The organism is Paraburkholderia sp. BCC1876, from assembly GCF_902833695.1.
Taxonomy (GTDB): domain Bacteria; phylum Pseudomonadota; class Gammaproteobacteria; order Burkholderiales; family Burkholderiaceae; genus Paraburkholderia.
Genome location: NZ_CADFGI010000003.1, coordinates 230,687 through 285,909, shown reverse-complemented (window position 1 = coordinate 285,909; position 55,223 = coordinate 230,687). Strand labels below are relative to the sequence as shown.

Genomic DNA, 55,223 nt, shown 5'->3' with positions numbered 1-55,223 from the left:
CGCGTATGCGGCGGTCGACGTCAACACGGCTAACGAAGATGCGTTGCGCGGCATCAAGGGCATCGGTCCTGCCAAAGCGAAAGCCATTCTCGAAGAGCGTACAGCGCATGGTCCATTCAAGGACCCGGCGGATCTCGGCAAGCGCGTCAAAGGCATGGGCGGGCATACCGTCGAGCGCCTGCAGGCGGAGGGTCTCGCTGTCGGTCCGGCTGGCGCGGCTGCTAACGCGCAAGCTGCGGCGTCTGCATCGACCAGGGGTGCGGCCGCTCCGGCCAATGCACCCAAAGGCAATACCACCGTGGCGGTAAAGAAATAGCCTGACGCGGGCCGCGTCCGTGGCGTGCGTCGTCACGCGCGCGACTCGCTCCCGCCGTACCCCTTCATGTCCCCGGAGTTGTCCAGCACACTCCTTCAGCTGTCATCCAGATGACTGGCTCCCGCGGTACTCCACCGCGGGCTTTTTGCGTGGTTCGCGTCATGCGCGCTGAATGATGCGCGGGCTTGCATCCATGCGGCCAGAAGGGCCGCACGGCAAGCAGCGGGCACGGTGGTTTAGAATCGATAGATTGAAGACTCCCCGCAGCGACGGCACCAGAAACGATATGGCTTACAAAACGATTGAAGACACGATCGGCAATACGCCGCTCGTGCAACTCGTCCGGCTTCCCGACGACGAAATTCGCAGCCGCAATAACGTGATCCTTGCGAAGCTCGAGGGCAACAATCCCGCGGGGTCGGTGAAGGATCGTCCGGCGCTGTCGATGATCAAGAAAGCGGAAGCGCGCGGCCGCATCAAGCCGGGCGACACGCTGATCGAATCGACCAGCGGCAACACCGGCATTGCACTCGCCATGGCCGCCGCGATCCGCGGCTACAAGATGGTGCTGATCATGCCGGAAGATCTGTCGATCGAGCGCCGTCAGAGCATGGCCGCCTACGGCGCGCAGATCATTCTGACGCCGGTCACCGGCGGCATGGAATACGCCCGCGATCTCGCCGAACAGATGCAGCGCGAAGGCAAGGGCATCATCCTCGACCAGTTCGCGAATCCGGACAATCCGGCGGCGCACGTCGAAGGCACGGGTCCGGAAATCTGGCGCGATACCGAAGGGCGCATTACGCACTTCGTATCGTCCATGGGGACGACCGGCACGATCATGGGCGTGTCCACGTATCTGAAGCAACAGAATCAGGCAATCGAGATTGTCGGCGCGCAACCCGAAGAAGGCTCGCGTATTCCGGGCATTCGCAAATGGCCGGAAGCGTATCTCCCGAAGATTTTCGATCGCAGCCGCGTGGATCGCGTTGAGAACGTGAGCCAGGCCGCGGCCGAAGCAATGGTGCGTCGTATGGCGGCGGTGGAGGGCATCTTTGCCGGCATCTCGTCGGGCGGCGCGTGCGAAGTGGCGCTGCGCGTGGCGCGTCAGGTCGAGAACGCGACGATCGTGTTCATTGTCTGCGATCGCGGCGACCGGTATTTGTCGACGGGTGTGTTTCCCGCCTGAGTACGCGGCTTCGCTTGAACGAATGCAAAAGCGCCGGTCCTTTCAAAAAGGACCGGCGCTTTTTTTATGCTCGTGCGATACGTCGCGAACCGCTAGCCGGCTCGCGCGCCGATAGCGGATTTACTGCGAAGCCGCCACGGGCGGCGTTGCATTCTTGACAGCGCTTGCCGCGTCGCTCGCTTCCATCTGCGCCTTGACGCGCTGGCCCAACTGATAAACCGCGAGCGCATAAAAGAAGCTGCGGTTATAGCGCGTCAGCACGTAGAAGTTCTTCAGGCCGAGCATGTACTCGGTGCCGCGTCCCGGCGACGGCAGGTCCACCACCGTGACCGGCGTACCGGCTTCCGCGGCGATGTCGACGTCCGGTTCGTTGAGCAGCAGGCCGGCGCGCAGCAACTGGTCGAGCGGCCAATGCGGTTCCGGCTTGCCGTCGGCGGCGGCTTGCGCGACGCCCAGGCTGCCGGCGTCCGTGCCGATTTTCCACACCACCGGCCGGCCGTTTTCCCAGCCGTTCTGACGCAGATAGTTCGCCACGCTGCCGATCGCATCCGCCTGGTTGGTGCGCAGGTCGATCTGCTTGTTGCCGTCGTAGCTCACCGCGTACTGAACGATGCTGCTCGGCAGAAACTGCGGAATACCGATCGCGCCGGTGTACGAGCCGAGCACCGTGGTCGGGTCGATCTGCGAATCACGGGTCCACACCAGGTAGTCTTCGAGATTCTTGCGGAAGGTCGCCTGGCGATCCGCGCGATTGGCGGTGCTCGGGTAGTCGAAGCTGAGCGTGGTCAGCGCGTCGAGCACGCGGAAGTTGCCCATGAAGCGACCGTAAATCGTCTCCACGCCGATAATGCCGACGACCACTTCCGGCGGCACGCCGAACTCCTCGTACGCGCGTTGCAGCGTGGCCTGGTTGGCGCGCCAGAAGCGCACGCCGGCGTTGATGCGGATCTGGTCGAGAAAGCGCGACTGATAGACGCGCCAGTTCTTGATGGACGGCGAGGGCGACGGCGTCACCAGCTTGACCGCGGTCGCCGAATAGCTCACGTGCGAAAACAGCGCGTGCAGCGCGTCGGGATCGAAGTCGTAGCGCGCGACCATGTCGTTGATGAACGTGTCCACCGCGGCGTTGTTCGCGTAGCGCTGCGGAACGATCTCTTCTTCGAAGGTTTGCCCTTGCGGCACGGCGGGCTGCGGTTGGCTTTGCGCGATCTGCACCGGCGCTTTCTTGTCGGCGCTTTGCGCTTGCGCCGGATGGGTTGCCATGAACATGCACGATACGACGGATAGTGCGGCGACTACCGTTTTGGTGCGTAGCCGGTTTCGTGCAGACAGAGCAAGCTTGACGGTCATAGTGAGCTGAAGGCGCGGTGCGCAAGAGACGGGGAAAAACGGTACGGGGCAGTATACCCGACGCCTTCTGCAAAACTGTGGTGGATACGTCGTACCCGCGTCGTGTGGTAACTTGATAAATGTTGGCGCGCCGAGGGCGCGCGCCCTGGATGGAGACACGCCGCGCGTGCATCACGGTGCCGCGCCGCAGAAGAGAATCATGGCAACAGGTTTTTATTCCCACGCCGACTGTTTGCTGCACGATATGGGGCAATGGCATCCCGAATGCCCCGCGCGTCTGCAGGCGATCGAAGATCAAATGATCGCGAGCCGCATCGACTCGCTGATCGAGCGCGAGTCGCCGCCGCTCGCCGACGAAGCCGCGCTGCTGCGCGTGCATACGCAAGCTCACGTCGACTACATTCGCAGCCGTTCGCCCGCCGAAGGTCTCGCCGAGATCGACCCCGATACGTCAATGAACCCGCACACGTGGCAGGCCGCGTTGCGCGCGGCGGGCGCGGCGGTGGCCGCGACGGACGCGGTGATCGAAGGCCGTTACGACAACGCGTTCTGCAGCGTGCGCCCGCCGGGTCACCATGCGGAGCCGGCGCGCGCGATGGGCTTCTGCTTCTTCAACAACGTCGCGATCGCCGCGCGTCATGCGCTCGAAGTGCATGGCCTGGAGCGCGTCGCGATTATCGATTTCGACGTGCATCACGGCAACGGCACCGAAGCGGCTTTCTCGGGCGACTCGCGCGTGTTGATGTGCAGCATCTTCCAGCATCCGTTCTATCCGTTCACCGGCGCGGACAACCAGGCGTCCAACATGTGCAACGTGCCGATGGCGGCGCGCTCGAAAGGCATGGAAGTGCGCGAGGTGGTGGACATGATGTGGCTGCCGCGTCTGCATGAATTCAAGCCGGAGATGATTTTCATCTCCGCGGGTTTCGACGCGCATCGCGAGGACGATCTCGGCAACATGGGTCTCGTCGAAGACGACTACGCGTGGATCACCGACCAGATGCGCGAGATCGCGAAGCGTTATGCGCGTGGGCGCATCGTCAGTTGTCTTGAGGGCGGTTATAACCTGTCGGCGCTCGGGCGTAGCGTGGTGGCGCATTTGCGTGCACTGGCCGGGATTTGAGACGCTGAACCGCTCAAACGCTATGCGGCAGGTTGCCGCTAACGCGCCGTGCCATCAACGCGCGGCTTACGTGAATTCAACCAGGACCGAGCCATGAATGCCGACGTGCGCAACGCTTCATTAGTCGAGATCGAACACGGCGCGTATGGCGTGCCGGGCGTCGTGCGGGTGACGATGAACCGGCCCGACGCATTCAACGCGCTGTCCGAAGCCTTGCTCGACGCGTTGCAGACTGCGCTGGCCGAGATCGCGCAGTCGTCGGCGGCGCGCGTGGTCGTGATCGCGGGTGCAGGTCGCGCATTCTGCGCGGGCCACGATCTGAAGGAGATGCGCGCGGCGCCGTCGTTGGCGTACTACCAGACGCTGTTCGCCCGCTGCACGAAACTGATGATGACGATCCAGCGCATGCCGCAACCGGTGATCGCGCGGGTGCAGGGCATTGCCACGGCGGCAGGTTGTCAGCTGGTTGCGATGTGCGATCTCGCGGTTGCAGCCGAGACGGCGCGCTTCGCGGTGTCGGGCGTGAATCTGGGGTTGTTCTGCGCGACGCCGTCGGTGCCGCTGTCACGCAACCTGTCGCGCAAGGCCGCGCTGGAGATGCTGCTGACCGGCGATTTCATCGATGCCGCCGAAGCGAAGCAGCAGGGTCTGGTGAATCGCGTAGCGCCGGCGGATGCGTTAGACGCGGAAATCGCGCGGCTCGCCACCAGCATTTGCGCGAAACCGGTTGAAGCGGTGAGCGCGGGCAAGGGGCTTTTTTATCGTCAGCTTGAGATGGGCATTGAAGCGGCGTATCAGCTCGCCGGCCAGACGATGGCCTGCAACATGATGGATGACTCGGCGCTCGAAGGCGTGCAGGCGTTCATCGAAAAGCGGCCGCCGGACTGGAAGGGCTAGGTGTGTCCAGCCGCTCTCGCTCAGCCTCTCACCACCACCCGTTTCTCGATCCACGCGATCAACGCCCCAATCACCCGATCTCGATCCATGTCGTTCATCGTCTCGTGATAGCTGCCTTCGTGCAGCGTGAGCGTCTTATCCGGCGAACCCGCGAACTGACCGAAGGCGCGGCTGCCGTCGGGCTCCGTGAGCTTATCGGCGGTGCCGTGATACACCAGCAGCGGCACGCGCAACCCCGCGCGGCCATTTTCGATCCGCGCCATCGCCAGCAACAACTCGGCGCCCGTGCGCGCCGGAATCGCGCCGTGATGCACGAGCGGATCGTTGCGATTGGCCTTCACCACCGGTTCGAGGCGCGACAGCAACGCGGCGTCGATTTTCATTGCGGGAAAACTCGGCCATAAACGGCTGATCACCTGGCTCAGCTTGAGCATCCAGCGCGGCACGTCACGGCCGGGCGCAAGCGCCGGACTCGACAGAATCAGCCCGTTCAAGCGCCGGCCGGTCGCGCCGAGCCGCTCGATTGCGTACAGCGCGGCCACCGCGCCACCCATGCTGTGTCCCATCAGAAAGAGCGGTGCGCAACTTTGCGCCGCCGCGTCGAGCAGCGCCTGCGCGTCGAGCAGATAGTCGTCGAAGCGGTTCACGTAAGCGCGTTTGCCCGGCGCTTCGCCGTGACCGCGCAGATCGATCGCGACCAGTTCGATGCCGGCCGCATTCAACCGCGCAGCCAGCGCGGCATAACGCCCGGCGTGCTCGGCGAGACCGTGCAGCAGCGCCACCGTCGCGCGCAATGGCGCGGTCGTCGGCCAGCGGTAGAGCGGCAACGTCAAACCGTCGGCGGTCGTGACTGACCCGCGCTGCGCTGCGCCGCTCGTCCGCGTGCCCTCGATGGGCCGCACCTTGCTGTTTTGGGATGTCTCCATGGCCGCTGTCTTATCCTGATTTTGTTCCGCCCGATCATAGTCGCTGCCACGCGACGCACGCGAGCATCCCGTACCGGGCAGGCCTCTAATGCTCTCAGGTTATAAAAAGCGCGCAATTGATTATTAAAGGGAATGACGCCGCTGCGGTAGAATTGCGGCCTCAAATCCCAATAAAAGCAACGGCGGCCGCTTGTCCGGAGCACACCACGCTCGCAGACAAACTCCGCCGTTTCGTTTTTCCATGATCGAAATACGCAATATCTCCCAGCGTTTCGCCGGACCCCGGGGCTGGGTCGAGGCGCTGCACAACGTCAATCTGTCGATTCCGGCGGGTGAAGTGTTCGGCATCATCGGCCGAAGCGGCGCGGGCAAGAGCACGCTCGTCCGCACCCTCAATCTGCTGACGCGCCCGTCCGAGGGCAATATCGTCGTCAACGGCCGCGAACTGACTACGCTGCCCGCCGCGCAACTGCGCGAGGCGCGCCGTGAAATCGGCATGATCTTCCAGCACTTCAACCTGCTGTCGTCGCGCACCGTGTACGAGAACGTCGCGCTGCCGCTCGAACTCGCCGGCATGAAACGCGCCGAAATCGAAGCGAACGTGCTGCCGCTGCTCGAGCTGGTCGGCCTGTCGGCGCAGAAAGACCGTTATCCGGCGCAGATCAGCGGCGGCCAGAAGCAGCGCGTCGGTATCGCGCGTGCGTTGGCGAGCAAGCCGAAAGTGCTGCTCTCCGACGAGGCTACCTCCGCGCTCGATCCCGAAACCACCCGCGCGATTCTCGACCTGCTCAAACGCATCAATCGCGAACTGAACCTGACGATCGTGCTGATCACCCACCAGATGGACGTGATCAAGCAGGTCTGCGACCGCGTCGCGGTGCTGGACGCCGGCCGTGTGGTCGAAGAGGGCAAAGTCATCGACGTGTTCCTGCAACCGCACCACGAAGTCACGCGCGCCTTGATCGGCGACGTGATCGCGCAAGAACTGCCGCCCGCCATGAAAGCGCGCGTCGCCGAACGCCTGAAAACCGGCCGCGGCCATTTGCTGCGTCTGGCGTTCACCGGCTCGGGCGTCGACCAGCCAATTCTGTCGGAGACGATTCGCCGCTTCGAACTCGACTTCAACATCCTGCACGGCCAGATCGACGAGATCCAGGGGCAGACGTTCGGCTCGCTCGCGGTGCTCGCGGGCGGTGAACCGGTGAAGGTGGCGCAGGCGCTGACGTATCTGCGCGAACAGGGTGTGGTGGTGGAGGAGCTCTCGTATGTTGAGTGAAATGTTCGATATGTTCGTCCAGTCGTTCTGGGAAACGCTCGTGATGGTGGGCATTTCCGGACTGGTCGGCGCAGCGGTGGGCTTGCCGCTCGGCGTGTTGCTGTACCTGACCGATCGTCAGGGCGTGTTGCAGAACATCGCGGTGAATCGCGTGATGGGCGTGATCGTCAATGCGGTGCGTTCGACGCCGTTCATCATCCTGTTGGTCGCGGTGATTCCGTTCACGCGTCTGATCGTCGGTTCGTCGATCGGCACGATGGCCGCCGTGGTGCCGCTGACGATCGCCGCCGCGCCGTTCATCGCGCGTCTGGTGGAAACCGCGCTGCGCGAAGTCGACCGCGGGCTGATCGAAGCCGCGCAGGCCATGGGCGCGACCACCAGCCAGATCGTCTTCAAGGTGCTGTTGCCGGAATCGTTGCCGGGCGTGGTGGCCGGGTTGACGATCACGTTCGTCTCGCTGGTCGGCTATTCGGCGATGGCCGGCGCGATCGGCGGCGGCGGTCTCGGCGATCTGGGCATTCGTTACGGGTATCAGCGGTTTTTGCCGGAAGTGATGTTGACGGTCGTCGTGATCCTGATCGTCTTCGTGCAACTGGTGCAGTCGTTCGGGGATTGGCTCGTGCGTCGTTTGAGCCATAAATAACAACAGCATCATCAGGTTTGGAAAGGTCCATCATGCAACGTCGTTTGGTTCTCAAGCTCGCCGCCCTGCTCGGCGCCGCGTCGCTGTTCGCCGCCAGTGCGGCTCGCGCCGAAGACTCGATCAAGGTCGGCGTCACCGGCGGTCCGCACGCGCAGATCATGGAAGTCGTGAAGACGGTCGCGGCAAAGAACGGTCTGAACATCAAGATCATCGAATTTGCCGACTACGTGCAGCCGAACGCCGCGCTCGCCGCCGGCGATCTGGACGCGAACAGTTACCAGCACGACCCGTACTTGCAGGCGCAGGTGAAGGACCGCGGCTACAAGCTGATCCGTATCGCCGATACGGTCACGTACCCGATGGGCATCTATTCGAAGAAAGTGAAGACGCTCGCCGAGTTGCAGCCGGGCGCGAAGATCGCCGTGCCGAACGATCCGACCAACGGCGGCCGGGCGCTGTTGTTGCTGCAAAAGCAGGGTCTGGTGAAACTGCGCGCCGATGCCGGCCTGAAGGCGACGCCGCTCGACATCGTCGACAATCCGCGCAAATTGAAGATCGTCGAACTCGACGCCGCGCAGATTCCGCGTTCGCTCAACGACGTGGACGCCGCCGCGATCAACACCAACTTCGCGATGGAAGCCGGCCTGAATCCCAAGAAGGACGCGATCGCCGCCGAAGACCCGAAGGGTCCGTACGTGAACATCATCGCGATCCGCGCGGAAGACAAGGACAAGCCTTGGGTCGCCAAGCTCGTCGCGGCGTACCATTCGCCGGAAGTGAAGCAGTTCGTGGCCACGAAATTCGGTGGGTCGGTGATCACCGCGTGGTGATCCGGCATCCCCCATTCGCAGTAAGTCAAACGTAGTAAGACACGACGGCAATGCAAAATTAGAGTCGTAGATCGGGACCCGGGGTTGTCACCCGGGTTTTTTCGAGATTAAAATAGAACGATCGTTCGTTATTGCCGTCACGCCGCTGAGGAGCGATATCCTCCTGCTAGAGCGCCCGCGACGCGGCTGCCGTAAGGGCAGTCGCTATAATGTTCGCTGGGTTGACGTATTCGTAACTTTGGAGCGTGTGCATGAAAATCCTGGTGCCAGTGAAGAGAGTGGTCGATTACAACGTGAAAGTTCGAGTCAAATCGGACGGCACGGGTGTCGACATCGCGAACGTGAAGATGTCGATGAATCCGTTCGACGAAATCGCGGTGGAAGAAGCCGTGCGTCTGCGCGAAGCGGGCGTGGCGACGGAAGTGATCGCCGTGTCGTGCGGCGTGACGCAATCGCAGGAAACGCTGCGTACGGCGCTGGCGATCGGCGCGGACCGCGCGATCCTGATCGAGTCGAACGAAGAACTGCAGCCGCTGGCGGTCGCCAAGCTGCTGAAGGCGCTGGTCGACAAGGAACAGCCGCAGCTGGTCATCCTCGGCAAGCAGGCTATCGACGACGATTCGAACCAGACCGGCCAGATGCTGGCTGCGCTGGCGAATCTGCCGCAAGCAACGTTCGCGTCGAAGGTGGTCGTGGCTGACGGTAAGGCAACGGTGTCGCGCGAAGTGGATGGCGGCGCGGAAACGCTATCGCTGACGCTGCCGGCCGTGATCACGACCGACCTGCGCCTGAACGAGCCGCGCTACGTGACGCTGCCGAACATCATGAAGGCGAAGAAAAAGCCGCTGGAAACGATCAAGCCGGAAGACCTCGGCGTTGATGTGTCGCCGCGCCTGAAGACGCTGAAAGTCGTCGAGCCGCCCAAGCGTTCTGCCGGTGTGAAGGTGCCGGACGTGAAGACGCTGGTCGAGAAGCTGAAGACTGAAGCCAAGGTGCTTTAAGAGAAACGCGGAGACAGACGAAATGACGAATCTGGTTATTGCAGAACACGACGGCGCGTCGATTAAAGCCGCGACGCTGAACACGATTGCCGCCGCGCAGAAGATCGGCGGTGATATTCACGTGCTGGTGGCGGGTCACAACGCGCAAGCAGCAGCGGATGCGGCAGCGAAGATCGCTGGCGTCAGCAAAGTGCTGCTCGCCGACGCACCGCAACTCGAAGCGGGTCTCGCGGAAAACGTCGAAGCGACGGTGCTGACCATCGCGAAGAACTACACGCACATCCTGGCGCCCGCCACCGCGTACGGCAAGAACGTTGCGCCGCGTATCGCCGCAAAGCTCGACGTCGCGCAGATCAGCGACATCACGGCAGTTGACTCGGCCGACACGTTCGAGCGCCCGATCTACGCCGGCAACGCGATCGCCACGGTGCAATCGGCTGACCCGATCAAGGTCGTCACGGTGCGCTCGACCGGTTTCGATCCGGTCGCAGCCGAAGGCGGCAGCGCAGCGGTCGAGAAGATCGACGCAGCGGCAGACAGCGGCATCTCGCAGTTCGTGAGCCGTGAAGTGACGAAGCTGGACCGTCCGGAACTGACGTCGGCGAAGATCATTGTCTCGGGTGGCCGCGGTCTGGGCAACGGCGAGAACTACACCAAGGTGCTCGAACCGCTGGCCGACAAGCTGAACGCAGCGCTCGGCGCATCGCGCGCAGCGGTCGACGCGGGCTTCGTGCCGAACGACTATCAGGTCGGCCAGACCGGCAAGATCGTCGCGCCGCAACTGTACGTGGCGGTCGGCATCTCGGGTGCGATCCAGCATCTGGCCGGCATGAAAGACTCGAAGGTCATCGTCGCGATCAACAAAGACCCGGAAGCGCCGATTTTCAGCGTCGCCGATTACGGTCTGGTGGGCGATCTGTTCACGGTCGTGCCGGAGCTCGTGAGCGAACTCGGCTAAACGCCGCAGCGCCGTCTGCAAGGCGTCTGGCAGCAACAGCGAAGGGCGCGGGACCGATCAAGTCCAGCGCCCTTTTTATATCGAAGACAGGAGGAGAACTGAAATGAGCTATACGGCGCCCATCAAGGACATGCTGTTCGTGATGAAAGAACTGGCCGGTCTCGACGAAATCGCGACGCTGCCGGGCTTCGAAGACGCTAACTTCGAGACGGCCCAGGCCGTGCTCGACGAGTCGGCGAAACTGTGCGGCGAAGTGCTGGCGCCGCTGAACGTCGAAGGCGATCGCAATCCGAGCAGCTGGAAAGACGGCGTGGTCACCGCGACGCCCGGCTTCAAGGAGGCGTTTCGCCAGTTCGGAGAAGGCGGCTGGCAAGGTTTGCAGCATCCGGTTGAATACGAAGGCCAGGGGCTGCCGAAGCTGATCGCCACGCCTTGCATCGAGATGCTCAATGCGTCGAATCTGTCGTTCGCGCTCTGCCCGCTGCTGACCGACGGCGCGATCGAAGCGCTGCTCACCGCCGGCACCGAAGCGCAAAAACAAACCTACGTGCCCAAGCTGATTTCCGGCGAATGGACCGGCACGATGAACCTGACCGAGCCGCAAGCCGGTTCCGACCTGGCGCTCGTGCGCACGCGCGCCGAGCCGCAGGGCGACGGTTCTTTCAAGGTGTTCGGCACGAAGATTTTCATCACGTGGGGCGAGCACGATATGGCGAAGAACATCGCCCATCTCGTGCTGGCGCGCACGCCAAATGCGCCGGAAGGCGTGAAGGGTATCTCGCTCTTTATCGTGCCGAAGTTTCTCGTCAATGAAGACGGTTCGCTCGGCGAGCGCAACGACGTGCATTGTGTGTCGATCGAACACAAGCTCGGCATCAAGGCGAGCCCGACCGCGGTGCTGCAATTCGGCGATCACGGCGGCGCGATCGGGCATCTGATCGGCGAAGAAAATCGCGGCCTCGAGTACATGTTCATCATGATGAACGCGGCGCGTTTCGCGGTTGGCATGCAGGGCGTGGGCGTGTCGGATCGCGCGTATCAGAAGGCGGTCGCGTATGCGAAAGATCGCGTGCAGAGCCGTCCGGTGGATGGCTCCGCGAAGCAGTCGGTCGCGATCATCCAGCATCCGGACGTGCGCCGCATGCTCGCGACGATGCGCGGCCTCACCGAAGCCTCGCGCGCGCTGGCTTATGTGGCGGCAGGGCATTGCGACATCGCGCATCGTCATCCTGACGAAGCGACGCGTGCCGAGCATCAGGCGATTTACGAATTCCTCGTGCCGATCGTGAAGGGCTGGAGCACGGAGCTTTCCATCGACGTGACGAGCCTCGGCGTGCAGGTGCATGGCGGCATGGGCTTTATCGAAGAAACCGGCGCGGCGCAGTACTACCGCGACGCGCGCATTCTGCCGATCTACGAAGGCACGACCGCGATTCAGGCGAACGACCTGATCGGCCGCAAAACCCTGCGCGACGGCGGCAAGGTTGCGAAGTCGCTGCTCGCCGACGTGGCGCGCACGGTCGAAGCGCTCGGCGCGCAACAGGGCCCGGCGTTCGACTCGATGAAGAAGTATCTGGCGCAAGGCCACGACGCGTTGAGCTCGGCGGTGGACTACGTGCTGGCCAATACCAAGGCCGATCCGAACGCGGTGTTTGCCGGCAGCGTGCCGTATCTGAAACTGGCGGGCGTGGTGCTGGGCGGCTGGCAGATGGCGCGTGCGTTGCTGGCGGCCACTCAGAAGCGCGACGAAGATCCGGCGTTTTACGGTGCGAAGATCGCGACCGCGCAGTTCTACGCGGAGCATGTGTTGCCGCTGGCGTCGGCGTTCGAGGCGTCGATTGTCAGCGCGAAGGGCGGCGAGAGCGTGCTGGCTTTGTCGGACGATCAGTTCTGACGTGGTTTGACAACGCATAACGCGTCGGCATGAAAAAAGCGCCCCGAGGGGCGCTTTTTTTCGCGCAGGCAAAGTCCAACGACCCGCCAGCGCAACCGCTCTCGCGAAGCGTGGTTAAACCTTAGGCATAAGCCGGACGATGCGCACCGGCGGTCTCGCCCAGATAGCGATGCACCGACAGATCGTCCGCCTTGATGACCGGTTGCTTACCCGACATCACGTCGGCCAGCAACTGGCCCGAGCCGCACGACATGGTCCAGCCCAGCGTGCCGTGACCCGTGTTCAGGAACAGATTCGGCACCGGCGTACGGCCGACGATCGGCGTGCCGTCCGGCGTCATGGGGCGCAGGCCGGTCCAGAAGCTTGCCTTCGACGTGTCGCCGCCGCCCGGGAACAGATCGTTCACGCACAGTTCCAGCGTTTCGCGACGCGCCTGACGCAGCGATTTGTCGAAGCCGACGATCTCGGCCATGCCGCCCACGCGAATCCGGTCGTCGAAACGCGTGATCGCGATCTTGTAGGTTTCGTCGAGCACGGTGGAGATCGGCGCAGCCGCTGCGTTGACGATCGGCGCGGTGATCGAATAACCCTTGAGCGGGTAGACCGGAATCTTCACGAGGCCGGACAGGAATTTGGTCGAGTACGAACCCAGCGCGACGACGAACGAATCCGCGCGCACCAGTTCACTGCCGCATTGCACGCCGGCAATGCGGTCGCCCGCCATGGCGAGTGCGTCGATCGGCGTGTTGTAGCGGAATTTGACGCCCAGTTGCTCGGCCAGCGCGGCGAGGCGCGTGGTGAACATCTGGCAGTCGCCGGTTTCGTCGCCCGGCAGGCGCAGGCCGCCGGTCAGTTTGTGCGACACGGCGGCGAGCGCCGGCTCGGCTTGCGCGAGTTCGGCCGCCGACAGCAGTTCATACGGCACGTTGGCTTCCTGCAGCACGGCGATGTCTTTCGCGGCGCCGTCGAACTGCTGCTGCGTACGGAACACCTGCAGCGTGCCGCCGGTGCGGCCTTCGTACTGAATGCCTGTTTCGGCGCGCAGCGCCTGCAGGCAGTCGCGGCTGTATTCGGCGAGGCGCACCATGCGGCCCTTGTTCACCGCATAACGCGACGACGTGCAGTTCTGCAGCATCTGCCACATCCATTGCAACTGGAATTGCGTGCCGTCGAGGCGGATCGCCAGCGGCGCGTGCTTCTGGAACATCCACTTGACGGCCTTCAGCGGCACGCCCGGCGCGGCCCACGGCGACGCGTAGCCCGGCGAGATCTGGCCGGCGTTGGCAAAGCTGGTTTCGAGCGCCGGGCCGGCTTCGCGATCGATCACGGTCACTTCGTGACCCGCGCGCGCCAGGTAATACGCGCTCGTCACCCCGACGACGCCACTGCCCAAAACGACGACTCGCATAACTGCTCCGACTGTTCAATAGAGGTTGGATGGGTGCCGCGTGCGTCGATTCGTTGGCATTCATTCGATTCACGAGGTGCAACGCGAGTCGCCCAGTGTTAACCGCTATACTATTAACAGTCAGGTAGGTTTTGTTATTGTATTTTCAAGATTTTCAGCAAATACACCATGCGTACACAGCGCCAACCGGTCCGGTCCCTCGACAAACTCGATCACAAGATCCTGCGCCTGCTGCAACAGGACGGCCGGATGGCCATGAAAGACCTCGCCGAGCAGGTTGGACTGTCGGTCACGCCTTGCATCGAGCGGGTCAAGCGGATGGAGCGCGACGGCGTGATCACCGGCTATCACGCGCGCGTGAATCCGGCTGAACTGGGCGCGGCGCTGTTGGTGTTCGTCGAGATCACGCTGGATCACAAAAGCGGCAACATGTTCGACCAGTTCCGCCGCGAGGTGCAGAAGATCCCCGAGGTGCTGGAGTGCCATCTGGTGTCGGGCGATTTCGACTATCTGATCAAGGCGCGTATCGGCGAGATGGCCGATTACCGGAAACTGCTGGGGGACATCCTGTTGCAGTTGCCCGGCGCCGTGCAGTCGAAGAGCTACGTGGTGATGGAAGAGATCAAGGAAACACTGACGATCGCGGTGGGGGATTAGCCGGCGGTTTAGGCGGTGCTTCACGGCTTGGCGGGACTCGACAAACGGCGTAAACACTGTATATTTATACAGGTGTTTTGCGCCTTTTTTTGTTTTGACCCGCCCTGCGTTCTGCGTGCTCTTCAGCCGTGACCCAATCCGATCCCGACTTCGACTCCGTTCCTGAATTTCCGGTCGCCCCACCGACGCCCCGCAAAGGGCGCGGCGCGGTGACGAATCTGCAAGGCCGCTACGAAGTCGACCAGCGCGAAGCGGTCGACGACGGCTGGCTAGCGGTTTCGGTCCCGGAAGAAGACGACGAAGGCGAGCTCAAAGTCTTGCGCACGCAGGTGTTCGAGGAGCGGGCTAAAACCATCCTCACACGCAATGCGTCGCCGGATATTCCGTTCAGCGTGTCGCTGAACCCGTATCGCGGTTGCGAGCATGGCTGCATCTACTGTTTCGCGCGGCCTACGCATAGTTATTTGGGTTTGTCGCCGGGGCTCGATTTCGAGAGCCGGATCTACGCGAAGATCAACGCGCCGGAACTGCTCGAACGGGAATTGTCGAAGAAGTCTTACGTGCCGGAGCCGATCGCGCTCGGCGTGAATACCGACGCGTGGCAGCCCGTCGAGCGTGACTTGCGCATCACGCGCCGGGTTATCGAGGTGCTGAGCGAGCGCAACCATCCGTTCGCGGCGATCACCAAATCGTCGCTGATCGAACGCGATATCGATCTGCTTGCGCCCATGGCGGCGCGCGGTCAATTCATGGCCGCTATTACCATCACCACGCTGGACTCGGAGATCGCGCGCACGCTCGAACCTCGCGCGGCCACGCCGTCGCGGCGGCTGCGCGCCATCCGCACGTTGAGCGAGGCGGGGATTCCGGTCGGCGTGAGCATTGCGCCGGTCATTCCGTTCGTCACGGAGCCGGACATGGAGCGTGTGCTGGAGGCCTGTGCGGAAGCGGGCGCAAGCAACGCGAGCTATATCGTGTTGCGTCTGCCGTGGGAGGTCGCGCCGCTATTTAAAGACTGGCTCGCGGCGCATTTCCCCGATCGCGCGGACAGGGTTATGAGTCGAGTGCGCGATATGCGCGGCGGCAAGGATTACGACGCGAATTTCGCCACTCGCATGAAGGGCGAAGGTTTGTGGGCGGACCTGCTCAAGCAGCGATTCCATAAGGCCGTGCGCCGCCTGGGATTAAACCGGCGCGATCACGGCATTCTGGATATGTCGCACTTCCGGCAGGTCACGCCGACGCGGGCCGAGCCGCCAGCGCGGGCCAATCCTCAACTGGATCTTTTTTAGCGCCGCGCGCAACCGAAGGGTGGTTACTGGGACAGCGCCTTGGCCGCTTGCACCTGACCTTCGAAATAGGTCTGGAAAGAGATGGCGAGACCGGTCATCAGCAAAAATGCGCCGATCAATAGCGAAAAGATCACGATAAAGATCACCGTCCAACCGGAGCGGCTTTGGCGCTGGGTTTGCGCATTGAATTGCGCGTCCCACTTTTCATCCGGCCGCAGCCCGTAGACGATCGCGGCGAGAAACGCGGAGAGCAGCGAAACGGCGCCGAAAAATGCCAGTACCCAACCGAGCATCGAGGCCCGCTCGCTGGCTACCACCAGCATGGCGCCCGGAATGCCGATCAGCGTGCCGATCAGGTGCGCCCAGCCGTAAATGTCGCGCGTGCCGTAAAGATAGAAGCGGTGGGCGCCGAGACTGCCGAAGAAGAAGGCCAGCGCGGCGGTAATCGTCTTGGATCTGAAGCGCGGGGAAGCCGAAGCAAGGGTGGACATGTAGGCGAGGTTAGAGTGGCGGACGGTAGCGAGCAGTAGCGTGCAGTAGCAGGCGGTCGAAAGATGCGGCGCGCCGAAGGGCGCAGACCGACGCGCATTCTACGCCCGCCCGGTGGCGGCGCACGTTTCAGGACGCCGGCCCTGAATAAATCACGCGATAGACCGCGCCGGCGTAATCGTCGCTGATCAGAAGCGAGCCGTCGGGCATCGGCAACACGTCGGCCGGGCGGCCCCAGACCGCTTCGCCGGGCTGCAGCCAGCCTTCGGCAAAGACTTCCTGGTGAGCGTTGCGGCCGTCCGGGTCGGTGATCACCCGCACAACGCGGTAACCGACCTTCCTGCTGCGATTCCACGAACCGTGCTCGGCAATGAAAATATTGTCCCGATACGCGGCGGGAAACATCGAACCGTTATAAAAGCGCATGCCGAGCGAGGCGACGTGAGCGCCTAGTTTGACCACCGGCGGGGTGAACGCGCTGCACGGATGGTCCTTGCCGAATTCGGGATCGGGTGTGTCGCCGCCATGGCAGTAAGGAAAGCCGAAGTCCATGCCGACTCGCGGCGCGCGGTTCAGCTTGTCGTCCGGGACGTCGTCGCCCAACAGGTCGCGACCGTTGTCGGTGAACCACAGTTCATGCGTCGCCGGATGCCATGCGAAACCGACCGAATTGCGGATGCCGCGCGCGATGACCTCGTAATGGCTGCCGTCCGGGTCCATCCGGCCGATCAACCCGTACCGGTCGCGATCCTTCAGGCACACATTGCAGGGCGCGCCCTGCGGTACATACAGCTTGCCGTCCGGGCCGAACGCGATGAATTTCCAGCCGTGATGCGTTTCCGTAGGCAGGGAGTCGGTAATCACCACCGGCTTGGGCGGATCGTTCAGATGACTGTCGATCGCGTCGTAGCGCAAGATTTTCGACACCGCGGACACATACAGCGCACCGTCCCGCCAGGCCACGCCCGCCGGCATTTCCAGGCCCGAAGCGATGACATGCCGGGCTGTCACGTGGCCATTCTGCAATTCGAGCGCGTAGACGTGACCGTCGAGGCTGCCTATATAGAGAACGCCTTGCGGCGAGAACGCCATGGCCCGCGCGCTGGGCACCGCGTCCGACAGCACCTCGATGCGGAAGCCCGGCGGCAGTTTTATCCGTTCGACCGGCAACGCGGCGAGGGCGCCGAGGGTCTGTCCAGCGAGCAACACGCCCGCAACGGCGTGCACGGTGCTTCGACAACGTAAGGCGCGCGCCAGCAAACCGGCAAACCACACGCGAACGGCAAAAAAGGCGGGCAAAAACGCAATCGGCGGCAGGAGTTTCACAGGCGCTCCGTCAGGTAATTCGGGCGTTTCGGCGGGGTCCGAGGCCCGTTTCAGGATGGGCGGCGCAACCTCGTTCCTCAGTTTATCCCCGTAAGTGTTTGTTATGGCGTCGGTTTCCCGCTATAATCGCGTGTTTCAGTCGTTCCGAACCCCGGTTTTCAAGGATTCTAGTATGGTCATCATCCGCTTGGCTCGTGGCGGCTCCAAGAAGCGCCCGTTCTACAACATCGTCGCAACCGATTCGCGTAACCGTCGTGACGGCCGCTTCATCGAACGCGTTGGTTTCTACAACCCGGTCGCTACGAAGGGTGAGTCGCTGCGTATCGCTCAAGATCGCCTGACGTACTGGCAAGGTGTTGGCGCGCAACTGTCGCCGACCGTCGAGCGTCTCGTGAAAGAAGCGCAAAAGGCGCAGCCGGCTGCTTAATGGTAGCTAGCATGTGTGTCGTCGTCGGTTCGGCCGGCGGCTCGCGCAGTCTGCGTGAGCAGTCCGATGCGCAAAGTGTTTTGCTGAAACAGGCGTCGAAGTTAGCAGCGAGGTTCAATCATGTCTGAGCGTGATTCCGGCAGTTCAGGTCGCGCCAAGGCCACTTCGCGCGCCAAGACGTCTGATCAGGCGCCGTTCGGTGCATTCGTCCGCAAGCCGGTCGAAAAAGCCGAGGGCAAGGCGAAAGCCGATGTCGTACCCGTTGCTTCTGGTGCTGCAGAAATGCGCCCGGAAACGGCGGAAAGCTGGCCGGCCGATTTGGTCGAGGTCGGCAAAATCGTCGATGCTTACGGCCTTAAAGGCTGGGTCAAGGTAGCCGCTCACGCGGATGCCGGGCATGGCGGCGACGCTTTGCTGAGCGCGAAGCGCTGGTGGCTGATGCAAGGCCATGAGCGCAAGTCGGCGCCGTCGTTGCAGGCGAAAACGCACAGCGACAGTGTGGTTGCCCAACTGGGTGGCGTCGCTGATCGTGACGTGGCGCTGGCAATGCGCGGTACGCGTATCTATATCAGCCGCAGCGAATTTCCGGCTCTCGAAGCCGACGAATTCTACTGGGTCGACCTGCTCGGCCTGGATGTGGTGAACGTTGCCGGGGTCCATCTCGGCAAGGTTGCAGACATGATCGACAACGGTGCGCACTCGGTGTTGCGTATCGAATATCCGGCTACCGACAAAAGCGGCAAGCCGGTTACCGGCGAGCGTTTGATCCCGTTCGTTGGCGTCTTTGTCAAAACAGTGGACCAGACGGCCAGGCTGATTACCGTCGACTGGGAAGCTGATTACTAAATCATTCGCTGAACGGAGAGAGCGATGCAGTTCGATGTCGTCACGCTCTTTCCCGACATGTTTCGCGCGCTGACCGACTGGGGTATCACCAGCCGGGCGGCCAAGCAGGAGCGCTACGGGTTGCGTACGTGGAATCCGCGCGATTTCACGACCGACAACTACCGCACGATCGACCATCGCCCATACGGCGGTGGACCCGGCATGGTTATGCTGGCCAAACCGCTCGAAGACGCGATCGGCGCGGCGAAAGCGGCGCAGGCGGAGCAGGGTATTGGCGCTCCGCGTGTCGTGATGATGTCACCGCAAGGCGCTACGCTGAATCACGACCGTGTCATGCAGTTCGCTGCAGAGCCCGGTCTGATCCTGTTGTGCGGCCGTTACGAAGCGATCGACCAGCGTTTGCTCGACCGTGTCGTCGACGAAGAGGTCAGCCTTGGCGACTTCGTGCTGTCTGGCGGTGAATTGCCCGCCATGGCGTTGATGGATGCCGTGGTGCGTCAGTTGCCCGGCGTGCTGAACGACTCGCAGTCGGCGGTGCAGGACAGTTTCGTCGATGTGCTGCTGGATTGTCCGCATTACACGCGTCCCGAAGAATATGACGGCGCGCGTGTACCCGATGTGCTGCTCGGCGGCCATCATGCGGAAATCGAGGCGTGGCGTCGGCGTGAAGCGTTGCGCAACACGCGGAACAAGCGGCCCGATCTGATCGTGAAGGCCAGAAAGAACAAGATGTTGAGCCGTGCCGACGAGGCATGGCTTACGAGTCTCGCGAAGGAAGAGTCGAAGGCGTAAAGCCTGCGGTCTTTCGAGCGGACACCAGGCGGCGCCGCACATGCGTGTACGGCGCCAGATGTGAACCCATCCTCTATCGGGGCCGTAGCGGAGCGTAACAAGGCAACTTGGCGCAAAGCAGGTACGAACGCCGACAAGATGGACCTAGGAGTCAGTGATGAATCTGATTGCAATACTCGAGCAGGAAGAAATTGGCCGCGCCCTCGGCGAGAAGACTATCCCCGCATTCGCCCCCGGCGATACGGTGATCGTCAGCGTGAACGTGGTTGAAGGTACGCGTAAGCGTGTTCAGGCTTACGAAGGCGTCGTGATCGCCAAGCGTAACCGTGGTCTGAATTCGTCGTTCATCGTCCGTAAGATTTCGTCGGGCGAAGGCGTCGAGCGTACGTTCCAGACGTACTCGCCGCTGCTGGCAAGCATCGTTGTGAAGCGTCGTGGCGACGTGCGTCGCGCGAAGCTGTACTACCTGCGCGACCGTTCGGGCAAGTCGGCCCGGATCAAGGAAAAGCTGGTCTCGAAAGACCGCGCTGCTTCCCAAGCGTAAATGCTGTAAGAAAAAGCACCCCTCGCGGGTGCTTTTTTGTTTGCCAGGTCAAAATAGCGGCACGTCCCCTTCCGCCTATTCGAGAGACCCGTTGATCCGCCCCGTCTTTGAGCCCGAAACCTTGCCTGTTGTCGCAACAGGCGCCGATCTGCCGCCGGTGGCCGGCGGGCGTCTCACGCCCGATGGTTTGCGCGCACGGTTCGAGCAGCGTCTTTCGTGGGCGCCCGAGCCGATCATCGAAGCGCCCTGGCGCGATACGCACGTCGATCCCCGTGTTGCCGCGGTGCTGGTGCCGCTAGTGGTTCGCGAGCACGGCCTCACCGTGTTGTTGACCCAACGTGCCGACCATCTGAACGACCACGCCGGCCAGGTGAGTTTCCCGGGCGGCCGTCACGAACCTTTCGATGCCGACGCCACCGCCACTGCACTGCGCGAAGCGCAGGAAGAGGTGGGTCTTGCGCCGTCGCGTGTTGAAATTCTCGGTGCGTTGCCCGACTATCTGACGGGCACCGGATTTCGCGTGACACCGGTCATTGGTCTGGTGCATCCGCCGTTCGCGTTGAAAGCGGATGCGCTCGAAGTCGCCGAAGTCTTCGAGGTGCCGCTCGCTTTTCTGATGGACCCCGCGAATCACGAAGAGCGTATCTTTCGCTACGAAGGCGGCGAGCGCCGTTTCTTCGCGATGCCGTACCCGCGTGCGGCGTCGGCGGAGACGGAGGCGGGTGACGAGAGCGGCAATCCGGTTGGTGGCCACCATTTCATCTGGGGCGCGACGGCGGCCATGCTGCGCAATTTTTATCGCTTTCTTGCGGCTTGAATCGCCGCGGGTTGTGCACTTGTTGGGTGTTTGTCAACGTCCTCGCTCAGTGGCATCCGACCCTGTGCTATCGTTATAAATCAATCGTAAAAACTCGAAAAGCACGGCGCATCGCATGACTTTTTTCTCCGTATTGCTGGCTCTGATCATTGAACAGGTGCGCGCGCTGTCGCCGAACAATCCGGTGTCCGCGCTGCTTCAATACCATGCGGAGTCGGCGGCGCACGGATTCGATGCCGGCAAGCCCAGGCATGGCTTGCTCGCCTGGCTCGTGGTGGTGGTGCCGTGGACGCTGGCCGTCGCGCTCGTCTACTACGTGCTCTATCACATTCACTTTGCGCTCGCGTTCCTGTGGAACGTCGCGGTGCTGTACTTCACGCTCGGCTTCCGGCAGTTCAGCCATTACTTCACCGACATCCACCTCGCGTTGAATAACGACGACGTGCCGCGCGCGCGTGAAATCCTGAATGAATGGACCGGGCTCGATACCGTGGACATGCCCGTCAGCGAAATCGTGCGTCACACGCTGATTCATGCGGTGGTGGCGTCACATCGTCACGTGTTCGGCGTGTTCTTCTGGTTCCTGATTCCGGTCGGCCCGGCGGGCGCGGTGCTGTATCGCATCGCCGAATATCTGGCGCGCACGTGGGCGCGGCCGGTCGACGATCGGACCGCCGCGTTTTCGAGCTTCGCGCAGCGTGCGTTTTTCGTGATCGACTGGTTGCCGGCGCGACTGACGTCGCTGGGCTTTGCGATTGTCGGCAATTTCGAAGACGCGATTTATGCATGGCGCAACCATGCGCGTCAGTGGCCGGATGCTAACGACGGCGTCTTGCTCGCGGCGGGCAGCGGTGCGTTGGGCGCGCGGTTGAGCGGGCCGTTGGCGGAACCCTCCAGCCTCGACGCGCTGACCACCGGTGACGGCGGTCCGATGCAGGTCGGCGACGACTGCACGCCGCGCACGTTGCAATCGGCGGTGGGGCTGGTGTGGCGTGCGGTGGTGCTGTGGATGATTCTGTTGTTGATGCTGACAATCGCGGTGTGGTTGGCTTAACACCCAAGCAAGGTCACGCAAGGCGACTCCAGCGTCACGTAGAGCGTGGAGCATAAAAAAACCGGGCAATCGCCCGGTTTTTTTATTCACTCATTCATTCACCCATCCAACGGATCCCGCGCCGTCCCACACTGCCAGCACACCGTAAACTGCGCCTCGAGCATTTCAGCGCACGCATGGCACCGCCACGAAGGCGACCCCACCGCCGGCCCCCGCGACGCCGCCTCGATCAACCGCCGCGCCATCGCTTCGTCGCGCTCATCCACAAGCCACAATTCAGGCGCGCACTGATCCGCCGGAATATCCCCGAGCGCGCCGTTCAGATACCGGTTGTGCAACTCGCAACGAATACCCGCAGTCTCGAGCAGATTCACCCAGTGCTGTCCGATGATCAGATTCGGCGCGCGCATCAGCCTCATGTCAGCGCACGATCTGACTGGCTTCGTGCACGAGTTGCGCGTACAGCGCATGCCGTTCGTGGCGGATGCTGCCGTCGGCGACCGCTTCGAGAATCGCGCAGCCCGGTTCCTGCAAATGATGGCAGTTATAGAACCGGCAGTTCGCCAGCAGCGGCCTGAACTCGGGGAACGCACGTTCGAGCCGGCCTTCGGTCAGATGATGCAAACCGAATTCCTGGAAGCCCGGCGAGTCGATCAACACACCGCGCTTGCCGCTGCCACCGAGATCCGGCAACGGATAAAGCCGCGTGAACGTCGTGGTATGACGGCCGCTGTTCAACGCGGTCGAGATTTCGCGCGTGGCGACTTCGGCGTCCGGAATCAGCAGATTCACCAGCGTGGATTTGCCCATGCCGGACTGGCCGAGCAGCAAGGTGGAATGCCCCTGCAGATGTTCGGTCAAGACAGCGAGGGCCGCCTCGGGCTGCGTCCGGATCGACACTTCCACGACCGTGTAGTCGAGCGCCCGATACGATTCGAGCCGCTTGCGCGCGCCCTCGAGTTCGGCAGTCACATCGGTCTTGTTCAGCACGATCAGCGGCTTCAACTCGTTCGCTTCGGCCGCGACCAGCGCGCGCCCGAGCAGGTCTTCGCTGAAGCGCGGTTCGGTGGCGAGCACGATCAGCAGTTGATCGAGATTCGCCGCAAAGAGTTTCGACTTGTACTGATCCGAGCGATACAGCAGATTGCGCCGTTCGCCGATCTCGACGATCACGCCTTGATCGGCCGAGGTCATTTCGTAAAGCACGCGATCGCCCACCGCGACTTCGCTGCGCTTGCCGCGCGGGAAGCACTGGAGCATCGGGCCGCCGTCTTCCGGCGCAACCAGGTAGTGACGGCCATGCGCGGCGATCACGAGGCCGCCTACGCGCGTGGCGGACGGGGCTTGCTTGGCCTTCGGGGAGCGGCCGCTCATGCGTGACGCAACAGTCGGTCGATCCGCTGCGACGCCGGCGGATGCGAGTAATAGAACGCGGTGTAGAGCGGATCGGGCGTCAGCGTCGACGCGTTGTCCTCATACAGCTTGACGAGCGCGTTGACGAGATCTTGCGCATCGGTTTGGGTCGCGGCGAACGCGTCCGCTTCGAACTCGTGCTTGCGCGAGCTGAGGCTGCCGAGCGGCGTGACGAAGAACAGGAACACCGGCAGCGCGAGGAAGAACAGCACCAGCGCCAGACCGCTATTGCCGCCGATCAGCGACGGCCGCACGCCCAGGCCTTCGTAGAACCACACGCATTGGGAGAGCCAGCCTAGCAGGGCGAGCATCGCGAGACTGATCACAAACGTGACGAGCATCCGCTTGATCACATGACGGCGCTTGAAGTGGCCGAGTTCGTGCGCGAGCACGGCTTCGATCTCGTTGCCCGACAGACGCGCGAGCAGCGTGTCGAAGAACACGATGCGCTTGGCCGCGCCGAAGCCGGTGAAGTACGCATTGCCGTGCGCGGAGCGGCGGCTGCCGTCCATCACGAACAGGCCCTTGGCGGCGAAACCGCAGCGCTGCATCAACGCTTCGATCCGGCTTTTCAGCGCTTCGTCCTTGAGCGGTTCGAACTTGTTGAAGAGCGGCGCGATAAACGACGGATACAGCACCAGCACGAGCATCTGGAACGCCACCCACACGACCCAGGTCCACAGCCACCACAGGCTGCCGGCCTGGTTCATCAGCCACAGCACGACGAACAGCAGCGGCAGGCCGAACGCGGCGCCGAGCAGCACGCCCTTCAGACGGTCGACGAAGAAAATGCCCTTGCTCATGCGGTTGAAGCCGAAGCGCTGTTCGACCACGAACTGCCGGTAGTAGTCGAACGGCAGATCGATCACGCTGGTGATCGCGATCACCGCCGCGACCAAAGCGATCTGGCCGGTGTAGCTGCGGCCGAGCCAGTCGGAGATCGCCAGATCGAGCGCCTGCACGCCGCCGAGCAGCGTGAGGCCGACCAGCACGGCGGCGCTGACGACGATCTCGATCATGGTGAGGCGAGTACGCTCGACGGTGTAGTCGGCAGCGCGCTGATGCGCGGTGAGGGCGATGGTGCCGGCAAACTGGCTCGGCACCTGCTCGCGATGGCCGGCGACGAAGCGGATCTGCCGCGACGCGAGCCACAGTTTGGTGCCGACCATCGCCACGACGGCGACGACGAACAGAACGGTGAAGTACAGGGTAGGCATCCGGGGATTCCGTGGTATCTATGCGAGAATTATATGTTTCTTCCCGCCTCGCGGCGGGGCATAAGGCCAAACGCGGGCCAAACTGGCCCAAACGCTTCAAACCAATCTCAAACGAACATTCGCCGTGGCAGGCGCGCGGGTTGCACGCCGTCTGTCTGGCCATCAAGGTTGCCCTTCATGACTGACATCCTCGCATCCACCGACCAGCCGCTCGTGCGTAGCGACATGAATCTCGTCTGGCTGGACATGGAAATGACCGGGCTCGAGCCCGATTCCGACCGCATCATCGAAATCGCGGTGGTGGTGACGAATTCGACGCTCGACCGCCTGGTCGAAGGTCCGGTGCTGGCGATTCATCAGAGCGACGAGACGCTCGCCAGGATGGATCAGTGGAATCAGAACACGCATGGCCGCTCGGGCCTGATCGACCGTGTGAAGGCTTCCACGGTCAGCGAAGCCGACGCCACCGAGCAGATTCGCGAGTTCCTGGGCGCTTATGTGCCGCCGGGCAAATCGCCGATGTGCGGCAACTCGATCTGCCAGGATCGCCGCTTCATGGCGCGCTGGATGCCGGATCTGGAGCGCTTCTTCCATTACCGCAATCTCGACGTCAGCACGCTGAAGGAATTGTGCCGCCGCTGGCAGCCGGCTATCTACAAGGGTTTCCAGAAGCGCGCCATGCATACGGCGCTGGCCGATATTCACGAGTCGATCGACGAGCTGAAGTACTACCGCGAGCACTTCCTGATTCCGGCGTCGGCGGATGCGGCGGGCGCTGGGGAATAACGGGCGGGCTTTTCGCTGCGCCCGCGCATGCTTCCGCTTCCGGAAGGAGAGGGCGCAGTTCGTTGACTGCGCTTGACTCGTACTGGCTCAGACCTACGCGATTAAGCTCAAGCTTCGGCTTGAGTGCGCAAAACCGGGCATCGACCTAAGGCTGAGGCGGGATCCAGGCCCACCTTTACCCTTGCTTCGGCGCCCGCAACGCGTTTTTCGGCCGGAACGCCTTCACCACGTCGGAATGGGTTTCCACATACGGACCGCCGATCAGATCGATGCAATACGGCACCGCGGCAAAAATACCCGGCACCTTCACCGCACCGCTTCCGCCGCCTGCATCCGCATCGCGCAAACCTTCCAGCGTTTCCTTGATCGACTTCGGCTGACCCGGCAGATTGATGATCAGCGCCGCGTGCTCCGCCGTTTCGCGAATCACCGCCACCTGGCGCGACAGAATCGCCGTCGGCACGAAATTCAGGCTGATCTGCCGCATCTGCTCGCCGAAACCCGGCATTTCCTTGGTGGCGACCGCGAGTGTCGCTTCCGGTGTCACGTCGCGGCGCGACGGACCGGTGCCGCCGGTGGTCAGCACCAGATCGCAGCCCACTTCGTCGACCAGTTCGATCAGCGTGGCTGAAATGGTGGCCGCGTCGTCCTGAATCAGGCGCGTGACGATCTGCCACGGCGAACTCAGCGCCGCGCCGAGCCATTCCTGCAGCGCCGGAATACCTTTGTCTTCGTAGACGCCAGTGGACGCGCGGTCGCTGATCGACACGAGGCCGATCACGATCTCGTCCGCATGCTGCCGCGTCGCACGCTCCACTTGTCCCGCCTTGTCCGACCGATTACTCGTCGTGGTCGTCATCATCGTCTTCCAAGGCGTCGTCAGCGTCGGAATCGGTCGCGGCGGACGGGCCGTCGGCGTTCTTGATCCACTTGAACAGTTCGCGGAAGTAACGCGGTGGTTTGCTCTGCTGCGCTTCCTTGCGAGCATTGCGGATCAGCGTGCGTCCCTGCTGCGGATCGGCGTTCGGGTGCTGGCGGATGAACTCGGTCAGCGCGGCGTCGTCGGCGAGCAGTTTTTCGCGGGTGCGTTCGATCCAGTGAAGTTTCGCCGTTTCCGCCTTGTTGACGCCGTTGTAGGTGTCGAGCGCGGTGCGCAGCGCGGCGGTTTCGTCGTCCAGCAGCGAGCGCATCACGCGCCCGACGTATTGCACCTGGCGGCGCTTGCCTTCGTGATCGGTGATGCGGCGCGCTTCGCGCACGGCATCGTCGAGCTTTTCGGGCATCGGCATGCGCTTGAGCGCGTCTTTCGGCAAGGCGATCAGCGCCATGCCCAGTTCCTGCAGCTCATGCATGTCGCGCTTGAGCTGGGACTTGCTGGGACGGTCGTAACCGTTCTCGTCGATTTCCGGCTCGGCGGATTCGATGGGTTGAATGCGGGTTTTGCGTGTCATACCGATATTGTAGCGTGCCGCGCCCGTCGAACCGGCCGTCCTGGCGCGCGCGAGCGTTCGCGCCACGCCTGCCGAGGCGGATTGCGCATGACCTTGACGGTACGCTTTCGCACGGTTGCGCGCCCGCCAAAGCATCGTCGAAGTGACGCCCGGCGAATGCCAGGTACGGCGGCGCGGACCTTGCTATGATCGCGGGATGCGTTACGACGCAAATGCAGACGCAAATGCAGACACAGACGCAGACGCAGACGCACATGCGTGGCAAGTACGAACACACAGGGCCGCTCGGCCCCGAACAGGACGGCAACGACAATGGCAGCAGACATGGACGTCAAGCAGCGCTTTTTTCCGCATACCCAGGATGAACTGAAGGAAATCGCCTCGGACATCCTTCGTCACGCGAAGTCGCTCGGCGGTACCGACGCGGCGACCGAGATCTCCGAAGGCGACGGCCTGTCCGTCTCCGTGCGGCGCGGCGAAGTCGAGACGATCGAGCACAACCGCGACAAGATGGTCGGCGTGACGGTGTTCATCGGCAACAAGCGCGGCAACGCGAGCACCTCGGATTTTTCGTCGCAGGCGCTGAAGGACACGGTCGCGGCGGCGTACAACATCGCGCGCTTCACGGCGGAAGACGATTGCGCCGGCCTCGCCGAAGCGGAGCTGCTCGAAACCGCGCCGCGCGATCTCGATCTGTATCACCCGTGGAATCTGAGCGCGGACGAAGCAGTGGAAATCGCCCGCCGCTCGGAAGACGCCGCCTTCGCGACCGATCCGCAGATCAAGAACTCGGAAGGCGCGAGCGTCTCGGCGCAGCACTCGCAATTCGTGCTGGCCACGTCGCGCGGTTTCCTCGCGGGTTATCCGTTCTCGCGTCACTACGTTGCGTGCGCACCGATCGCTGGCAGCGGCCGCAACATGCAGCGCGACGACTGGTACACGTCGACCCGCAACGCCGGCGATCTGGCCGATCCGGAAGCGGTGGGCCGTTACGCGGCGCAACGCGCGCTGTCGCGCATCGGCGCGCGTAGCCTCGACACCCGCAAGGTGCCGGTGCTGTTCGAAGCGCCGCTTGCCGCCGGTATTCTCGGCGCGTTCGTGCAGGCCACCAGCGGCGGCGCGCTGTATCGCAAGACGTCGTTCCTCGTCGACAGCCTCGGCAAGCCGGTGTTCGCGCCGCACGTGCAGGTGGTGGAAGATCCGCATGTCGCCCGCGCCATGGGCAGCGCGCCGTTCGACGAAGAAGGTGTGCGCACCAAACAGCGGTCTGTCGTGAAAGACGGCGTGGTGGAAGGCTATTTCCTCTCCACCTACTCGGCGCGCAAGCTCGGCATGCAAACCACCGGTAACGCGGGCGGCTCGCACAACCTGTCGCTGAAGAGTTCCAACACGCGTCCGGAAGACGACTTCGAAGCCATGCTGAAGAAGCTCGGCACCGGCTTGCTGCTGACCGAACTGATGGGGCAGGGCGTGAACTACGTGACGGGCGATTATTCGCGCGGCGCGTCGGGCTTCTGGGTCGAGAACGGCAAGATCCAGTACCCGGTTGAGGAAATCACGGTGGCGAGCACGCTGCAGGAGATGTTCCACCATATCGTTGCGATCGGCGCGGATACGATCACGCGCGGCACCAAGCAGACCGGCTCGGTGCTGATCGAACGGATGACGATCGCTGGGCAGTAAGCGGGTTGTCGCTGCGCGTTGAGGCGCGCAGCCGCAGCAACGCACAGCCCCCTCAGGCAGAAACAAAAACGCCACGCAAGTTCTTGCGTGGCGTTTTTTTATTCGAATGCGTTTGAGTCCGGCCGCAGTAGCCTCAAGCGCCCGTGCGCTTATAAGTCACGAACGCGTAGTCGAAGTCATTCGGTGCATCCGCGCGATGCGTTTCATGCGCGACTTCTTCCCACTCGCTGTCGTCGAGCTCGGGGAACGTGGCGTCGCCTTCGAAGTCTGCGGAAATCTCGGTGATGATCAGCTTGTCCGCCTGCCGCAATCCTTCCGCGTACAACTGCGCGCCGCCGATCAGAAACGCTTCCGGCGCCTGATCCTGGGCGGCGAGCTCAAGCGCTTCTTCAAGCGTCGTAGCGGCGTCGCAGCCCTGAAAGCGGCGCGTGGCGTCCCGTGTCACGACAATGTTGCGGCGTCCCGGCAGCGGCCGGCCGATCGATTCATGCGTTTTACGGCCCATGATGATGGGCGCGCCCATGGTGGTGCGCTTGAAGAACGCGAGGTCTTCGGGAAGTCGCCAGGGCAACTGGTTGTCGCGGCCGATCACGCCGTTATTGGCGCGAGCGACGATCAGGGTGAGCGTCGTCATCGAATGGAAAGGGGAACGTAACCGGGACGATTCTACCTGACGCGCAGAAGCGGGCCCACGGGTGTGGACCCGCCCCTCGCTCAGGCCGTCACTCCTGCGCGGCGTCTTCGCCGGCGAGCACGGCTTTGTCTTCCACGGCGCTCAATTCGCGCAAGCCATGCAGTCCCATCAGCCGGTACAGCGTGACGCGCGAAATATTCAGATCCACCGCCGCCTCGTTCAAGCGATGCCGATGGCGCAGCAACGCCGTTTCGATCGCGCGCTTCTCGGCGGCCTCGCGTGCTTGCGATAGCGTCATGGTCTGCTGTTCGGTGAAGTGAGCGAGATCGAGGTCGTCGGCGGAAATCAGCTTGTTCTCCGCCATCACGATCGCGCGGCGCACCCGGTTGATCAGCTCGCGCACGTTGCCCGGCCAGGTGTAGTTGTAGAGCGCTTCGATCGCCGACGGCGTGAAGCCGCGAATCTTGCGCGCGCTGTCGGTCTTGAACTTGTGCAGGATGTGATGCGCGAGAATTTCGATGTCCTTGCCGCGCGCGCGCAACGGCGGTTCGTCCACCCGCAGCACGCACAGCCGATGAAACAGGTCGGCCCGGAAACGCCCTTCGCGCATGGCGTCTTCCAGATCGATGTGAGTCGCGGAAATGATCCGCACGTCGATCGGAATCGATTCGCGGCCGCCGAGGCGTTCGATCTTGCCTTCCTGCAGGAAGCGCAGCAGGCTCGCCTGGCTTTCGAGCGGCAGATCGCCGATTTCGTCGAGCAGCAGGGTGCCGCCGTCTGCGGCTTCGACCCGGCCGATCTTGCGCTGATTGGCGCCGGTGAACGCGCCGCGCTCGTAGCCGAACAGTTCCGACTGCAACAGGTGGTGCGGAATCGCGCCGCAATTGATCGCGATGAACGGCGCTTTGCGGCGCGGCGAGCGCTCGTGAATCGCCAGCGCGGTGAGCTCCTTGCCGGTGCCCGATTCGCCGGAGATAAACACGCTCGCGTCGGTGTTCGCCACCTTGCGGATGGTGCGAAACAGTTGCTGCATCGCTTCGCAGGTGCCGACCATTTCCTCATCGCCCGACTCGCTGCTGGGCGGCGGCATTTCCGGTTCGCACAGCGTCACCATGCCGAACGCGTGGCTGACCAGATAATCGACCGAGGCATTCGCCACCGGCATTTTCACGAAGTCGAAACAGTAGTGACGCACGAGTCGCCGCACGACCGGATCGTTCAACCGCTCGTGCGTGGCGAGCGCGATCCAGCCGACCTGCTGCTGCCGCAGACTGGCTTCGAGACCGGCCAGATCGCGCGGCGGAAAGCTCGCCAGATCGACGATGCCGGCACACGCCACGTCGGGCTTCACCAGCTTGCCGAGTTCATGTGCGGAGCGTGCCGACGCGACGTTCCAGCCACGGCTTTTCAGATGCGCGATCAAGGTCTCGTCCGGGGTGCGCGCCACATAGAGCAGCAGACGCTCGGTCCGTATGTGGGCCACCGCCGCCACGCCGCCGTTCGCGGCCACCGCCGGCGGCAGGTGCGGCAAGGTGTCCACGGCGCGGGCCGCCGCGCTCTTTTGCGGTAGCGCGAGCGTCAGATGCGAACCCGTTCCCGCCACCGGAGCAACACTGGTCAGATGAGGTGATTCACGCACGTTCGACCTCGTATCGTTGGCATATCAGAATGTGTAGGGAAAGCGCACGCCGACCACGAAGTTCGGCGCGTCCGGCGTCAGGCCGACCGAGACCGAACCGTTGATGGTCAGGTGCTTGTTCACCACGTGGTTCAGCCCGAAATTCAGCGCGGCCGCGGTGGTCTCGCTGCCCGGCACCTTCGAGTACGAGCCGCCCGGCGCGCGCGTCTTCGATTCCGGTTCGAGCGCCATCGTGTACGAGATGCTGGCCGAGTCCTTGTCGGAGAACGCGAGCGCGACACCGCCGCCGAACTGCACGACGTCGCCGAGCTTGACCGTCGCCGGTTCGGTTTGTCCCTGCACCGACGAGATATCCGCGAACGAACGGGCGACGTTATACGTGTACGACAGGCTGCCGAACAGCACCACCGGGTCGTAGGTTTTCAACAGCGAGACGCCGGCCGTGACGTTCCACATGCCGGTGCCCGTGGGCAGCTTGTTCGGTGCCACGAGGTTGGTGTTGTTGGCGTCCACCTGCACCAGCTTCTGGCCGAACGGCGAGGTGCCGGTCGGGGCCTTGATGCGCAGACTGCCGACCACGTCGGGCAGGCTGTTGGTTTCTTTCAGGAACTGGTAGTAGATCCCGAAGTTGATGTCGCCGACATTGCTGCCGTTCACCGACGCGTCCGACAACGTGTTCGCCGCGCCGCCCGCGCCGCCGACAATGAAGTTGCTATGCCGGTAGATGTACGGCACGTCGACGTCGATACTCATGCGATCGGTCAGACCGTAGCGCGTATCGAGATCGGCCATCACCTGGTGCGACTTGGTCTCGCCGAGGTTGATGTTGCCGAGGAAAATCGCGTCGAGCGCGAGGAAGCCCGACAACTGCAACTGGCGGCGATCGTAGTAGGTGTCGCTAATGCCCCAGTCCAACGTCAGCTTATGGTCGAAGAGCGGCGCGTGTTCGCGCTGCACGACGGCTTCTTCGGCTTGCGTGCGCACCGGTTCGTTGGCTTTCTGGGTCGTGCCGATCGCGCCGCTGCCGTCGGTGGCGGCGGGCAGGCCACCCGCGCTGTTGCCCTCGGGCGTGGGCGGGTTGACGGGCACGCCGGTGGCGGTGCCGGTGGTGCCGCCTGGCGCCGGGACGCCCGGATTGACCTGGGCGAGCGGCGGCAACGGCACCGGCAGCCCGTCGGCGCCGGGCTGTTCGGCCACCGCTTCGCTGCCGGCCGGCGCACCGTAGCCCGGCATGCCGCGGCCGCGTTGCGCCATCTCGAGATTGGTGACTTGCGTTTCGAGCGAATGGATCTGCCGCTGCTGCTCGTCGACGACCCGCATCAACGTGTTCAGACGGTCTTCTACCGATTGTCCCACCAGCGCCTGAGCGCCGGCACTTTGCGAAAGCGCGAATAGCAGGACGGCGGCCGGAATGGCCGCCAGTGCCGTGCGCGGCATTCTGGTCGATGAAAAATTATTCATTTTGTGTTCCCCCGGTGTTCCGGCTGCACGCCGTCCGTTGCCGGGCGGCGCGCTGCCGTATCTTTGCTGCTGGTCCTACGGTTGGCGGGTGGCGGCCCGCCGCGTCATCTCCGGTTTTGCAGCGCTTGTAGTACGCCTAACTGACGGATCATCGCGGCTGACATTTGCTGCGTCTGCAAACTCAACTGCAATGCGTTGGCGACTTGCTGGTTATTGCCTGCAATCTGTAGTAACTGGGCGATCTGCCCGTTGCCTGGCGTGATGGTCTGGGTGGCGAGCCCAGCCGGTGTTTGTAATGCGACGCTAATGCCGTTGCTGCCGAACGTGATGCCGGCTTTCACTGAGCCGGTCGAATTGCTGGCCGCTGCTGACGGGACATTGGCGGCGCCCCCCAGAATCACGGCGTTATTATTGAAATCGATGACTGCCGAGTTGGAACCCGTATTTTTATCGCCCGCGACCTGGGTGACTTGCGACACCCCGTTAACCGAAATGTTTTGTCCGCCGGCCGCTTGAGCATTCGGGTTGGCACCCGTGTTACCTGCATTGCCGCCGCTGCCCCCCGTGACGCTCGCCATCGAATTGACGGCGGTAGTGACCTGTCCGACGGCGTTCTGTACCGCCGACAGCGTGCCCTGAGCGAGGGCGGTCACGCCGTTGGGCAACTGCCATTGCGAAATGACGTTCAGCACGAAGCCGGAAATCATCGTGCCGCCGGCGTATTTGCCGGTCTGGGTCGCGAGTACATCGTCGCCGACCATCTGCACCTTGAGGGCTGCAGCGTCGGTATCGTGAGCGGCGAGAAATTCAGGTACCGGTGGCGAGCCGGCGCCTTGTGCCGCATGGGCGCTGCTGGTCAGGCCGCACATCAAGGTGCAGATTGCGAGCCCGAGCTGAGTGAGCTGTTGCTTCATGGTTGAGTCAGAACAGGTCTGCCTTGATCAAGCCGTACTCGACAAAGGGAGTCGCCGCGGTGCCGTTAGCCAGCGCGTTGGCGCGCAGCTTCAGCGCGAGCGACTCGTTGTCCTGCAAGAGCGGTGAATCCTCCCTGAAGGGTTTGCCGAGGACCGCGAAGACGAGACCGTTCCAGGTCTTCGCGAAGTCCTCCTGCATCACGATGCGATTGCCCAGCGCCGGATCCGCAATGAAGATGCGGCCTTGCTCGGCGTGCTTGACGATCACGAAGTGTTCGTACCCGTCGATGTTCATCAACACCATCACGGGAATCTGTAAATGCTGGAGTGCGTCGACGGTGACCCGAAAGCCGCGGCCGCGCATGCCGATGGTCTCGACGAACTTCTTCATGTCGAGCATCGAGAAGCCATTCTTGACCACCACTTCAGGCGTGGAGAACACCATCATCCGGCGGATCAGTTCGGTCTCCGGAATGTCGATGCCGTAGCCGAATTTGAGGAGGGTCGCAAGCGCCGCCGCACCGCAGCTGTAGTCGAACTGCTGATTGACGATGTGGCTGTAACGGATGTCCTTCATCGAACGAACCGTCTTCGTCAACGGCACGCCCGCGAAGGTGGACGTGTCGATGCTCGCCTGCGCGTAAGTCTGGTCCACGCACAGCGTGCAGCTTGCCAACGCTACGGCGAAGCGTAGCGCCGGGAACCCCTTGAACCCGGACATGCTGGTCTCCTGCTTTGTGGTCGCGCCGGCCGCTTCGATGGCGGCCGGCGCTTCCTCCCTGCTGCTTTTCTGGCTTCTTCTACCCGCTGTCGCGGTGCTGTCAGCTTAGTGACCGCTGTTCAGCGCTGCGATCGCGAGGCCGTTGTGTTGCAGGTTGCCCGCGCCACCGGCAATGTTCACGCCGATGTTGCCCGACGCGTTCATCAAAGCGCCTGCGCCCAGCATCGCGGTGCCCTGGAATTGACCCTTGACCGACATGTTGGCGGATTGCGAGTTGTCATCCGTGGCGACCATTGCCGTGGTTTCGGCATTCATCGGCGTGGTCGTCGTCACTGCACCGGCGAGGCTGTTGTTCTGCACGTTGCCGATACCCGACGAGACGTTCACCCCGACATTGCCCGACACGCTTTGCAGCGAGTTGTCGCCGATCGACGCATTCAGATTGAAGTTGTTGATCTTGGCGGTGCCGGCCGAGCTTTGCGCGTTGAAGATCTGCGCATTGCCGAACACGTTGCCGACGTCGACCGAAGCGAGCGACACGTCGTTGCTTTGAGCGTTGTCGATACCTTCCGTGATGTTGATGCCGAGGTTGCCCGAGACACCGTTGGCGGCGCCGTTGCCGGTCGTGGCGGTGAGCGTGCCGGCGGCTTGCGTGTTGATATGCTGCGTCACGGAGCCTTTGGTCGTCACGTCGGTCGTGGCGAGGCTGGCGTCGATACCCCAGGCTGCGCCGTAGGCGTCGGTGGAAGACGAGGAGCTCTTCGAATAGCTGGACGACTGTTCGCCGACCGCGGCGTAGCCGGAGCCCTGGCTAGCCTTGTAGCCCCACACCTTGCCTTGTCCCGAACCTTCGCTGGCTTCGAAGCCGCCCGCTACACCCGCCGAGTTGGCATAGCTCGATTCGTTGTAGCCGGCCGAGAAACCGCCGCTTGCATGCGCCGAGCCTTCGCCGAAGAACGGCGTATTGAAGCCCTGATAGTTGTAGCTGCCGCCGATCGAGCCGCCGGCCGCGATATGGCCGCCGGCGTTCTGGCTGGTGTGGCTGAAGCCGCCTTCAATACCGGCTGCCTGCTGGCTGAACGAATAGCCGCCGCCTTGCACCGCGCTGCTCTGGCTGCCGTACACATAACCGGCCGACGCCTGAGCGCCTTGCGAGCTGGACGATTTCGACGAATGGCTTTGCGTCAGCACGGCGTACGCGACGCCGCCGCCGACGACCGACGACGAGTTGTTATTCACCGACGTCGTCACGTGGCCGCTCGTGTAGCTCTGGGCTTGCGGGTCGAGCGACGCGTTGACGCTGACCATCTGGCTGTTGTTGATCACCGCGCCGGCCGTGCTGGACACGTGCACGCAACCGTACAGGCCAACCAGACCTTCGACGCCGACCGCTTCACCCACCAGCGTGGCATTGAACAGGTAGACCTTTTGCGGTGCGGCAAAGGCGCTGCCGGATGCGGCAACGAGGACGGCTGCGGCAATAAGAGTGCGCTTCATGATTCGCTCCGATACTTTAAGTGTGGTCAGTTAAAAAAAGTGCCCGCCGGGGGACGGAGCACAAAACTGTTTGCCGTGGCATTACCGGCGCCGGCTGTCTGGTTGATCTGCACGATCCCGCTGACGTTCCTGAAGGCATCGCTGGAGATGTTGGCTTCGCGGACGCTATGAACCCCGATGGATTGACCCAGACTTCCGTTTTTCGGGGCCGTCGCGGATAGCTCCCCATCCGAGACGGTCTCGACTCCGAGCACAGCGGCGGTCCCGATCTGGGTGCTGTTGCGCTGCAGATTCCCTGCTCCGGCGGACTGGTTCACCAGTACCGCGCCGGATGTATTCGAAAAAGCATTGGCTTCGATCGACGCCCGCGCCGTCGTGACCTTCGCGGCGACGCTCGCGCTTTGCGTGCCGACGTTGGCATTGCCGACCGAGCCACCGTTTGTGAGCGTGATCTGATTGGCCTGCGCGTTGTCGAGGCCGGCCGTTTCATTGACCGCGAACGCGCCGGTGACACCCGCGCCGGCGCCGTTGCCGATGGTCGCATTGGCGCCGACGGTCGGCACGGCTTGCGCATGCGCCTGGCCGGCCAGCAGCGCCACGCCGCCAAAGCACAGGCACAGCGCGGTATGCAGCGAACGCAAGCGCGGTGAACGCGAGTTGAGCGGGTTCATTTCAAACCTCCGAGCGAGCCGCTCAGCGCGTTCGACAGCGGTGCCAGCGCGCCGGTGACCGACGAGGTGATCGTGCCGCCGATCCCCGGGCCGGGCAGGCCGATGCCGCCCGCGTTCAGCGCGACGTTGTTGCCGGTCGACTTGCCGCTCAGGATTTGCGTGACCGCCTGCATGCCGGTGCCGCCGAGCACCCCGCCGTCGGCGACGCCGCTGGACCCGTGCGCATTCGTCAGATCGGTATCGCCCACGAGTTGGGCGATTGCCGGATTGAAGGAATTGGCCGGGAAAGTGGTGGCGCGTACGGCGACCGGATCCTGATCTTTCGGCACCGGGATGAACGCGTCACGCGGCGTGACCGTGCGTTCAACGATGATGTCGCCAGGATTGACGGTCTGTTGCGCGTTGGCGCAGACGCTGAAACATGCGGCGAGCAGGGCGGCTCCGGCTAGTGCGGCCAGGGCGGCGGGACGGCGGGCCGGGTGCGAGGTCGCCTGCGGCGACCTGTGCGCGTACGGCATGCGGGTTGAGATAGTCATTTCGGTCCCTTGCCTTCGTCTCTGTGAGCGGGTGGCGCGCTGTGCGCGTCACCGTCGCCGGTATGCGTCGTTAATCTGTTCGGTTACTTTCTTTGGTAATTGGCCACGTTGCCTTGCGCGGAACGCGCGGCGTCGACCGGAATCGGCAGCGGCGACGAGGGCGGGGCGATTTCGTCCCACAGCGTCACGCCGTTACCGTTGCCACGCATCAACTGCGGCGTCGCCGCGACCATCAACATGCCGACCGCGCCGCCGCGTTGCCGCGACAAGACCTGGTCGTCGAGCGAAAAATCGTTCAGCGATGCACCATCGACCGGAAGGCTCAGCACGTTGCCGGCGAGCAGGCGGAATTCGCTGGCCATCGAGGTCGCCCAGTCGGGCGCGGCCTTAACGCGGAGCGTCGCGTTCGTGAACGAGGCGAAGCCGCTGTCGTTCGAGTCGGCGGAATCGGCCAGCGTGGCGGTTTGCGCCTGGACAGCCTGTTGAGCACGGACGCCGGCGGGCAGCACGAACAGAGCGGCTGCGGCGCACAGTGCGGCGCAAGATGCGAGGCTGCTCAGTTCGGTGCGGAAAGCGAGTCGCATGATGTGTCTCCTTGGTGCACAGCATTTAGCGAAACGTGTGCCATCACTCGCAATCCATTGGTGCATCTGGATGCGACCCGCATACCCCGGAGTCAGCCTCGACAAATCGGACAAAAACGTTTCAGCGCTGAAACGGCAGGCAGAAAATACCTATAATTTGTTAATTGCGGCGGTACGAAGTACCTTCGGGTCTACGCTAGGAAAAGCGCTTCCACTCGTCTTTTATTTGTCGGCTTAATCTCGGTGGATCGCCCGCTAAACCTTACTGGGTATGGGATTTGCGATTAAATTCGCATAATTGTTTTCCAAGCGACGCGCGTATAGTAAGCTCTCGAAAAAGAGCTTCAGATTTAAAAAAGCCCGCTAACGGGCCGTCTCAAACACACACGCCGCTTTCTTGGGGATCAGCTGTCCGCACGGAATGGAATGGCCGTTCGGTTTTTGCTATTGCGCGAATCCCGAACGAGTCAGCGTGTCTGAATCTTGGTTCAGGTGCGTGCGTCATCCTTAACGTTCGTTGACGAGAGGATCTGAATAATGGAACCCGCAACGCGGCAACTGATTTATGTTTCACGCGACCCGAGCGCGGAGCTGAACACACGCTTTCATCAGCGTGGCTGGCATGTCGAAGTGGTGGGATCGGCGCGCGACGTGCGCCGGGCGGTTCGCGCCGGAATGGCGGCGGGCGGCCTGCTCGATCTGTGCAGCGACTTCCAGCCGCATGAAATTGCCGCCTTCGAATCCTGCCTGACCATGCCGAACGTCGGCTGGGTCGCGGCCACGTTGCCCGGCCAGTTACAGGACGCCGCTTTGCGCCGGCTCGTGCGCGACTACTGTTTCGACTATGTGACAGTGCCGTATTCGGGCGACCGCATCGTCGATTCGGTCGGTCACGCGTACGGCATGATCTCGCTGGGCGAACCCGCTTCGAACGATGCATCGCAAGGCGCCGAAGGCGAAATGGTCGGCTCGTGCGACGCCATGCTCGCGCTGTTCCGCTCCATCCGCAAAGTGGCCATGACCGACGCGCCGGTGTTCATCTCCGGTGAATCGGGCACCGGCAAGGAATTGACGGCGGTCGCGATTCACGAACGCTCGGCACGGCGCAACGCGCCGTTCGTGCCGATCAACTGCGGTGCGATTCCCCCGCATCTGTTGCAATCCGAACTATTTGGTTATGAGCGCGGCGCGTTCACGGGCGCGAATCAGCGCAAGATCGGCCGCGTGGAAGCCGCCAATGGCGGCACCTTGTTTCTCGATGAAATCGGCGATCTGCCGCTCGAAAGCCAGGCGAGCCTGCTGCGCTTTCTGCAGGAACGCAAGGTCGAGCGGCTCGGCGGCCACGGTGCGATCGACGTCGACGTGCGCATCATCTCGGCCACGCACGTGGATATGACCGCCGCGATGATCGAAGGGCGCTTCCGCTCCGATCTGTATCACCGTCTGTGCGTGCTGCAGATCGACGAGCCACCGCTGCGCGCGCGCGGTAAGGATATCGAACTGCTTGCGCGGCACATGCTGGAACGTTTCAAGAAAGATGCGAGCCGCCGTCTGCGCGGCTTTGCGCCGGATGCGATCGCGGCGCTGCATAACTATGGCTGGCCGGGCAATGTGCGCGAACTGATCAACCGGGTGCGGCGCGCGATCGTGATGTCGGAAGGGCGCGCGATCACGGCGCGCGATCTGGAACTGGCCGAGTATGTCGAGATCGTGCCCGTGTCGCTCGCGCAGGCACGCGAGGCGGCCGAGCGTCAGGCCATCGAACTGGCGTTGCTGCGCCATCGCGGCCGTCTCGGCGACGCCGCCCAGGAACTCGGTATTTCGCGCGTCACGTTGTACCGCCTGTTGTGCTCGCATGGCATGCGGCATATGGAAGGCGAGCCGCTCGCCGCGCCGCACGGCGAATTGCCGGCGTCGGTGCCGCATCTCTAGGCTCGGCTTTCGACCGACCTCGCGAGTGTCGCGGGCCGGGCGGAAGGCGGGTATCACTATTTTCTCCGCTTCATACCGCGCTCCGGCGTCGTTCGGCCGCGCTTGTTAAAATCGGGTTTTCCGCTCAATTTCCGTGGCGCGTCTCGCTGTTGCGCCGCGCGCGTCGTCGAAGGAACCCGCATGAAACAGTATCTGGACCTCGTCCGCACGATTCTCGACACCGGCACATGGCAGGAGAACCGTACCGGCATCCGCACCATCAGCATGCCGGGCGCGATGTTGCGCTTCGACCTCCAGCAAGGTTTTCCCGCTGTCACCACGAAAAAGCTGGCGTTCAAGTCGGCGGTCGGCGAACTGGTTGGATTTTTGCGCGCGTCGCGTAGCGCCGCGGATTTTCGCGACCTCGGCTGCAAGGTATGGGACGCGAACGCGAACCAGAATCCGCAGTGGCTGGCCAATCCGTATCGCGAAGGGCCGGACGATCTCGGCGACGTGTACGGCGTGCAGTGGCGCCAGTGGCCGGCCTACAAGGTGCTCGACGCGGGCGCGAGCGCGCAGTTGGCCGACGCGCAGTCGCGTGGCTTCCACGTGGTGACCGAATTCGACGAGAACGGCAGCCCTAAAGTGCTGCTCTACAAGGCGATCGACCAGTTGCGGCAATGTCTGGACACGATCATGCAGAATCCCGCCGACCGGCGAATTCTGTTTCATGCATGGAACCCCGCTGTGCTGGATCAGATTGCGTTGCCGGCTTGCCATCTGCTGTATCAGTTCCTGCCGAACGTCGCGCGGCGCGAAATTTCGCTGTGTCTGTACATTCGCAGTAACGACGTTGGGCTCGGCACGCCGTTCAATCTGACCGAAGGCGCGGCGTTGCTGCATCTGGTGGGCCGCTTGACGGGCTATACGCCGCGCTGGTTCACGTACTTTATCGGCGACGCGCACTGGTTTGTGGAACCTAAAAAAGCATCAACCTACCACTGACAAAGGTTTAGACCCGGTTCTCCCTCTGGTATTTGTTCAGAAAGTACCAACGCTGTAGCTCTCTCCCCGGCGCATTGCCGCCAAGCAAGAATCCCAACGCCTTTCAAATTGACCCGTCTCTTAGACGATGGCGACCTCGCGCGTCTTACGTTCGCGGCAGCGACGAATGTCGCGTGCAAACAACAGGTACCCGTGAGGAGTCGACGTGAGAGCGCGGCCGTACTGGCCACGCTTGCGCAGGGCGGCCTCACGCGCCGCCATATCAGGACGACGACTGACTACCCGAGTTGAGATTTTCGTGGAGTGCTTCCGCCTTGGGTCCCTTCGCTTGCGGTATATCCGCGGCCAGAGAATGACCGTTACGACGAGCGGAGAAGTACGACCGGGTCGACGTCAAGGCCATAAGCCAACTTTTGCAAGTTGTCGAGGGAGATGTTGGTTGTCGACCGCTCGACCTGACTGACGTACGTCCTATGGAAGCCACACATATCGCTGAGTTTTTCTTGTGACAGGCCTCGTTCAGTGCGCAGCTTCCAGACGTTTTCTGCAACGCGTCGGCGCAGGTACGGGTCGAATTCGTTCAGCTTAGTGTCAGTCATGGAGGGGAATTTCGCCCACCACCAGTTTTTCGTCTACCGGCTATACGTCTACCGTTTATACATCTACTGTGTATACATCTCATTGAGACGTGTTTATCATGAACAAAACGTCGACAAGGGATGCTTTGCCGCACCTTCAAACGCGCGCCCTGCAGCGATAGGGCAAGGCCAAAGACAGCCTGCTCAGGTCAAATTTCATGGCATACGAGGTTGATACGGTGCGTAGGCGCTGGTAGTCGTGTGTGGTGTTTCTGAAGCGGCTCAGCAGCCTTGCACGCTGGATAGCCTTTCGTCGCGACCTCGACCGGTGCACCCGTGAGTGGGCACAACGTTGATGTTGTCGTGACTTTTATCGGGACCTCCCGAGCCAGCTTTGCATGACGGACGAATGGCACCGCACAGCAGCCGTTTTGGCGCCAGCAAAGTGGCGCGCGTAAGCAACCAAGGAGATTTTGATGGCCCGTCAGCCCGTTCCTCAGACCACGGTCGAGCCCGATGTCTATCTCTCGCGTTGGAGAATCTTCGAAACCGATGACGGTCTGCAGCGGCTAGTCGGCTTCGACTCCGTTGACCTTGGGCGCGTGAGTTCTGCTCTCGTCACGTTCAACCCTAAAACGATGCACGTGCAATCAAGCGATGGCCTTACCTACCGACTCCTTGGCGAGCCCGGAAACTTTTGGGATGTAATTGAAACGTGGGACAGCTGGTTTCACACCATCACCCACGGACAGGGCGGGGCCGTTAAAGATGTGACCGAACAGATGCGCGGAAAAGCTATGGGTGACGGCGATACCCAGCATCAACATATATCTCGCACGCGGCGCGGGTCATAAGACGCGCGGAGCAGAGATGCCATAGCGACTCGACTCTGCGCAAAAGGTTATAGGTTCGCTTAAAAGGAATGACCATGCCGCCTCGGTCTAAGCGTGATACGAGTACTGACACAACGCTCAATGAAGATTGGATACAACATATCCTACGTCGCGCCGTCGTCGCAGCAATCCTGTGCGACCCCAAAGCCACTGAAACGCTGCTGCAAATCCCTGATGCAGCGCTTGGCCGCATGTTCAAGAATCATCTCTGTGAAGCGATGGGCATAGCCGAGGTATACGGAATTGACCTATCTGCGCTTCGCGAAGAAGAAGAGAATCTTCGAAAGCGCGTCAAACGTGCATCGAAGGGGACACTCGAACATGAGCCTTTACCCGGGGCTAATAAAGCGAACGCGGAGCGCTACCCGCTTGTGCTTCAAGGCAAAGTGCTTCGAACTCACGATTTTTGCAGCGCCGCCGGCATCACAGAAAAGAAGCTCGATAAGCTTGTCGATTCCGGGCGGATTTTCCGCCTCTACTTCGGACCCGAAGCTTACTATCCAGCGTTTTTTCTCACGCCTATGATTTTCCGTGACGACTTCAGAAAAGTCATACGTCGTCTGGGCAAAATTGACTCATGGACCATGTTCGACTTCTTCACGACCCCGGCTGAGGCGCTGGACGGTGCTACGCCACTCCAACGGCTATCAGCAGAAGATGTCGAGTCAGTAGTGGAGGAAGCCGCGAGCTTCGCGGAACAATACGCGCGGCTATTCCCCTAGACACGAGACCTCAGTTTCTTACGTCGGCTGGCCATGAAAGAACTCCTGACCTTCGCGCTCAGTAACCCTGCACTTCTGGTCGTGCCGGCAGTCGCGTTTGTACTCAGCTTGGTCATGCTGCGCATCGAAAAGAGATACTTGAATGAAGGGATTTTGCTTACGCGCAAACCTGCCACGGAGCGCGACCACCGCGCCTCAAAATCAGCGGGAAATGACATGAACGCAGGTAACGAAATTGACATTGAGATTGCGCTTCGGAAGTTCCATGAATTGGGCTTGGCGGACGGGGACCTGGGATATGCCTATTGGCATGCAGTCGGGCAGCTAGTCAAACGAGCGGCTGGCATGCAAGCGCAAATCGACGCGCTCAGCGTTGAGTTGGAACAGTCGCGCGCCACGCGACAGAAAAGGAATTGAAGCCAACGCAACGCTAAGCGGTTGAGAGCTTGCATGGTTCAAACAAGGCGCGGTAGGGATGGTTGTTTTGCGAGGAGGTGAGCCACAATGTCGAAGAACGCAAAGATTTCCCCACCATCCGAAGCCGGCGATTTCATGTCTATCGCCGACGCGGCGAAACTGTTATTCGTTTCCCGTCCACACGTTCTGAAGCTGCTTGAGCAAGGAAAACTCAAACTTCACCACATAGCGGGGAACCACCGATTCGTGGAAAAGGCGTCAGTACTGGCCTATCAGGCCGACCAGCGTGCTGCGGTAAGAGCCTACCAAGCTTCAACAGCGGGCGAAGAATGAGCGAAATGCGCCCCGTTGTGCGCGACACATATCTAAATGGACATGAAAGCCGATAAGCATCTCCCCACTGACTTGGTCGCGGTTAGCAGACTTCTTTCGAAGATTTTGCGGCACGAACCCGAGATGATTGGCATCAGGCTCGACAGTCAGGGCTGGGTATCTGTCGACGAACTGATACGCGCAATCGCACGCGCTGCGCGTACTGCGGGTGCGTCAAAGCGGTTGAGAACGATGCCAGCAGTTACGAGAGACGTCATTCTGGCGGTCGTCGCGACGAGCGACAAACAGCGCTTCTCACTATCCGCAGGCGGCGAGCGAATAGGCGCGGTGCAAGGTCACTCGATAGAGGTGAACCTAGGCTATGCCGCAATAGAGCGCCCGGCGATTCTGTATCACGGCACCGCGTGGAGCAACTGGGCGAGTATCACCGTTGAAGTATTGACACCTCGAACCAGGCACGCCGTCCATCTGAGCACGGACATCGACACGGCAACGCGAGTAGGTGCTCGCCACGGGTCACCATTGGTTCTCGTCCTGAACGCTTCGCAGATGTACGTCGATGGGCACGCCTTCTCTCGCTCGGATAACGGCGCTTGGCTTACCGCGGTAGTCCCGCCTATTTACCTGTCTCAAATTAAAACACGATGAGCGCGGGCAAAAGTCATGGCAGCGTGCGCTCAGCGAGACCCAAGACATTCTTCGCGAGCGACTCGAAATGAACAAGCAATCGCGTCTTGAAGAGCTGTTGTTGAGTAGGTCCGAGCACCCCTCGGAAGACTTCAGTCGGAGCTGGCAGATGAGGAAATCCCCTAGCTGCGGCATCATCCGCTCGGGATATACAACGGGCAAGTGGTGCATTTTCGCGCCTTCATCCGATGTCGACCAGGCCTGGACCAAGATTAGGGGTGCAGTGGAGGCCGATGAGCTCTTGTTTGCCAAGGTATCGACGGCTCTGCGCAGCATGGGTCGTGATGGTCACGTCATTTGCGTGTACACGCAAGATTGGACAGACAAACAAGACCTCTTGCGCGTACGTGAAGTGTTGCGGTCACTGGGCTTTGTCGTGGAACTCGGGTACAAGCGTGACATCGACACGCTGAACAGAATTTACGGCCCTGACGAATGGTACCTACGTGCATAGAAGCAGGTGAACCAGCATGGCGACGTGGGATTGCTCGACACGCGCACACCGTCGACTTGGTATCGCGCCACACTCTCTTGCACAAAGACGCTTACACAGATGACTGATTTGCGAGATGGAAAGCTGGAGAAAGCTGGCGCTTGGCTTCGTGAAGCAGACGGGCTACTCATCACCGCCGGCGCGGGCATGGGGGTCGACTCGGGCCTTCCTGACTTTCGTGGCCAAGATGGCTTCTGGCGCGCCTATCCCGCACTTCGGCACCACGGCCTATCGTTCGAGGACATAGCAAACCCCGCGAGGTTTGCTGAACATCCAGAGCTTGCATGGGGCTTCTATGGACACCGTCTGAAGCTCTATCGTGAAACCGTACCGCATGGGGGCTTTGCGATTTTGCGTAGATGGGCGGACCGCATGCCGCATGGCGCATTCGTGTTTACGAGTAATGTTGATGGGCAGTTCCAAAAGGCCGGGTTCCCGGAACACCGTGTGCATGAATGCCATGGGTCGATTCACGCACTCCAATGTCTGGAGACCTGTACGGACGATACCTGGTCGGCGACAGATTTTCATCCGCTCGTAAATGCAACCTCTGAGTTGGAGAGCCCGATGCCCCGTTGCCCTCGTTGTGGCGCTCTCGCGCGTCCGAATATCCTAATGTTCGGAGACTGGGGTTGGGTTGGCCTTCCGTATGAGAAGCAGCAGCAGCGGCTCGCATCCTGGATTTCTTCCGTGTCGAAGCTGGTTGTTGTGGAGGTGGGCGCCGGTAGAGCTTTGCCGACGGTCCGACGCTTCGGCGAACGATTCTCGGCGCAGAGGCTGATTCGGATTAACCTTCGAGAGTCGACTACGAGCCCGGCGCATGGTGTCGGTTTCGAGGCCACGGCTGTCGCGGCGCTCAAGATGCTTGACGGCCAGTTGTGAGTTTTCTTAAATCACAGCCAACCGCCTAGTGCGCGTACACCTCGGCAGCAAGTTGTAGGCGCTCCGCTGAGCGAATTCGCACACGGCGCGACGACATGCGAGGCCGGTCCGATGGTCAAGCCGACTCGGCAGTTACCACAGCTATAGAGAACGAAATGACAGACCGACGTGTGCCCAATGATTTCCCGAGAGACCAGGACCTAGGTTCTGTAACCGGGGTTCAACCAAAACTTCTCGTTCGCGAAGTCAACGGGCGCTATCAAAGCGGTCTCACTGAAGAGCAACTGTGGGCACGCTATGACGCGTGTGAAGACCTTGCTAGTCAGCTATCAGCGTACGCAACACGAAAGATGTTGACCTCTGGCATGTCCCGTGACGTGGCGTTGAGGGGAGTCGAGAAAGGCGTGAGATTCAAGGTCGACTCGGGTACGTGGGACTTTTCGCAAGCAGAAGTGGCTTGGGTCATGAAGCGCACGCAGCAGTTGCTATTCGCCGCGAACGACGACTAGCGCGCTGCCATAGGACTGACCCCAGCCTCCCACTCTATGCCTTCATCAGTAACACACAGTGGTCTTACGAACGCCGGCTTACGGCCGATGCGTAGTGCCGACTTCGTATGTCGCTCTGCTTCTGACGCGCGCACATCCGGTTAAAACGTGAAGGTATGCGCGCGCGTCAAATCTCTCACAGCTCAACGCATGCAGAGCGACGGATGAATCGTCACCGCGGCGATAAACGTACTACGCAAAGATGCCGAAACCAGCAAGCTCCATTAGTCTGCGTCAAGGTACGGAAAAGGCGACGCTCACTGCGCCAAGCGTTCAGTGCGTTTTCCCAGTTCCGGGCGCGAGTCGACGCGTACCAGTCGCGGTTAAATGTAGCTCCCGGTCAGGTCGCTTCGGTTCCAAATCCATAAAGAGTCGCGGGATTGTCGACGAGAATGCGATGCTGGCTTGCCGCCTCGGGCGCGCATACAGCTAGCAAATCGAAAAGTTTTGCATCGTCCGGCTTACTGTACTTTTCGGTAGGATGCGGCCAATCGCTTCCCCACACCATGCGGCGCTCCTTCGCGCATGCGGTACACGCCATCGCCCCCGTTCTGGACACAGATGACGGCGCCGGCGCTCTCGGTGGCAGGTCGCCACTGTTTTGCGCTCGACTTGACGTCATACAGCTTCACTGTCGATATAACAACATCGGCATCGTCAACATGGTCAGCCTTCTCCGTGTGTTTGACACCTTTCACCTGAAAATCGCCTCGCGGGCCACTCAGCCGGATTCCAACGGGTTCAATCTCGCTAGCGAGGTATCGCGGACGCCGAATATGACGTCGTGCCCGGCAAGTGCCAAAGCAGCTCCGGGGTAGGAGCCAACGGCTCCTGCACCAATGACAAAAATTTTCATGTTGGACTCCCGAACATGACATCCAATTTTGCCCACCCCATTGCAGTAGGGCAAGGAATCTCGAACCGATGTCCGAATGACCTGCGCCCTCGGATTCCGGGGCTGCGTGATTAGCGAGCGAGGAGCTATGACTTCATTCGACCGCTGCGTCATCCGGGATAGTCAAGCCGAAGGTCTTTGCCACTGCTTGATTGACCTTCACGGATACCTTGTCCGGCCCAATCCATGCGAGTTCTGAAGGGCGCTTTCCTCGAAGCATGGGTACCATCAGGTCCAACGCGCCCTTTCGATAGAGCGGTACGATGTCGACTCCAACGGTCGCCACGCCGCCCAACTGGGTATATCCGCCGGGGGTATCCATTGCGATGGGAAAATGATTTTCGCTAGCGCTCTGTGCAATATTTCTTCTTAATGCGTAGGTGTCCGCGCCCAACAGGCCAATCGCTATCTGTGCGTTCTGGTGAACTGCATGCTTAACTGCTGCGTCAATGTCGCCAGCTTTGACAACAGGCATCGGCACGATACGTATTTCGCGCTTGCCTGCGAGCTCGGTCCATTCCGAGAGCAACCTGACATGTGTTGCATTCTGCGGGTTGTAAAGTACAGCAAGTTTCGTCAGGTGCGGCACGAATCGACCGAGCCAGTCGAGTTGCTGCGAAATCCCGTCCGCAAGATAGCTGTGAACGCCAACGATATTCCCAGATGGAGAAGTCAGGCTCTGAGTAAGTCCAGCCTTGACCGGGTCATCCTGAACCGAAATGCAAAGAATGGGCACGGTCGTCGTCGCTGCCTTGGCCGCTGCGCATCCAGGCGACGAAGATACGACGAGGATGTCCACCCGTTCGCTCAAGACTTCGTTCACAAGCGACGGCATGCGAGCCATGTCGCCGTCTGCCGTGCGAAATACCACATCCAGCGTCTTGCCATTGGCGTATCCGGACTCAGCCAGCGCGTCAAAGAACGCTTGATTCGTTACAGCCATCTTCTGGAATCCACCCGCACCCGCCACGAACCCGATGCGTTGAGGTCCCGAACTTACTGTTCGACCGCTGGTGCACGCCGACACGATAGCTACAGCCGCAACTAGCGAGAGTAAGTGCTTAACTTTTTTCATGGTGTCGGGCCGGTTCTTCATTCATAAGACCTGGCTGTTGGGTCCATCTGAAAGGAGTCAGACCTTTTCGTTGGACCTCAAAAAGACAGGGTAAGCGCGACCGCCCAAATCAATGCGTAAGGAAGTCGAGCACCATGCGATTGAATTTGTCAGCATGTTCCCACTGCGCCCAATGTCCACAACGATTGAAGATGTGGAATTCAGCGTTCGGCATACCCCACAGCAGGCGCAGGCCCACATCCATCGGAACGAAGCGGTCGTCGCGGCCCCAGATGATGAGAGTCGGCGCTTTGACTTCAGAGAGACGGTGTCCGACGTCAGGGAACTGCTTCGGATTCGCCGCGTGGCTCTTGGTAAAGTTTTCGAGATGTTCCTTCTGTGCGAGCATGTTGTTCAGACGCGCGTGGAACAGGTCTTCGGTCAGGTTGCTTGTGTCGTATACGAACACGTTCATCATCTTCTTGAGGTTCTCAATCGTCGGCTCACGATAGAGGCCTTGCAAGAGTTTGATGCCTTCGGTGGGCATCGGAACGAACTGGCTCGGGCCACCGGTGCCGCCGCCCATCAGGATGAGCTTGCCGACGCGCGATGGATTGGCGAGTGCGAACGCAACCGCACTGTGACCGCCCATCGAATTGCCGATGATGTGTACGGGACCCTGTACGTCGATTGCATCGAGAAGACCCTTCAGTGCGCGGGCATTGAGCTCCGAACGGGAGCCCGTACATACGATGGGGTCGCTCTTGCTCCAGCCCGGACAGTCCATCAGGATGACCCGATAACCTTGCTCGACCAGCGGCTCCAGATTGCGATTGAAGTTAGCCCAACCACTCGCGCCGGGCCCGGAGCCGTGCAGCATCACCACGGTTTCGCCGCCTTTGCCCATGTCGTTGTAGTGAATCTGGAGGTCGAGGTCGCCTTCCTTGATTCGCACAAGCTTGCTGGTTCCCGCTTCCGTCAATTGAGTGTTCGCGCTCATGGTGAAATCCTTGCTCCTACAAAATGATTAGAATTGCTCGAAATGCGTGGTTCAAACCGCGTGTCCAGCCAACGACTTCATGCGCTGCGGAGAACAGCTGATAGCGCGGACTGAAGAAGGTCTTTCGCTATAGCGGCGTTGAATACGTTCTCGCCCTGGCGCCACGCTATGTATCCATCGGGACGAACGAGAAGCGCTCCCGCTTCTGAAATTTCGCGAACACGCTGCCAGTCGCAGTAAGGGTCCTGCGTATCATTCGCGCCAGTGACAACCGTTTGCAAGAAAGGTAAATCGAGCTCGTCGGCGGCCTTAACCCATGCGCCGCCAGACAGGCCAGTAACAAGCGTGAATTTGCCTTTGCCCGTAACGTCGAGGGTGGACACACGGTGCCCGGTTTTATCAATGAGCCACGCGTGCGGAATCTTGGCGCCCGGCCGGCTGGTCGCCTGCAGATAAAGCTCCTGGTCGCGCTTCCATTCCTCCTCACCTACCTGCCCATCCGGGATGACCGCCGAGGAGTTGTATCGCTGGTTCATCTCAACGCCTTGCGCGTTGAATTCACGGTTCTTGAGTTCCAGAGCTTCCTGCGCCGCCTGACGCGCCTTGGCGCCTTCAGGCCCGGGGTCCTTGAATCGGGCGATGCCGGCTGCTACGGGATTTTCTGCGCCTTCGACGCTGAATACCGCTTTGATAGGTGCATAGTCGAGACGCGACTGGTTCGCGCGCAAAACAATCTGCTTGCCGACCGGCGCCCGCTCAGGTGAATATGTCTCGAGCAATTTGTCGGCCGCGTAGCCTTTCAGTACATATGCAAGCTTCCAGGCAAGATTGAAACCATCCTGAACGCAAGTGTTCAACCCAAGTCCGCTGGAGGGTGGGTGACGGTGAGTTGCATCTCCGCCTGCGAACACGCGTCCTTTCGAGTAGGTGGTTGCGTAGGCCTGATTCACGTACCAGACCGATTTGCGAACCAGGTCGACCTCGAGTTCCGGGTCACCAACCAAGATTCGAATCTTGCTGAGAACGGTCTCTTCGCTGAGGTCCGGTTCACCCTTGGATATGTCGAAGCCCCAGCCGGCAATCCACTGGGTCCACGGTTTGACCGCGCGGAGCAGTCCGAGGCCAATCTCGCCGAATGCGGCGTCCGGGCTGACAATCCAGTGCAGGATGCTAGGGCGATGCTTCACGTAGCGCGTCAGGTCCGCATTGAAGATGACGTAGGCGGTCCCCGCACGTGCCATCTGACCTTCGATTTGCAGGCCAAGCTCTTCGACGACTTTCGAGCGCGCGCCGTCTGCACCCACCAGGTACTTGGCGCGCATCGAATATTCACGTCCGGTGATACGGTCCTGAAGCTGCACGGTCACGCCGTTGCCGTCCTGCTCGTGCGACAGATATTCAGTATTGGTCGAAAACGTAGCCCCGCGCTGGGCGGCGTTTTTGAACAGGATTGGCTCAATCTCCGGCTGGATGATGTCGACGACATTGCAAGGGCTACCCTGAACGTAATCGCCGTGGCGCGCATCACCGGTACCCCACGCACGCAGGCGAATCAGTTCCTCGCCGGCCAGACTTGTGGCGAAGAGGCTGTCGCCCATCTGGTCCCACTCCGTGGCATGGCGAAGCACTTCCTCTTCAATCTGCAGGTCGCGGTAGACCTCCATCGTTCGCTGATTGGTAATGTGCGCGCGTGGAGTGTCGGCCAGCCAGTTGAACCGCGAGACGATATGCGCGCGGACTCCGTAAGTGGCCAATGCAAGCGCTGTAGTGGCGCCCATCGGACCAGAGCCGACAATGACCACGTCGGTATCGAATTCAGTGCTGGTTCCCATAATTGCTTCCTAGGCTTTTTAATAATCAAACAAACAGCATCCATGGGCACTGGTCGCGGGCCGCGCGCCCGCTTTTCGGGCGCCGGGACGCGGAGACCATTTCGGCCACCACGTCCGTTCCAGTGCAATCAGATTTCGGCCCGGCATAGTCAAATGTCGGCGACCCGTTTCGCTCACGCCGCTTCAATGGCGTCCTTTCGGGCTACTCGCACAACGCGCTCCGGGAACGCGAAGGCAATACAAATCGCGCCAACCGCAGAGAGAGCAGCAATCAACAACACGCCATTGGTCAGGCTGCCCGTCGTGGTCTTGATGTAACCAAGCAGCGGTGGGCTCGCAAAGCCTGCGATGTTCCCGAGGGTGCTAATGAAAGCGATGCCAATGGGCGCAGCCTTCTTGCCGAGATACGCGGGCGGGATGGCCCAGATGAGCGGCCCACTGGCGCCGGTCGCGAAGCTCGCGACCGCGAACGAGATGAGCATCAACGGCAGCGAATGGGTCGTAGTGCTGGCAATCAGGCCAAGTGCAATGAGGCAAAAACACAGCGCGAGGTGCCAGCGCCGCTCCTTCAACCGGTCCGAACTCCAGCTCAGAACGATTGCACCAATGAATCCCATGGCGAGCGGAATGGCAGTCAGCAATCCGACGTTCACGAGCGATGCAACACCACTTTCCTTGACAATCGTTGGCAGCCAGAAGAACAGCAGATAGTTGCTGCAGATTGCTGTGAAGAACAGGAACGCGACGAGGTAGTTCACCGGGTTACCCAAAACCTGGCGAAAGACGCCGAAGGAGTGGTCGGGCGACACCACGACTTCAGAGGCGAGGTCCGCCTTGACCGCTGCCTTTTCTTCAGCGGTCAGCCATTCAGCGTTATCCGGCTTGTCGCGCAACGTGAGGAAACAGACAATGCCGAGCACGCATGCTGGCAAGCCTTGCACGATGAACACCCATTTCCATCCTGCCAGCCCGAGGGCACCGTTCAGCGACGTCAGAATCCACCCGCTCAGGGGGGCGGCGATAGAGCCCGCAGCGGCGTTGGCTACAAAAATGACAGCTGTCACACGGGCGCGCATGCTGGCCGGAAACCAGAATGTCAGGTACAGGACGATGCCCGGCAGGAAGCCAGCCTCGAATGCGCCGAGGAGCAGGCGCAGCGTGATGAGGTGTCCCACAGTCATAACAAATGCCGTGGCGGCCGTAGCCAGACCCCACAAAAACATGATGCGGACAAACGTGCGACGGGCGCCCCACCTGGCGAGAAGGATATTGCTCGGCATCTCGCACAGCGAATAGGTGATAAAGAATGCCCCCGCCGCGATGCCATACCACGTGGGATTGATGCCCAAGGCATCGCTCATCTGAAGCTTGGTGAAACCAAGGTTGATGCGGTCGATGAATGCAATCCCGTAACACACGAAGAGCAACGGGATGATGCGCCACCAGATTTTCCGGTACGCCCGCTTTCTTAGCAGGCTCGCATCGGAATTCGAAGCGAGGTATTCGTTCATGTCTGCCTCCAACCGTGGATAGATGGTTTTTTCTTCTTCGTCACCGGGCCATCAAGGGCCCGGTGAAGTATTGCCGTTGCGTCAGACTGCTTCCTTCTGCCGTGCAACCAGGTCGAGCGCGACGTCGACAATCATGTCTTCCTGGCCACCGACCATTTTTCGTTTGCCCAACTCAATGAGGATGGTTCGCGTGTCGAGCCCATACTGCTTTGCCGCAGTCTCAGCGTGTCGCAGGAAACTCGAGTAGACGCCGGCGTAACCGAGACTCAGCGTCTCCCGGTCCACGCGAACCGGACGGTCCTGAAGCGGGCGCACCAGTTCCTCGGCAGCGTCCATCAGCGCGAACAGGTCCGTGCCGTGTTCCCAGTCATAGACATCGGCCGCAGCAATGAAGACCTCGAGCGGGGCATTGCCGGCGCCTGCTCCCATACCCGCCAGGCTTGCATCGACGCGAATTGCGCCGTTCTGAACGGCGACAATCGAGTTCGCCACGCCGAGCGAGAGGTTGTGATGTGCGTGGATGCCACGTTCCGTTTCGGGTTTGAGCACTTCGTCGTACGCACGAAAGCGTGCGGCGGTGTCATCCATGGTCATGGCTCCGCCGGAGTCAGTGACGTACACGCAATGCGCACCGTACGATTCCATGAGCTTCGCCTGCTGGGCGAGCTTGGCCGGCTCCAGCATGTGCGACATCATCAGAAAGCCGGAGACATCCATGCCAAGTTCTCGGGCGTATTCGATGTGCTGCTTCGACACGTCTGCTTCGGTGCAATGCGTAGCCACGCGGACCGAACGGACACCCGATTCGTATGCGCGCTTAAGGTCACGGGTAGTGCCGATGCCCGGAATGAGAAGCGTGGTCAGCTTGGCATGCGTGATGACCTCAGCGGTTGCCTCAATCCACGCCCAGTCCGTGCAGGCGCCGAAGCCGTAATTGAAACTTGAGCCGGAAAGACCGTCACCGTGAGCGACCTCAATGGCGTCAACCTTCGCCGCGTCCAGCGCGCGGGCGATTGCACGGACATGGTCAAGACTGTATTGATGGCGCACGGCGTGCATACCATCGCGCAGCGTTACGTCCTGGATATACAGCTTGGATTTGACATCCTTATTCATACAGCCTCCGCGGCGGTGCTTTCGTGTTTCTGGCGACGGACGATGCTCTCGGCCGTGGCCAATGCTGCCGAAGTCATGATGTCGAGATTGCCGGCGTAAGCAGGCAGGTAATGGGCGGCGCCCTCGACTTCGAGGAACACCGTGACCTTCATCCCCGTGAAGGAGCGGCCGAGCTCTGCGATGAAGAGCGGACTCTCGTCGGTGTAATGCTGGAACTGGACCTTCTGCTTCATCCGGTAACCAGGAACGTACGATTTGACCTTGGCGACGGTTGCCTCAATCGACGCAGTGACTGCTGCTTCATCCGTGCTTTCGCAGAGGCAATAGACTGTGTCGCGCATGATGAGCGGCGGCTCTGCCGGATTGAGGACGATGATTGCCTTGCCGCGCTTTGCGCCACCGACTTTTTCGATTGCCTGTGAAGTCGTTTCGGTAAACTCGTCGATATTGGCGCGAGTACCGGGGCCTGCCGAACGCGACGAAATCGATGCAACGATTTCTGCATAGGGGACGTTCGAGACTGCGCTGACGGCAGCAACAATGGGAATGGTTGCCTGGCCGCCGCATGTCACCATGTTCACGTTCGGGGCGTCGAGATTCTGTTCGCCATTCACGCACGGCACAGTGAAAGGCCCAATCGCCGCCGGCGTGAGGTCAATGACGCGTTTCCCGAACGACTGCAGTACCGCGTCGTGCTTCTTGTGAGCACCAGCCGAAGTCGCATCAAAAACGATTTTGATTTCTTCAAAATTGGGCAGACGTGTCAGTCCGTCGATGCCTTCTGCCGTGATGGGCACCCCCATACGTTCTGCACGCTTCAGGCCGTCTGACTCGGGGTCGATGCCAACGAAGGCGCCCATTTCAAGAACGTCAGACAAGCGAAGCACTTTTATCATCAGGTCAGTGCCGATATTGCCGGAACCGATGATGGCTACCTTGGTTTTGGACATAGAAACCTCTTAAACGAATTTCGCCGTGACTTCGCCGAGTCCGGACAGTTGGGCGACAAACGTGTCACCAGCGGTGACCGGGACCATGGGACCCAGTGCGCCGGTCAGCACGACATCACCGGCTTTGAGAGGGCGGCCGCGGCGCGCGATTTCGCCTGCGAGCCAGACAGCTGCGTTGAGCGGATGGCCGAGACACGCTGCGCCGCAGCCGGTCGATACAACGTTCGGGCCGGTCGTTACTCCATCGTGTTCGCGACGCATCGTCATCTGCAGGCCACGCAAGTCGAGGTCTTGAATACGACGTGCGGGGCCGCCGAGCACAAACATTCCGGATGAAGCGTTATCAGCCACCGTGTCAAAAAACCGGATGTCCCAATTGGAAATACGGCTCCCAACGATTTCCAGTGCCGGCAGGACATACGCCGTCGCGCGAATCAGGTCGGCAACTGTAGGCGTCTGAATGTCGAGGTCCTCGGCCAGGATGAGCGCCACCTCCGCTTCCACCTTCGGCTGATGCAGGCGGCTAACCGCGATAGGCTCGCCTTCCCCCGCAGCCATGTCAGCGAACAGCATTCCGAAGTCGGGCTGGTCGACGCCGAGTTGAGCTTGCACGACCTTCGAGGTCAATCCTATTTTTCGACCGATTAGGCGCCGGCCTTGTGCCTCGAAGAATTTCGTATTTGCGTCCTGAATCGCGTACGCCGTGTCGACATCGTCAGACGAGGTGCGCGAGCGCAGGGGGGCAATCGTCTGCCCGGTTTCGTAGCAGTTGCGAATCTCAGCTGCCAGCGCTTCGATACTCGTCGCGCTGGCTGGCTGTCGCTCAATGGTTGCGTCAGACATGAAAACCTCTTCTCAATGCTTGCGTTGGTGGCGACTAACAGACAGGGTCGACCTCAAGCGGGTGATAGCAGCCGCGCCAGTGCACCAGCGGCGATTTGTCGGCCACTCGGGTACGCATCACGCGCCCAACGAAAATGGTGTGGTCGCCGGCTTCGATTTCGCGCTCAAGGCTGCATTCAATCCAGCCAAGGCAACCCGCTACGAGAGGCAAACCTTCTAGGCCGACCAGTGTTTCCACTTGGGAGAATCGGTCAATTGGCTTGCAAAAAGTACGGGAGACGTCTTCCTGGT

Annotated in this window: 57 protein-coding genes and 2 pseudogenes (2 of these 59 running past the window's edge); 29 read left to right on the top strand and 30 right to left on the bottom strand. The window is 61.5% G+C overall.

What is annotated here, in order from left to right; translation table 11 throughout:
- Both HWY05_RS13065 and cysM read left to right on the top strand, forming a co-directional pair.
- Positions 1–316, top strand: partial view of a helix-hairpin-helix domain-containing protein gene (locus tag HWY05_RS13065; RefSeq protein WP_035547549.1) — the 3' portion only. It extends 50 nt beyond the left edge of the window; 316 of the gene's 366 nt are visible here — the last part of the coding sequence; its start codon lies off the left edge, out of view; its stop codon occupies positions 314–316.
- Between the two features lie 286 nt (positions 317–602).
- On the top strand, positions 603–1,505 hold the full coding sequence (cysM, locus tag HWY05_RS13060) for a cysteine synthase CysM (RefSeq protein WP_035547546.1): 903 nt from the start codon (positions 603–605) through the stop codon (positions 1,503–1,505).
- Between the two features lie 120 nt (positions 1,506–1,625).
- Here the strand turns inward: cysM and mltB are convergent, their stop codons facing one another.
- A complete protein-coding gene (gene mltB, locus HWY05_RS13055) occupies positions 1,626–2,774 on the bottom strand; it encodes a lytic murein transglycosylase B (protein ID WP_176058625.1) in 1,149 nt (382 codons plus the stop codon).
- A gap of 280 nt (positions 2,775–3,054) precedes the next feature.
- On the opposite strand from mltB, the gene HWY05_RS13050 reads away from it, so the two are divergent.
- Both HWY05_RS13050 and HWY05_RS13045 read left to right on the top strand, forming a co-directional pair.
- Entirely contained in the window at positions 3,055–3,978 is a 924-nt protein-coding gene (locus HWY05_RS13050; RefSeq protein WP_176058624.1) for a histone deacetylase family protein, read from the top strand.
- Between the two features lie 93 nt (positions 3,979–4,071).
- The gene (locus HWY05_RS13045; RefSeq protein WP_176058623.1) at positions 4,072–4,875 is read left to right on the top strand and encodes an enoyl-CoA hydratase; all 804 of its coding nucleotides are present in this window, start codon (positions 4,072–4,074) and stop codon (positions 4,873–4,875) included.
- Positions 4,876–4,895: 20 nt separating this feature from the next.
- Here HWY05_RS13045 and HWY05_RS13040 read toward each other — a convergent pair whose 3' ends face one another.
- Positions 4,896–5,801: an alpha/beta hydrolase gene (locus HWY05_RS13040; protein WP_176058622.1), complete on the bottom strand. Its 906-nt coding sequence runs from the start codon at positions 5,799–5,801 to the stop codon at positions 4,896–4,898.
- A 241-nt stretch (positions 5,802–6,042) separates the two neighbouring features.
- On the opposite strand from HWY05_RS13040, the gene HWY05_RS13035 reads away from it, so the two are divergent.
- The 6 genes from HWY05_RS13035 (at position 6,043) to HWY05_RS13010 (ending at position 12,403) form a co-directional block, all read left to right on the top strand.
- The gene (locus tag HWY05_RS13035; protein ID WP_176058621.1) at positions 6,043–7,077 is read left to right on the top strand and encodes a methionine ABC transporter ATP-binding protein; all 1,035 of its coding nucleotides are present in this window, start codon (positions 6,043–6,045) and stop codon (positions 7,075–7,077) included.
- Positions 7,067–7,720, top strand: coding sequence for a methionine ABC transporter permease (locus HWY05_RS13030; RefSeq protein WP_035547534.1), 654 nt, complete (start codon positions 7,067–7,069; stop codon positions 7,718–7,720). Before HWY05_RS13035 ends, HWY05_RS13030 begins: the two co-directional genes overlap by 11 nt.
- Before the next feature lie 32 nt (positions 7,721–7,752).
- Positions 7,753–8,550: a MetQ/NlpA family ABC transporter substrate-binding protein gene (locus HWY05_RS13025; RefSeq protein WP_176058620.1), complete on the top strand. Its 798-nt coding sequence runs from the start codon at positions 7,753–7,755 to the stop codon at positions 8,548–8,550.
- 251 nt (positions 8,551–8,801) lie between these two features.
- A complete protein-coding gene (locus HWY05_RS13020) occupies positions 8,802–9,551 on the top strand; it encodes an electron transfer flavoprotein subunit beta/FixA family protein (protein WP_035547528.1) in 750 nt (249 codons plus the stop codon).
- 22 nt (positions 9,552–9,573) lie between these two features.
- Entirely contained in the window at positions 9,574–10,509 is a 936-nt protein-coding gene (locus HWY05_RS13015; RefSeq protein WP_035547525.1) for an FAD-binding protein, read from the top strand.
- A 103-nt stretch (positions 10,510–10,612) separates the two neighbouring features.
- The gene (locus HWY05_RS13010) at positions 10,613–12,403 is read left to right on the top strand and encodes an acyl-CoA dehydrogenase (RefSeq protein WP_176058619.1); all 1,791 of its coding nucleotides are present in this window, start codon (positions 10,613–10,615) and stop codon (positions 12,401–12,403) included.
- A gap of 121 nt (positions 12,404–12,524) precedes the next feature.
- Here HWY05_RS13010 and HWY05_RS13005 read toward each other — a convergent pair whose 3' ends face one another.
- Positions 12,525–13,811 (bottom strand): D-amino acid dehydrogenase, encoded by a 1,287-nt coding sequence (locus HWY05_RS13005; RefSeq protein ID WP_176058618.1) that lies wholly within the window; start codon positions 13,809–13,811, stop codon positions 12,525–12,527.
- 168 nt (positions 13,812–13,979) lie between these two features.
- Between HWY05_RS13005 and HWY05_RS13000 the strand changes: the two genes are divergently transcribed.
- Entirely contained in the window at positions 13,980–14,468 is a 489-nt protein-coding gene (locus tag HWY05_RS13000) for an Lrp/AsnC ligand binding domain-containing protein (protein WP_035547518.1), read from the top strand.
- A gap of 128 nt (positions 14,469–14,596) precedes the next feature.
- Positions 14,597–15,760, top strand: a complete 1,164-nt coding sequence (locus tag HWY05_RS12995) for a PA0069 family radical SAM protein (RefSeq protein WP_176058617.1) — start codon at positions 14,597–14,599, stop codon at positions 15,758–15,760.
- A 23-nt stretch (positions 15,761–15,783) separates the two neighbouring features.
- Here the strand turns inward: HWY05_RS12995 and HWY05_RS12990 are convergent, their stop codons facing one another.
- Positions 15,784–16,251 carry an NINE protein gene (locus HWY05_RS12990; protein ID WP_035547513.1) on the bottom strand — a complete coding sequence of 156 codons (468 nt, stop codon included), beginning with the start codon at positions 16,249–16,251 and terminating at the stop codon, positions 15,784–15,786.
- Positions 16,252–16,378: 127 nt separating this feature from the next.
- On the bottom strand, positions 16,379–17,575 hold the full coding sequence (locus HWY05_RS12985) for a sorbosone dehydrogenase family protein (protein WP_176058616.1): 1,197 nt from the start codon (positions 17,573–17,575) through the stop codon (positions 16,379–16,381).
- Positions 17,576–17,747: 172 nt separating this feature from the next.
- On the opposite strand from HWY05_RS12985, the gene rpsP reads away from it, so the two are divergent.
- From rpsP to HWY05_RS12955, 6 genes are all read left to right on the top strand, one after another.
- Entirely contained in the window at positions 17,748–18,002 is a 255-nt protein-coding gene (gene rpsP / locus HWY05_RS12980) for a 30S ribosomal protein S16 (protein WP_006050280.1), read from the top strand.
- 120 nt (positions 18,003–18,122) lie between these two features.
- The gene (gene rimM / locus HWY05_RS12975) at positions 18,123–18,848 is read left to right on the top strand and encodes a ribosome maturation factor RimM (RefSeq protein ID WP_176058615.1); all 726 of its coding nucleotides are present in this window, start codon (positions 18,123–18,125) and stop codon (positions 18,846–18,848) included.
- A 24-nt stretch (positions 18,849–18,872) separates the two neighbouring features.
- Positions 18,873–19,640 (top strand): tRNA (guanosine(37)-N1)-methyltransferase TrmD, encoded by a 768-nt coding sequence (gene trmD / locus HWY05_RS12970; RefSeq protein ID WP_176058614.1) that lies wholly within the window; start codon positions 18,873–18,875, stop codon positions 19,638–19,640.
- A gap of 157 nt (positions 19,641–19,797) precedes the next feature.
- Positions 19,798–20,184, top strand: a complete 387-nt coding sequence (gene rplS, locus HWY05_RS12965) for a 50S ribosomal protein L19 (protein ID WP_035547504.1) — start codon at positions 19,798–19,800, stop codon at positions 20,182–20,184.
- Positions 20,185–20,275: 91 nt separating this feature from the next.
- Positions 20,276–21,001, top strand: a complete 726-nt coding sequence (locus HWY05_RS12960; protein ID WP_035547499.1) for a CoA pyrophosphatase — start codon at positions 20,276–20,278, stop codon at positions 20,999–21,001.
- Between the two features lie 115 nt (positions 21,002–21,116).
- Complete coding sequence (locus HWY05_RS12955; protein WP_176058613.1) at positions 21,117–22,055, top strand: CobD/CbiB family protein; 939 nt, start codon at positions 21,117–21,119, stop codon at positions 22,053–22,055.
- Between the two features lie 98 nt (positions 22,056–22,153).
- Here the strand turns inward: HWY05_RS12955 and HWY05_RS12950 are convergent, their stop codons facing one another.
- Genes HWY05_RS12950 through HWY05_RS12940 form a run of 3 tightly spaced genes read right to left on the bottom strand, consistent with a single transcriptional unit; the run spans position 22,154 to position 24,685 of the window.
- Entirely contained in the window at positions 22,154–22,474 is a 321-nt protein-coding gene (locus tag HWY05_RS12950) for a DUF2007 domain-containing protein (RefSeq protein ID WP_176058612.1), read from the bottom strand.
- Position 22,475: 1 nt separating this feature from the next.
- The gene (gene rsgA / locus HWY05_RS12945; protein ID WP_176058611.1) at positions 22,476–23,429 is read right to left on the bottom strand and encodes a ribosome small subunit-dependent GTPase A; all 954 of its coding nucleotides are present in this window, start codon (positions 23,427–23,429) and stop codon (positions 22,476–22,478) included.
- Positions 23,426–24,685 carry a M48 family metallopeptidase gene (locus HWY05_RS12940; protein WP_176058610.1) on the bottom strand — a complete coding sequence of 420 codons (1,260 nt, stop codon included), beginning with the start codon at positions 24,683–24,685 and terminating at the stop codon, positions 23,426–23,428. The genes rsgA and HWY05_RS12940 overlap by 4 nt, the downstream gene beginning before the upstream one ends.
- Before the next feature lie 177 nt (positions 24,686–24,862).
- Here HWY05_RS12940 and orn point away from each other — a divergent pair, with 177 nt between their 5' ends.
- Positions 24,863–25,471 carry an oligoribonuclease gene (orn, locus tag HWY05_RS12935; RefSeq protein WP_035547487.1) on the top strand — a complete coding sequence of 203 codons (609 nt, stop codon included), beginning with the start codon at positions 24,863–24,865 and terminating at the stop codon, positions 25,469–25,471.
- Positions 25,472–25,646: 175 nt separating this feature from the next.
- Here orn and mog read toward each other — a convergent pair whose 3' ends face one another.
- Together mog and yjgA are read right to left on the bottom strand one after the other, a co-directional pair.
- Positions 25,647–26,333, bottom strand: a complete 687-nt coding sequence (gene mog / locus HWY05_RS12930) for a molybdopterin adenylyltransferase (RefSeq protein ID WP_244146604.1) — start codon at positions 26,331–26,333, stop codon at positions 25,647–25,649.
- Positions 26,311–26,922, bottom strand: a complete 612-nt coding sequence (gene yjgA / locus HWY05_RS12925; RefSeq protein WP_035549351.1) for a ribosome biogenesis factor YjgA — start codon at positions 26,920–26,922, stop codon at positions 26,311–26,313. The genes mog and yjgA overlap by 23 nt, the downstream gene beginning before the upstream one ends.
- 312 nt (positions 26,923–27,234) lie before the next feature.
- On the opposite strand from yjgA, the gene pmbA reads away from it, so the two are divergent.
- Complete coding sequence (pmbA, locus tag HWY05_RS12920; RefSeq protein WP_035547483.1) at positions 27,235–28,605, top strand: metalloprotease PmbA; 1,371 nt, start codon at positions 27,235–27,237, stop codon at positions 28,603–28,605.
- 133 nt (positions 28,606–28,738) lie between these two features.
- Here the strand turns inward: pmbA and HWY05_RS12915 are convergent, their stop codons facing one another.
- The 9 genes from HWY05_RS12915 to HWY05_RS12875 all read right to left on the bottom strand — a co-directional run bounded on the left by HWY05_RS12915 (position 28,739) and on the right by HWY05_RS12875 (position 37,262).
- On the bottom strand, positions 28,739–29,239 hold the full coding sequence (locus tag HWY05_RS12915) for a dihydrofolate reductase (RefSeq protein WP_035547481.1): 501 nt from the start codon (positions 29,237–29,239) through the stop codon (positions 28,739–28,741).
- 88 nt (positions 29,240–29,327) lie between these two features.
- Positions 29,328–30,878, bottom strand: a complete 1,551-nt coding sequence (locus HWY05_RS12910) for a sigma-54 dependent transcriptional regulator (RefSeq protein ID WP_176058609.1) — start codon at positions 30,876–30,878, stop codon at positions 29,328–29,330.
- A gap of 24 nt (positions 30,879–30,902) precedes the next feature.
- On the bottom strand, positions 30,903–32,339 hold the full coding sequence (locus tag HWY05_RS12905; protein ID WP_176058608.1) for a hypothetical protein: 1,437 nt from the start codon (positions 32,337–32,339) through the stop codon (positions 30,903–30,905).
- 104 nt (positions 32,340–32,443) lie between these two features.
- Positions 32,444–33,253 (bottom strand): peptidase C39, encoded by an 810-nt coding sequence (locus HWY05_RS12900; protein WP_176058607.1) that lies wholly within the window; start codon positions 33,251–33,253, stop codon positions 32,444–32,446.
- Positions 33,254–33,260: 7 nt separating this feature from the next.
- Positions 33,261–33,974, bottom strand: coding sequence for a C39 family peptidase (locus tag HWY05_RS12895; RefSeq protein ID WP_035547468.1), 714 nt, complete (start codon positions 33,972–33,974; stop codon positions 33,261–33,263).
- A gap of 105 nt (positions 33,975–34,079) precedes the next feature.
- Positions 34,080–35,471, bottom strand: coding sequence for a hypothetical protein (locus HWY05_RS12890; RefSeq protein ID WP_035547466.1), 1,392 nt, complete (start codon positions 35,469–35,471; stop codon positions 34,080–34,082).
- Positions 35,472–35,497: 26 nt separating this feature from the next.
- Positions 35,498–36,142, bottom strand: a complete 645-nt coding sequence (locus tag HWY05_RS12885) for a hypothetical protein (protein ID WP_176058606.1) — start codon at positions 36,140–36,142, stop codon at positions 35,498–35,500.
- The gene (locus tag HWY05_RS12880; RefSeq protein ID WP_156126531.1) at positions 36,139–36,678 is read right to left on the bottom strand and encodes a hypothetical protein; all 540 of its coding nucleotides are present in this window, start codon (positions 36,676–36,678) and stop codon (positions 36,139–36,141) included. Before HWY05_RS12880 ends, HWY05_RS12885 begins: the two co-directional genes overlap by 4 nt.
- Before the next feature lie 83 nt (positions 36,679–36,761).
- Positions 36,762–37,262, bottom strand: a complete 501-nt coding sequence (locus tag HWY05_RS12875; protein WP_176058605.1) for a hypothetical protein — start codon at positions 37,260–37,262, stop codon at positions 36,762–36,764.
- Between the two features lie 537 nt (positions 37,263–37,799).
- On the opposite strand from HWY05_RS12875, the gene HWY05_RS12870 reads away from it, so the two are divergent.
- Together HWY05_RS12870 and thyA are read left to right on the top strand one after the other, a co-directional pair.
- On the top strand, positions 37,800–39,194 hold the full coding sequence (locus tag HWY05_RS12870; protein ID WP_176058604.1) for a sigma-54 dependent transcriptional regulator: 1,395 nt from the start codon (positions 37,800–37,802) through the stop codon (positions 39,192–39,194).
- A 180-nt stretch (positions 39,195–39,374) separates the two neighbouring features.
- Positions 39,375–40,139 (top strand): annotated as a pseudogene (gene thyA, locus HWY05_RS12865) (thymidylate synthase); the annotation flags it as partial.
- Positions 40,140–40,537: 398 nt separating this feature from the next.
- Here the strand turns inward: thyA and HWY05_RS38625 are convergent.
- On the bottom strand, positions 40,538–40,777 hold the full coding sequence (locus tag HWY05_RS38625) for a helix-turn-helix transcriptional regulator (protein WP_176058603.1): 240 nt from the start codon (positions 40,775–40,777) through the stop codon (positions 40,538–40,540).
- 455 nt (positions 40,778–41,232) lie between these two features.
- Between HWY05_RS38625 and HWY05_RS12855 the strand changes: the two genes are divergently transcribed.
- The 7 genes from HWY05_RS12855 to HWY05_RS12825 all read left to right on the top strand — a co-directional run bounded on the left by HWY05_RS12855 (position 41,233) and on the right by HWY05_RS12825 (position 45,183).
- Positions 41,233–41,610, top strand: a complete 378-nt coding sequence (locus tag HWY05_RS12855; protein ID WP_176058602.1) for a hypothetical protein — start codon at positions 41,233–41,235, stop codon at positions 41,608–41,610.
- Between the two features lie 74 nt (positions 41,611–41,684).
- Positions 41,685–42,371 (top strand): hypothetical protein, encoded by a 687-nt coding sequence (locus HWY05_RS12850; protein WP_176058601.1) that lies wholly within the window; start codon positions 41,685–41,687, stop codon positions 42,369–42,371.
- 33 nt (positions 42,372–42,404) lie between these two features.
- Positions 42,405–42,788 (top strand): hypothetical protein, encoded by a 384-nt coding sequence (locus HWY05_RS38300; protein ID WP_244146603.1) that lies wholly within the window; start codon positions 42,405–42,407, stop codon positions 42,786–42,788.
- A gap of 87 nt (positions 42,789–42,875) precedes the next feature.
- Entirely contained in the window at positions 42,876–43,121 is a 246-nt protein-coding gene (locus HWY05_RS12840; protein WP_176058600.1) for a helix-turn-helix domain-containing protein, read from the top strand.
- Positions 43,122–43,163: 42 nt separating this feature from the next.
- Positions 43,164–43,769, top strand: a complete 606-nt coding sequence (locus HWY05_RS12835) for an RNA 2'-phosphotransferase (protein WP_176058599.1) — start codon at positions 43,164–43,166, stop codon at positions 43,767–43,769.
- A gap of 67 nt (positions 43,770–43,836) precedes the next feature.
- A complete protein-coding gene (locus HWY05_RS12830) occupies positions 43,837–44,262 on the top strand; it encodes a putative phosphothreonine lyase domain-containg protein (RefSeq protein WP_176058598.1) in 426 nt (141 codons plus the stop codon).
- 99 nt (positions 44,263–44,361) lie between these two features.
- The gene (locus HWY05_RS12825) at positions 44,362–45,183 is read left to right on the top strand and encodes a Sir2 family NAD-dependent protein deacetylase (protein ID WP_176058597.1); all 822 of its coding nucleotides are present in this window, start codon (positions 44,362–44,364) and stop codon (positions 45,181–45,183) included.
- 888 nt (positions 45,184–46,071) lie between these two features.
- On the opposite strand, the gene HWY05_RS38720 is transcribed toward HWY05_RS12825, so the two are convergent.
- The 10 genes and pseudogenes from HWY05_RS38720 to HWY05_RS12765 all read right to left on the bottom strand — a co-directional run.
- A complete protein-coding gene (locus HWY05_RS38720; protein ID WP_176058595.1) occupies positions 46,072–46,353 on the bottom strand; it encodes an amidohydrolase family protein in 282 nt (93 codons plus the stop codon).
- Between the two features lie 138 nt (positions 46,354–46,491).
- A pseudogene (locus HWY05_RS12805) lies at positions 46,492–46,587 on the bottom strand (2-dehydropantoate 2-reductase N-terminal domain-containing protein); the annotation flags it as partial.
- A 133-nt stretch (positions 46,588–46,720) separates the two neighbouring features.
- The gene (locus HWY05_RS12800; protein WP_176058593.1) at positions 46,721–47,722 is read right to left on the bottom strand and encodes an ABC transporter substrate-binding protein; all 1,002 of its coding nucleotides are present in this window, start codon (positions 47,720–47,722) and stop codon (positions 46,721–46,723) included.
- An 88-nt stretch (positions 47,723–47,810) separates the two neighbouring features.
- Positions 47,811–48,680: an alpha/beta fold hydrolase gene (locus HWY05_RS12795; protein ID WP_176058592.1), complete on the bottom strand. Its 870-nt coding sequence runs from the start codon at positions 48,678–48,680 to the stop codon at positions 47,811–47,813.
- Positions 48,681–48,757: 77 nt separating this feature from the next.
- Positions 48,758–50,512 (bottom strand): FAD-dependent monooxygenase, encoded by a 1,755-nt coding sequence (locus HWY05_RS12790; protein ID WP_176058591.1) that lies wholly within the window; start codon positions 50,510–50,512, stop codon positions 48,758–48,760.
- A 173-nt stretch (positions 50,513–50,685) separates the two neighbouring features.
- Positions 50,686–52,023: an MFS transporter gene (locus tag HWY05_RS12785; protein WP_176058590.1), complete on the bottom strand. Its 1,338-nt coding sequence runs from the start codon at positions 52,021–52,023 to the stop codon at positions 50,686–50,688.
- An 81-nt stretch (positions 52,024–52,104) separates the two neighbouring features.
- Positions 52,105–53,139, bottom strand: coding sequence for a 4-hydroxy-2-oxovalerate aldolase (gene dmpG, locus HWY05_RS12780; RefSeq protein WP_176058589.1), 1,035 nt, complete (start codon positions 53,137–53,139; stop codon positions 52,105–52,107).
- On the bottom strand, positions 53,136–54,089 hold the full coding sequence (locus HWY05_RS12775; RefSeq protein ID WP_176058588.1) for an acetaldehyde dehydrogenase (acetylating): 954 nt from the start codon (positions 54,087–54,089) through the stop codon (positions 53,136–53,138). Before HWY05_RS12775 ends, dmpG begins: the two co-directional genes overlap by 4 nt.
- Before the next feature lie 9 nt (positions 54,090–54,098).
- Positions 54,099–54,932, bottom strand: coding sequence for a 2-keto-4-pentenoate hydratase (gene mhpD / locus HWY05_RS12770; protein WP_176058587.1), 834 nt, complete (start codon positions 54,930–54,932; stop codon positions 54,099–54,101).
- 34 nt (positions 54,933–54,966) lie between these two features.
- Positions 54,967–55,223, bottom strand: the end of a protein-coding gene (locus HWY05_RS12765; RefSeq protein WP_176058586.1) for a flavin reductase family protein. The gene runs 271 nt beyond the window's last position; only the last 257 of its 528 coding nucleotides appear in the window; its start codon lies off the right edge, out of view; the stop codon is at positions 54,967–54,969.

Excerpts from the sequence above, each read along its gene's own strand:
- HWY05_RS12905 (WP_176058608.1), bottom strand. The coding sequence starts at position 32,339 with ATGAATAATTTTTCATCGACCAGAATGCCGCGCACGGCACTGGCGGCC.
- HWY05_RS13005 (WP_176058618.1), bottom strand. The coding sequence starts at position 13,811 with ATGCGAGTCGTCGTTTTGGGCAGTGGCGTCGTCGGGGTGACGAGCGCG.
- HWY05_RS12790 (WP_176058591.1), bottom strand. The coding sequence starts at position 50,512 with ATGGGAACCAGCACTGAATTCGATACCGACGTGGTCATTGTCGGCTCT.
- HWY05_RS38720 (WP_176058595.1), bottom strand. The coding sequence starts at position 46,353 with ATGACGTCAAGTCGAGCGCAAAACAGTGGCGACCTGCCACCGAGAGCG.
- orn (WP_035547487.1), top strand. The coding sequence starts at position 24,863 with ATGACTGACATCCTCGCATCCACCGACCAGCCGCTCGTGCGTAGCGAC.
- HWY05_RS12895 (WP_035547468.1), bottom strand. The coding sequence starts at position 33,974 with ATGTCCGGGTTCAAGGGGTTCCCGGCGCTACGCTTCGCCGTAGCGTTG.
- trmD (WP_176058614.1), top strand. The coding sequence starts at position 18,873 with ATGCAGTTCGATGTCGTCACGCTCTTTCCCGACATGTTTCGCGCGCTG.
- rsgA (WP_176058611.1), bottom strand. The coding sequence starts at position 23,429 with ATGAGCGGCCGCTCCCCGAAGGCCAAGCAAGCCCCGTCCGCCACGCGC.
- HWY05_RS12855 (WP_176058602.1), top strand. The coding sequence starts at position 41,233 with ATGGCCCGTCAGCCCGTTCCTCAGACCACGGTCGAGCCCGATGTCTAT.
- HWY05_RS13035 (WP_176058621.1), top strand. The coding sequence starts at position 6,043 with ATGATCGAAATACGCAATATCTCCCAGCGTTTCGCCGGACCCCGGGGC.
- HWY05_RS12890 (WP_035547466.1), bottom strand. The coding sequence starts at position 35,471 with ATGAAGCGCACTCTTATTGCCGCAGCCGTCCTCGTTGCCGCATCCGGC.
- yjgA (WP_035549351.1), bottom strand. The coding sequence starts at position 26,922 with ATGACACGCAAAACCCGCATTCAACCCATCGAATCCGCCGAGCCGGAA.
- HWY05_RS13000 (WP_035547518.1), top strand. The coding sequence starts at position 13,980 with ATGCGTACACAGCGCCAACCGGTCCGGTCCCTCGACAAACTCGATCAC.
- HWY05_RS38625 (WP_176058603.1), bottom strand. The coding sequence starts at position 40,777 with ATGACTGACACTAAGCTGAACGAATTCGACCCGTACCTGCGCCGACGC.
- HWY05_RS12950 (WP_176058612.1), bottom strand. The coding sequence starts at position 22,474 with ATGAGGCTGATGCGCGCGCCGAATCTGATCATCGGACAGCACTGGGTG.
- HWY05_RS12915 (WP_035547481.1), bottom strand. The coding sequence starts at position 29,239 with ATGACGACGCTCACCCTGATCGTCGCTCGCGCCAATAACGGCGTGATC.
- HWY05_RS12825 (WP_176058597.1), top strand. The coding sequence starts at position 44,362 with ATGACTGATTTGCGAGATGGAAAGCTGGAGAAAGCTGGCGCTTGGCTT.
- HWY05_RS12775 (WP_176058588.1), bottom strand. The coding sequence starts at position 54,089 with ATGTCCAAAACCAAGGTAGCCATCATCGGTTCCGGCAATATCGGCACT.
- mltB (WP_176058625.1), bottom strand. The coding sequence starts at position 2,774 with ATGTTCATGGCAACCCATCCGGCGCAAGCGCAAAGCGCCGACAAGAAA.
- HWY05_RS12830 (WP_176058598.1), top strand. The coding sequence starts at position 43,837 with ATGAACAAGCAATCGCGTCTTGAAGAGCTGTTGTTGAGTAGGTCCGAG.
- HWY05_RS12870 (WP_176058604.1), top strand. The coding sequence starts at position 37,800 with ATGGAACCCGCAACGCGGCAACTGATTTATGTTTCACGCGACCCGAGC.
- HWY05_RS13030 (WP_035547534.1), top strand. The coding sequence starts at position 7,067 with ATGTTGAGTGAAATGTTCGATATGTTCGTCCAGTCGTTCTGGGAAACG.
- dmpG (WP_176058589.1), bottom strand. The coding sequence starts at position 53,139 with ATGAATAAGGATGTCAAATCCAAGCTGTATATCCAGGACGTAACGCTG.
- HWY05_RS12835 (WP_176058599.1), top strand. The coding sequence starts at position 43,164 with ATGAAAGCCGATAAGCATCTCCCCACTGACTTGGTCGCGGTTAGCAGA.
- HWY05_RS38300 (WP_244146603.1), top strand. The coding sequence starts at position 42,405 with ATGAAAGAACTCCTGACCTTCGCGCTCAGTAACCCTGCACTTCTGGTC.
- HWY05_RS13050 (WP_176058624.1), top strand. The coding sequence starts at position 3,055 with ATGGCAACAGGTTTTTATTCCCACGCCGACTGTTTGCTGCACGATATG.
- HWY05_RS12885 (WP_176058606.1), bottom strand. The coding sequence starts at position 36,142 with ATGAACCCGCTCAACTCGCGTTCACCGCGCTTGCGTTCGCTGCATACC.
- HWY05_RS13040 (WP_176058622.1), bottom strand. The coding sequence starts at position 5,801 with ATGGAGACATCCCAAAACAGCAAGGTGCGGCCCATCGAGGGCACGCGG.
- HWY05_RS12850 (WP_176058601.1), top strand. The coding sequence starts at position 41,685 with ATGCCGCCTCGGTCTAAGCGTGATACGAGTACTGACACAACGCTCAAT.
- HWY05_RS13020 (WP_035547528.1), top strand. The coding sequence starts at position 8,802 with ATGAAAATCCTGGTGCCAGTGAAGAGAGTGGTCGATTACAACGTGAAA.
- HWY05_RS13045 (WP_176058623.1), top strand. The coding sequence starts at position 4,072 with ATGAATGCCGACGTGCGCAACGCTTCATTAGTCGAGATCGAACACGGC.
- mhpD (WP_176058587.1), bottom strand. The coding sequence starts at position 54,932 with ATGTCTGACGCAACCATTGAGCGACAGCCAGCCAGCGCGACGAGTATC.
- HWY05_RS12795 (WP_176058592.1), bottom strand. The coding sequence starts at position 48,680 with ATGAGCGCGAACACTCAATTGACGGAAGCGGGAACCAGCAAGCTTGTG.
- HWY05_RS12875 (WP_176058605.1), bottom strand. The coding sequence starts at position 37,262 with ATGCGACTCGCTTTCCGCACCGAACTGAGCAGCCTCGCATCTTGCGCC.
- HWY05_RS12840 (WP_176058600.1), top strand. The coding sequence starts at position 42,876 with ATGTCGAAGAACGCAAAGATTTCCCCACCATCCGAAGCCGGCGATTTC.
- pmbA (WP_035547483.1), top strand. The coding sequence starts at position 27,235 with ATGGCAGCAGACATGGACGTCAAGCAGCGCTTTTTTCCGCATACCCAG.
- mog (WP_244146604.1), bottom strand. The coding sequence starts at position 26,333 with ATGATGACGACCACGACGAGTAATCGGTCGGACAAGGCGGGACAAGTG.
- HWY05_RS12990 (WP_035547513.1), bottom strand. The coding sequence starts at position 16,251 with ATGTCCACCCTTGCTTCGGCTTCCCCGCGCTTCAGATCCAAGACGATT.
- cysM (WP_035547546.1), top strand. The coding sequence starts at position 603 with ATGGCTTACAAAACGATTGAAGACACGATCGGCAATACGCCGCTCGTG.
- rimM (WP_176058615.1), top strand. The coding sequence starts at position 18,123 with ATGTCTGAGCGTGATTCCGGCAGTTCAGGTCGCGCCAAGGCCACTTCG.
- HWY05_RS12800 (WP_176058593.1), bottom strand. The coding sequence starts at position 47,722 with ATGAAGAACCGGCCCGACACCATGAAAAAAGTTAAGCACTTACTCTCG.
- HWY05_RS12785 (WP_176058590.1), bottom strand. The coding sequence starts at position 52,023 with ATGAACGAATACCTCGCTTCGAATTCCGATGCGAGCCTGCTAAGAAAG.
- HWY05_RS13015 (WP_035547525.1), top strand. The coding sequence starts at position 9,574 with ATGACGAATCTGGTTATTGCAGAACACGACGGCGCGTCGATTAAAGCC.
- HWY05_RS13025 (WP_176058620.1), top strand. The coding sequence starts at position 7,753 with ATGCAACGTCGTTTGGTTCTCAAGCTCGCCGCCCTGCTCGGCGCCGCG.
- rplS (WP_035547504.1), top strand. The coding sequence starts at position 19,798 with ATGAATCTGATTGCAATACTCGAGCAGGAAGAAATTGGCCGCGCCCTC.
- rpsP (WP_006050280.1), top strand. The coding sequence starts at position 17,748 with ATGGTCATCATCCGCTTGGCTCGTGGCGGCTCCAAGAAGCGCCCGTTC.
- HWY05_RS12880 (WP_156126531.1), bottom strand. The coding sequence starts at position 36,678 with ATGACTATCTCAACCCGCATGCCGTACGCGCACAGGTCGCCGCAGGCG.
- HWY05_RS13010 (WP_176058619.1), top strand. The coding sequence starts at position 10,613 with ATGAGCTATACGGCGCCCATCAAGGACATGCTGTTCGTGATGAAAGAA.
- HWY05_RS12900 (WP_176058607.1), bottom strand. The coding sequence starts at position 33,253 with ATGAAGCAACAGCTCACTCAGCTCGGGCTCGCAATCTGCACCTTGATG.
- HWY05_RS12955 (WP_176058613.1), top strand. The coding sequence starts at position 21,117 with ATGACTTTTTTCTCCGTATTGCTGGCTCTGATCATTGAACAGGTGCGC.
- HWY05_RS12940 (WP_176058610.1), bottom strand. The coding sequence starts at position 24,685 with ATGCCTACCCTGTACTTCACCGTTCTGTTCGTCGTCGCCGTCGTGGCG.